This window comes from Piscibacillus sp. B03 (assembly GCF_052246295.1).
GTDB lineage: Bacteria > Bacillota > Bacilli > Bacillales > Alkalibacillaceae > Piscibacillus.
This window is the reverse complement of sequence record NZ_JBQQCO010000005.1, coordinates 1-56653: the sequence shown is the minus strand read 5'-3', so window position 1 is coordinate 56653 and position 56653 is coordinate 1. Positions and strand designations below refer to the sequence as shown.

The 56653-nt window shown below is 35.2% G+C and carries 70 protein-coding genes and 2 pseudogenes (1 of these 72 cut by a window edge); 42 read left to right on the top strand and 30 right to left on the bottom strand.

The genetic code is table 11. The annotated features are described in order from the left end of the window. From ACTWQB_RS05080 to ACTWQB_RS05060, 5 genes are all read left to right on the top strand, one after another. Positions 1-1185 carry the 3' portion of a carboxypeptidase M32 gene (locus ACTWQB_RS05080; protein WP_443138099.1) on the top strand. The gene continues 318 nt to the left of window position 1, outside the view, so 1185 of the gene's 1503 nt are visible here — the last part of the coding sequence; the start codon falls outside the window, past its left edge; the stop codon is at positions 1183-1185. 73 nt (positions 1186-1258) lie between these two features. Then, positions 1259-2038, top strand: a complete 780-nt coding sequence (locus ACTWQB_RS05075) for an SDR family NAD(P)-dependent oxidoreductase (protein WP_443138098.1) — start codon at positions 1259-1261, stop codon at positions 2036-2038. Between the two features lie 78 nt (positions 2039-2116). After that, positions 2117-3178: a type III polyketide synthase gene (locus tag ACTWQB_RS05070; RefSeq protein WP_443138097.1), complete on the top strand. Its 1062-nt coding sequence runs from the start codon at positions 2117-2119 to the stop codon at positions 3176-3178. Position 3179: 1 nt separating this feature from the next. Continuing rightward, positions 3180-3689 (top strand): isoprenylcysteine carboxyl methyltransferase family protein, encoded by a 510-nt coding sequence (locus ACTWQB_RS05065; protein ID WP_443138096.1) that lies wholly within the window; start codon positions 3180-3182, stop codon positions 3687-3689. 20 nt (positions 3690-3709) lie between these two features. Next, positions 3710-4534 (top strand): sulfurtransferase, encoded by an 825-nt coding sequence (locus ACTWQB_RS05060; protein ID WP_443138095.1) that lies wholly within the window; start codon positions 3710-3712, stop codon positions 4532-4534. Positions 4535-4704: 170 nt separating this feature from the next. Here ACTWQB_RS05060 and ACTWQB_RS05055 read toward each other — a convergent pair whose 3' ends face one another. Beyond that, on the bottom strand, positions 4705-5382 hold the full coding sequence (locus ACTWQB_RS05055; protein WP_443138094.1) for a queuosine precursor transporter: 678 nt from the start codon (positions 5380-5382) through the stop codon (positions 4705-4707). A gap of 159 nt (positions 5383-5541) precedes the next feature. Further along, positions 5542-5742 (bottom strand): cold-shock protein, encoded by a 201-nt coding sequence (locus ACTWQB_RS05050; RefSeq protein WP_443138093.1) that lies wholly within the window; start codon positions 5740-5742, stop codon positions 5542-5544. A gap of 249 nt (positions 5743-5991) precedes the next feature. On the opposite strand from ACTWQB_RS05050, the gene ACTWQB_RS05045 reads away from it, so the two are divergent. After that, positions 5992-6837 (top strand): DUF72 domain-containing protein, encoded by an 846-nt coding sequence (locus ACTWQB_RS05045; protein WP_443138092.1) that lies wholly within the window; start codon positions 5992-5994, stop codon positions 6835-6837. Here ACTWQB_RS05045 and ACTWQB_RS05040 read toward each other — a convergent pair. Beyond that, on the bottom strand, positions 6834-7853 hold the full coding sequence (locus ACTWQB_RS05040) for an NlpC/P60 family protein (RefSeq protein WP_443138091.1): 1020 nt from the start codon (positions 7851-7853) through the stop codon (positions 6834-6836). The two genes, ACTWQB_RS05045 and ACTWQB_RS05040, sit on opposite strands and share 4 nt — an antisense overlap. Before the next feature lie 114 nt (positions 7854-7967). Between ACTWQB_RS05040 and ACTWQB_RS05035 the strand changes: the two genes are divergently transcribed. The 6 genes from ACTWQB_RS05035 to ACTWQB_RS05010 all read left to right on the top strand — a co-directional run bounded on the left by ACTWQB_RS05035 (position 7968) and on the right by ACTWQB_RS05010 (position 10983). Continuing rightward, positions 7968-8927, top strand: a complete 960-nt coding sequence (locus ACTWQB_RS05035) for a thymidylate synthase (RefSeq protein ID WP_443138090.1) — start codon at positions 7968-7970, stop codon at positions 8925-8927. An 11-nt stretch (positions 8928-8938) separates the two neighbouring features. Further along, positions 8939-9424: a dihydrofolate reductase gene (locus tag ACTWQB_RS05030; RefSeq protein WP_443138089.1), complete on the top strand. Its 486-nt coding sequence runs from the start codon at positions 8939-8941 to the stop codon at positions 9422-9424. A 97-nt stretch (positions 9425-9521) separates the two neighbouring features. Beyond that, positions 9522-9701: a twin-arginine translocase TatA/TatE family subunit gene (tatA, locus tag ACTWQB_RS05025; RefSeq protein ID WP_443138088.1), complete on the top strand. Its 180-nt coding sequence runs from the start codon at positions 9522-9524 to the stop codon at positions 9699-9701. 24 nt (positions 9702-9725) lie between these two features. After that, positions 9726-9941, top strand: coding sequence for a twin-arginine translocase TatA/TatE family subunit (tatA, locus tag ACTWQB_RS05020; RefSeq protein ID WP_443138087.1), 216 nt, complete (start codon positions 9726-9728; stop codon positions 9939-9941). Positions 9942-9996: 55 nt separating this feature from the next. After that, positions 9997-10752 carry a twin-arginine translocase subunit TatC gene (tatC, locus tag ACTWQB_RS05015; protein ID WP_443138086.1) on the top strand — a complete coding sequence of 252 codons (756 nt, stop codon included), beginning with the start codon at positions 9997-9999 and terminating at the stop codon, positions 10750-10752. Between the two features lie 12 nt (positions 10753-10764). Further along, complete coding sequence (locus ACTWQB_RS05010) at positions 10765-10983, top strand: YozE family protein (RefSeq protein WP_443138085.1); 219 nt, start codon at positions 10765-10767, stop codon at positions 10981-10983. Between the two features lie 83 nt (positions 10984-11066). Here ACTWQB_RS05010 and ACTWQB_RS05005 read toward each other — a convergent pair whose 3' ends face one another. After that, complete coding sequence (locus ACTWQB_RS05005; protein WP_443138186.1) at positions 11067-11150, bottom strand: YjcZ family sporulation protein; 84 nt, start codon at positions 11148-11150, stop codon at positions 11067-11069. Between the two features lie 173 nt (positions 11151-11323). Here ACTWQB_RS05005 and ACTWQB_RS05000 point away from each other — a divergent pair, with 173 nt between their 5' ends. The 7 genes from ACTWQB_RS05000 (at position 11324) to ACTWQB_RS04970 (ending at position 15110) form a co-directional block, all read left to right on the top strand. Next, positions 11324-11572, top strand: coding sequence for a DUF2584 family protein (locus ACTWQB_RS05000; RefSeq protein WP_443138084.1), 249 nt, complete (start codon positions 11324-11326; stop codon positions 11570-11572). 68 nt (positions 11573-11640) lie between these two features. Then, positions 11641-12303, top strand: a complete 663-nt coding sequence (locus tag ACTWQB_RS04995) for a uracil-DNA glycosylase (RefSeq protein ID WP_443138083.1) — start codon at positions 11641-11643, stop codon at positions 12301-12303. A gap of 74 nt (positions 12304-12377) precedes the next feature. Next, positions 12378-13013, top strand: coding sequence for a VrrA/YqfQ family protein (vrrA, locus tag ACTWQB_RS04990; RefSeq protein WP_443138082.1), 636 nt, complete (start codon positions 12378-12380; stop codon positions 13011-13013). Between the two features lie 10 nt (positions 13014-13023). Continuing rightward, positions 13024-13974, top strand: a complete 951-nt coding sequence (msrA, locus tag ACTWQB_RS04985) for a peptide-methionine (S)-S-oxide reductase MsrA (RefSeq protein WP_443138081.1) — start codon at positions 13024-13026, stop codon at positions 13972-13974. Between the two features lie 16 nt (positions 13975-13990). After that, positions 13991-14194, top strand: a complete 204-nt coding sequence (locus ACTWQB_RS04980) for a DUF6501 family protein (RefSeq protein ID WP_443138080.1) — start codon at positions 13991-13993, stop codon at positions 14192-14194. Between the two features lie 103 nt (positions 14195-14297). Beyond that, entirely contained in the window at positions 14298-14891 is a 594-nt protein-coding gene (locus ACTWQB_RS04975) for an alpha/beta hydrolase (RefSeq protein WP_443138079.1), read from the top strand. Positions 14892-14963: 72 nt separating this feature from the next. Next, positions 14964-15110, top strand: a complete 147-nt coding sequence (locus tag ACTWQB_RS04970; protein ID WP_443138078.1) for a hypothetical protein — start codon at positions 14964-14966, stop codon at positions 15108-15110. Positions 15111-15277: 167 nt separating this feature from the next. Here the strand turns inward: ACTWQB_RS04970 and ACTWQB_RS04965 are convergent, their stop codons facing one another. Beyond that, entirely contained in the window at positions 15278-16465 is a 1188-nt protein-coding gene (locus tag ACTWQB_RS04965) for a M14 family zinc carboxypeptidase (RefSeq protein ID WP_443138077.1), read from the bottom strand. Positions 16466-16624: 159 nt separating this feature from the next. On the opposite strand from ACTWQB_RS04965, the gene ACTWQB_RS04960 reads away from it, so the two are divergent. From ACTWQB_RS04960 to ACTWQB_RS04945, 4 genes are all read left to right on the top strand, one after another. Next, positions 16625-16861 carry an indolepyruvate ferredoxin oxidoreductase subunit alpha gene (locus ACTWQB_RS04960; RefSeq protein WP_054754620.1) on the top strand — a complete coding sequence of 79 codons (237 nt, stop codon included), beginning with the start codon at positions 16625-16627 and terminating at the stop codon, positions 16859-16861. Positions 16862-16981: 120 nt separating this feature from the next. Further along, positions 16982-18052, top strand: a complete 1071-nt coding sequence (locus ACTWQB_RS04955; protein WP_443138076.1) for a GGDEF domain-containing protein — start codon at positions 16982-16984, stop codon at positions 18050-18052. Next, a complete protein-coding gene (locus ACTWQB_RS04950) occupies positions 18049-21597 on the top strand; it encodes a dynamin family protein (protein ID WP_443138075.1) in 3549 nt (1182 codons plus the stop codon). Before ACTWQB_RS04955 ends, ACTWQB_RS04950 begins: the two co-directional genes overlap by 4 nt. Positions 21598-21669: 72 nt before the next feature. After that, positions 21670-23649 (top strand): S9 family peptidase, encoded by a 1980-nt coding sequence (locus ACTWQB_RS04945; protein WP_443138074.1) that lies wholly within the window; start codon positions 21670-21672, stop codon positions 23647-23649. Positions 23650-23689: 40 nt separating this feature from the next. On the opposite strand, the gene msrA (ACTWQB_RS04940) is transcribed toward ACTWQB_RS04945, so the two are convergent. Continuing rightward, entirely contained in the window at positions 23690-24217 is a 528-nt protein-coding gene (gene msrA / locus ACTWQB_RS04940; protein WP_443138073.1) for a peptide-methionine (S)-S-oxide reductase MsrA, read from the bottom strand. A gap of 89 nt (positions 24218-24306) precedes the next feature. After that, positions 24307-24453 carry a lmo0937 family membrane protein gene (locus ACTWQB_RS04935; protein WP_443138072.1) on the bottom strand — a complete coding sequence of 49 codons (147 nt, stop codon included), beginning with the start codon at positions 24451-24453 and terminating at the stop codon, positions 24307-24309. Between the two features lie 106 nt (positions 24454-24559). Between ACTWQB_RS04935 and ACTWQB_RS04930 the strand changes: the two genes are divergently transcribed. From ACTWQB_RS04930 to ACTWQB_RS04920, 3 genes are all read left to right on the top strand, one after another. Beyond that, positions 24560-24886 (top strand): SCP2 sterol-binding domain-containing protein, encoded by a 327-nt coding sequence (locus tag ACTWQB_RS04930; RefSeq protein WP_443138071.1) that lies wholly within the window; start codon positions 24560-24562, stop codon positions 24884-24886. 33 nt (positions 24887-24919) lie between these two features. Next, a complete protein-coding gene (locus ACTWQB_RS04925; RefSeq protein ID WP_443138070.1) occupies positions 24920-26962 on the top strand; it encodes a penicillin-binding transpeptidase domain-containing protein in 2043 nt (680 codons plus the stop codon). A 119-nt stretch (positions 26963-27081) separates the two neighbouring features. Further along, positions 27082-28533, top strand: a complete 1452-nt coding sequence (locus tag ACTWQB_RS04920; RefSeq protein ID WP_443138069.1) for an alkaline phosphatase family protein — start codon at positions 27082-27084, stop codon at positions 28531-28533. A 56-nt stretch (positions 28534-28589) separates the two neighbouring features. Here the strand turns inward: ACTWQB_RS04920 and ACTWQB_RS04915 are convergent, their stop codons facing one another. The 4 genes from ACTWQB_RS04915 to ACTWQB_RS04900 form a co-directional block, all read right to left on the bottom strand. Further along, entirely contained in the window at positions 28590-29528 is a 939-nt protein-coding gene (locus tag ACTWQB_RS04915) for a glycerophosphodiester phosphodiesterase (protein ID WP_443138068.1), read from the bottom strand. A gap of 94 nt (positions 29529-29622) precedes the next feature. Beyond that, a complete protein-coding gene (locus tag ACTWQB_RS04910; protein WP_443138067.1) occupies positions 29623-29994 on the bottom strand; it encodes a superoxide dismutase in 372 nt (123 codons plus the stop codon). Next, positions 29991-30431 carry a TrkA-related ion transporter gene (locus tag ACTWQB_RS04905; protein WP_443138066.1) on the bottom strand — a complete coding sequence of 147 codons (441 nt, stop codon included), beginning with the start codon at positions 30429-30431 and terminating at the stop codon, positions 29991-29993. The genes ACTWQB_RS04910 and ACTWQB_RS04905 overlap by 4 nt, the downstream gene beginning before the upstream one ends. Positions 30432-30437: 6 nt before the next feature. Beyond that, entirely contained in the window at positions 30438-30839 is a 402-nt protein-coding gene (locus tag ACTWQB_RS04900) for a potassium channel family protein (protein ID WP_443138065.1), read from the bottom strand. A 167-nt stretch (positions 30840-31006) separates the two neighbouring features. Here ACTWQB_RS04900 and ACTWQB_RS04895 point away from each other — a divergent pair, with 167 nt between their 5' ends. From ACTWQB_RS04895 to ACTWQB_RS04885, 3 genes are all read left to right on the top strand, one after another. Next, positions 31007-31213, top strand: coding sequence for a CDGSH iron-sulfur domain-containing protein (locus ACTWQB_RS04895; RefSeq protein WP_443138064.1), 207 nt, complete (start codon positions 31007-31009; stop codon positions 31211-31213). A gap of 151 nt (positions 31214-31364) precedes the next feature. Then, the gene (locus ACTWQB_RS04890) at positions 31365-32534 is read left to right on the top strand and encodes a D-alanyl-D-alanine carboxypeptidase family protein (RefSeq protein ID WP_443138063.1); all 1170 of its coding nucleotides are present in this window, start codon (positions 31365-31367) and stop codon (positions 32532-32534) included. Between the two features lie 107 nt (positions 32535-32641). Beyond that, positions 32642-33010 carry a DUF1360 domain-containing protein gene (locus ACTWQB_RS04885; protein ID WP_443138062.1) on the top strand — a complete coding sequence of 123 codons (369 nt, stop codon included), beginning with the start codon at positions 32642-32644 and terminating at the stop codon, positions 33008-33010. Positions 33011-33036: 26 nt separating this feature from the next. Here ACTWQB_RS04885 and ACTWQB_RS04880 read toward each other — a convergent pair whose 3' ends face one another. Then, on the bottom strand, positions 33037-33519 hold the full coding sequence (locus ACTWQB_RS04880) for a YndM family protein (protein ID WP_443138061.1): 483 nt from the start codon (positions 33517-33519) through the stop codon (positions 33037-33039). A gap of 168 nt (positions 33520-33687) precedes the next feature. On the opposite strand from ACTWQB_RS04880, the gene ACTWQB_RS04875 reads away from it, so the two are divergent. Both ACTWQB_RS04875 and ACTWQB_RS04870 read left to right on the top strand, forming a co-directional pair. Then, positions 33688-34386: a hypothetical protein gene (locus ACTWQB_RS04875; protein ID WP_443138060.1), complete on the top strand. Its 699-nt coding sequence runs from the start codon at positions 33688-33690 to the stop codon at positions 34384-34386. Positions 34387-34400: 14 nt separating this feature from the next. Then, positions 34401-35234 carry a DUF3307 domain-containing protein gene (locus ACTWQB_RS04870; RefSeq protein WP_443138059.1) on the top strand — a complete coding sequence of 278 codons (834 nt, stop codon included), beginning with the start codon at positions 34401-34403 and terminating at the stop codon, positions 35232-35234. A 26-nt stretch (positions 35235-35260) separates the two neighbouring features. Here ACTWQB_RS04870 and ACTWQB_RS04865 read toward each other — a convergent pair whose 3' ends face one another. Then, on the bottom strand, positions 35261-35668 hold the full coding sequence (locus ACTWQB_RS04865; RefSeq protein WP_443138058.1) for a hypothetical protein: 408 nt from the start codon (positions 35666-35668) through the stop codon (positions 35261-35263). 17 nt (positions 35669-35685) lie between these two features. Continuing rightward, positions 35686-35946 (bottom strand): DUF1292 domain-containing protein, encoded by a 261-nt coding sequence (locus tag ACTWQB_RS04860; RefSeq protein WP_443138057.1) that lies wholly within the window; start codon positions 35944-35946, stop codon positions 35686-35688. Positions 35947-36095: 149 nt separating this feature from the next. On the opposite strand from ACTWQB_RS04860, the gene ACTWQB_RS04855 reads away from it, so the two are divergent. From ACTWQB_RS04855 to ACTWQB_RS04845, 3 genes are all read left to right on the top strand, one after another. Beyond that, the gene (locus tag ACTWQB_RS04855) at positions 36096-36305 is read left to right on the top strand and encodes an NUDIX hydrolase (RefSeq protein WP_443138056.1); all 210 of its coding nucleotides are present in this window, start codon (positions 36096-36098) and stop codon (positions 36303-36305) included. Positions 36306-36419: 114 nt separating this feature from the next. Then, on the top strand, positions 36420-36545 hold the full coding sequence (locus ACTWQB_RS04850; RefSeq protein WP_443138055.1) for a hypothetical protein: 126 nt from the start codon (positions 36420-36422) through the stop codon (positions 36543-36545). Next, on the top strand, positions 36542-37537 hold the full coding sequence (locus ACTWQB_RS04845) for an LLM class flavin-dependent oxidoreductase (RefSeq protein ID WP_443138054.1): 996 nt from the start codon (positions 36542-36544) through the stop codon (positions 37535-37537). The genes ACTWQB_RS04850 and ACTWQB_RS04845 overlap by 4 nt, the downstream gene beginning before the upstream one ends. Positions 37538-37683: 146 nt before the next feature. Here the strand turns inward: ACTWQB_RS04845 and ACTWQB_RS04840 are convergent, their stop codons facing one another. Next, positions 37684-37848 (bottom strand): hypothetical protein, encoded by a 165-nt coding sequence (locus tag ACTWQB_RS04840; RefSeq protein ID WP_443138053.1) that lies wholly within the window; start codon positions 37846-37848, stop codon positions 37684-37686. Positions 37849-37989: 141 nt separating this feature from the next. On the opposite strand from ACTWQB_RS04840, the gene ACTWQB_RS04835 reads away from it, so the two are divergent. Both ACTWQB_RS04835 and ACTWQB_RS04830 read left to right on the top strand, forming a co-directional pair. Then, positions 37990-38382 carry a VOC family protein gene (locus ACTWQB_RS04835; protein ID WP_443138052.1) on the top strand — a complete coding sequence of 131 codons (393 nt, stop codon included), beginning with the start codon at positions 37990-37992 and terminating at the stop codon, positions 38380-38382. A gap of 70 nt (positions 38383-38452) precedes the next feature. Further along, a complete protein-coding gene (locus tag ACTWQB_RS04830; protein ID WP_443138051.1) occupies positions 38453-38812 on the top strand; it encodes a hypothetical protein in 360 nt (119 codons plus the stop codon). A gap of 40 nt (positions 38813-38852) precedes the next feature. On the opposite strand, the gene ACTWQB_RS04825 is transcribed toward ACTWQB_RS04830, so the two are convergent. Continuing rightward, positions 38853-40241 carry a sodium/glutamate symporter gene (locus tag ACTWQB_RS04825; RefSeq protein WP_443138050.1) on the bottom strand — a complete coding sequence of 463 codons (1389 nt, stop codon included), beginning with the start codon at positions 40239-40241 and terminating at the stop codon, positions 38853-38855. A 129-nt stretch (positions 40242-40370) separates the two neighbouring features. On the opposite strand from ACTWQB_RS04825, the pseudogene ACTWQB_RS04820 reads away from it, so the two are divergent. The 6 genes and pseudogenes from ACTWQB_RS04820 to ACTWQB_RS04795 all read left to right on the top strand — a co-directional run. After that, a pseudogene (locus ACTWQB_RS04820) lies at positions 40371-40841 on the top strand (DUF3231 family protein); the annotation flags it as partial. Between the two features lie 6 nt (positions 40842-40847). Continuing rightward, on the top strand, positions 40848-41327 hold the full coding sequence (locus ACTWQB_RS04815) for a hypothetical protein (protein ID WP_443138049.1): 480 nt from the start codon (positions 40848-40850) through the stop codon (positions 41325-41327). 135 nt (positions 41328-41462) lie between these two features. Next, the gene (locus tag ACTWQB_RS04810) at positions 41463-41795 is read left to right on the top strand and encodes a thioredoxin family protein (RefSeq protein ID WP_443138048.1); all 333 of its coding nucleotides are present in this window, start codon (positions 41463-41465) and stop codon (positions 41793-41795) included. 93 nt (positions 41796-41888) lie between these two features. Further along, positions 41889-42050 (top strand): hypothetical protein, encoded by a 162-nt coding sequence (locus tag ACTWQB_RS04805; RefSeq protein ID WP_443138047.1) that lies wholly within the window; start codon positions 41889-41891, stop codon positions 42048-42050. 308 nt (positions 42051-42358) lie between these two features. Continuing rightward, positions 42359-42778 (top strand): hypothetical protein, encoded by a 420-nt coding sequence (locus tag ACTWQB_RS04800; protein WP_443138046.1) that lies wholly within the window; start codon positions 42359-42361, stop codon positions 42776-42778. 445 nt (positions 42779-43223) lie between these two features. Further along, on the top strand, positions 43224-45170 hold the full coding sequence (locus ACTWQB_RS04795; RefSeq protein ID WP_443138045.1) for an AMP-binding protein: 1947 nt from the start codon (positions 43224-43226) through the stop codon (positions 45168-45170). A gap of 372 nt (positions 45171-45542) precedes the next feature. Here the strand turns inward: ACTWQB_RS04795 and ACTWQB_RS04790 are convergent, their stop codons facing one another. The 14 genes and pseudogenes from ACTWQB_RS04790 to ACTWQB_RS04725 all read right to left on the bottom strand — a co-directional run. Next, the gene (locus ACTWQB_RS04790; protein ID WP_443138044.1) at positions 45543-45713 is read right to left on the bottom strand and encodes an FAD-binding protein; all 171 of its coding nucleotides are present in this window, start codon (positions 45711-45713) and stop codon (positions 45543-45545) included. 20 nt (positions 45714-45733) lie between these two features. After that, positions 45734-46215: pseudogene (locus ACTWQB_RS04785) on the bottom strand (FAD-binding protein); the annotation flags it as partial. A 60-nt stretch (positions 46216-46275) separates the two neighbouring features. Further along, complete coding sequence (locus ACTWQB_RS04780) at positions 46276-47805, bottom strand: acyl-CoA carboxylase subunit beta (RefSeq protein ID WP_443138043.1); 1530 nt, start codon at positions 47803-47805, stop codon at positions 46276-46278. Between the two features lie 17 nt (positions 47806-47822). Further along, complete coding sequence (locus ACTWQB_RS04775) at positions 47823-48602, bottom strand: enoyl-CoA hydratase-related protein (protein WP_443138042.1); 780 nt, start codon at positions 48600-48602, stop codon at positions 47823-47825. 11 nt (positions 48603-48613) lie between these two features. Then, complete coding sequence (locus ACTWQB_RS04770; protein ID WP_443138041.1) at positions 48614-49522, bottom strand: hydroxymethylglutaryl-CoA lyase; 909 nt, start codon at positions 49520-49522, stop codon at positions 48614-48616. Between the two features lie 26 nt (positions 49523-49548). Continuing rightward, the gene (locus ACTWQB_RS04765) at positions 49549-49761 is read right to left on the bottom strand and encodes an acetyl-CoA carboxylase biotin carboxyl carrier protein subunit (RefSeq protein ID WP_443138040.1); all 213 of its coding nucleotides are present in this window, start codon (positions 49759-49761) and stop codon (positions 49549-49551) included. Between the two features lie 13 nt (positions 49762-49774). Beyond that, positions 49775-51121, bottom strand: a complete 1347-nt coding sequence (locus ACTWQB_RS04760; protein ID WP_443138039.1) for an acetyl-CoA carboxylase biotin carboxylase subunit — start codon at positions 51119-51121, stop codon at positions 49775-49777. A 13-nt stretch (positions 51122-51134) separates the two neighbouring features. Further along, positions 51135-52775, bottom strand: coding sequence for an AMP-binding protein (locus ACTWQB_RS04755; protein WP_443138038.1), 1641 nt, complete (start codon positions 52773-52775; stop codon positions 51135-51137). Between the two features lie 22 nt (positions 52776-52797). Then, positions 52798-53940 (bottom strand): acyl-CoA dehydrogenase, encoded by a 1143-nt coding sequence (locus ACTWQB_RS04750; RefSeq protein WP_443138037.1) that lies wholly within the window; start codon positions 53938-53940, stop codon positions 52798-52800. An 84-nt stretch (positions 53941-54024) separates the two neighbouring features. Beyond that, positions 54025-54648 (bottom strand): TetR/AcrR family transcriptional regulator, encoded by a 624-nt coding sequence (locus ACTWQB_RS04745; RefSeq protein ID WP_443138036.1) that lies wholly within the window; start codon positions 54646-54648, stop codon positions 54025-54027. 97 nt (positions 54649-54745) lie between these two features. Further along, the gene (locus tag ACTWQB_RS04740) at positions 54746-55117 is read right to left on the bottom strand and encodes a glycine betaine ABC transporter substrate-binding protein (RefSeq protein WP_443138185.1); all 372 of its coding nucleotides are present in this window, start codon (positions 55115-55117) and stop codon (positions 54746-54748) included. 10 nt (positions 55118-55127) lie between these two features. Beyond that, positions 55128-55787, bottom strand: a complete 660-nt coding sequence (locus tag ACTWQB_RS04735) for a cysteine hydrolase family protein (RefSeq protein WP_443138035.1) — start codon at positions 55785-55787, stop codon at positions 55128-55130. Positions 55788-55792: 5 nt separating this feature from the next. Further along, on the bottom strand, positions 55793-56335 hold the full coding sequence (locus ACTWQB_RS04730; protein ID WP_443138034.1) for a GbsR/MarR family transcriptional regulator: 543 nt from the start codon (positions 56333-56335) through the stop codon (positions 55793-55795). 146 nt (positions 56336-56481) lie between these two features. Beyond that, positions 56482-56653, bottom strand: a 172-nt coding sequence (locus ACTWQB_RS04725) for a transposase (protein WP_443138184.1), incomplete at its 5' end; no start/stop codon positions are given.

Below are 56653 nucleotides of genomic sequence, written 5' to 3'. Positions count from 1 at the left end.
GTCGAACTAACTTCTCAGGCAGAATCAGTCTGGACAGAAGCTCGTGAGAAATCTGATTTTGAGATGTTTAGACCTTATTTAGAGAAAATCGTTAACTTTAATATAAAGCTTGCAGAGTATTGGGGTTATGAAGATAACAAATATGATGCCTTATTAGACGCGTTCGAACCAGGCGTCACCGTTAGAACTTTAGACCAGGTTTTTCCTAAATTAAGAGATGATTTAGGAAAATTAATAAAGAAAGTAAATGAATCTAATAACAAGCCTGACACTAGCCAAATCTTGACTCATTTTCCTAAAGATAAGCAGGAACAATTCTCTTTAAAAGTTCTTGATAAAATGGGATATGATTTTGACGCTGGTCGACTAGATGAAACGGTTCATCCATTTGCTATTAACATTAATCATGAAGATGTAAGAGTAACAACTAGGTACGATGAAAATGATTTTAGGATGGCTGTATTTGGTACTATTCATGAAGGTGGCCATGCACTATATGAACAAGGGTTGAATAAAGATCACTATGACACACCAGTGTGTGAAGCAATTTCAATGGGAATTCATGAATCACAATCTCTGTTTTGGGAGAACTTTGTAGGTAGAAACGAAACCTTTTGGGATCAATACTACGAATTATTTTTAGAGTATGCTCCCGAAACTTTTAAAGATATTCCAAAGCATGAGTTTTATCGTGCCATCAATGAAGTTAAACCAACATTTATTCGCATTGAAGCTGATGAAATGACTTATCCGCTTCATATCATGATTCGTTATGAATTGGAAAAAGCTCTAATTAATGAGGAAATTGAGGTTAAAGACTTACCTGAATTATGGAATGATAAAATGGAAGAGTATCTAGGAATCCGACCAGAAAAAGATGCTGATGGAGTATTACAAGATGTTCATTGGTCGGGAGGAGACTTTGGTTACTTTCCATCATATGCTTTAGGATATATGTACGGTGCCCAACTTAAGACTGCTTTAAGTCGCACAGTAGATATTGATGAAGCTATTCGTAATGATGACTTGTCGCCGATTAAGAATTGGTTAAACAATCATATTCATGAAAAAGGTAGTATGAAGGAGCCTTTAGAATTGTTACAAGAGGTAACAGGAGAAGGATTAAACCCTGACCATTTAGTTAAATACTTAACAGATAAATATCAAAAAATTTATAATTGGTAATTGTAACAAGGCTATTCTATCATCGGAATAGCCTTGTTTAACATATTTTAATGATAAAATGGAGGCATTTACAGTGGAATCATATTTACCAAACTTTTCATTAAAAGGAAAGCTAGCAGTTATTACAGGAGCGACAAAAGGAATAGGTAGAGCAATAGCCTTTTCCTATGCTGAGTCTGGTGCAGATTTAATTTTAGTTGCAAGAAATGAAGATGATTTAAAAAATACAAGTGTAAAACTCGAAGAACAATTTAATGTTTCTGTTCAATATATTACGACATCTGTTACAGAATTAGACCACCTTACTAAGGAATTAGATCACTTAACAAATACTAGAGGAATTGACATACTTATTAACAATGCTGGTATGAATATTCGTAGTGAAGCACTAGAAGTTACAGAAAGTGAATATCAACAAATTATTGATACAAACATGAAAAGCGTCTTATTTCTTTCACAATATGTAGCTAAGAACATGCTAAACCATAAGATCAAAGGTAAAATTATATCCGTCTCATCTGTTGCTGGACAAACTGCTCTTAGAACAGGTGTTGTGTATGCTATGACAAAAGCTGCATTAATTCAGATGACTAAGACATTATCACTAGAATGGGGCAAATACGGCATTAATGTTAATGCGATAGGACCGTGGTATTTTCCAACAGCATTAACAGAGAAGCTGTTACAAGATGATCAATATGTTCAAGATATAGTCAATAGAACACCATTAAACCGAATTGGGAAGCTTGAGGAAATTGCTGGCCCTGCCGTTTTCTTAGCATCAGATGCAAGTAATTATATGACGGGACAAACGTTAATGGTTGATGGCGGAATGACGATATACGGCTTTTAGACTAGAATATTTATCCAATAAAAGGGGAATGTATTAACAGGGGAGAATAATGGCAGAAGTGAAAGGTTGAACCCTATTATGTCTATTATTTATAACATTGGAACTGCTGTCCCAAATTATGAGCTGAAACAAAGTCGAGCTAAAGAAATCATATCTAACTTAGTGTCTGATCGTAAATTATCAAGGTATTTAGCTGTATTTGATTCTGCTAACATTGATCAACGCTATTTCGCTGTAGAATCAAGTTGGTTCCAGTTTGAACACGGATTAAAAGAGCGGAATGATTTATATTTTGAAACGGGTATTAACATTGCTGAACAGGCAGTATTAGATTGTTTTTCCAACTCCGAAATACATATCAAGGATATAGACGCCGTTTTCTCTGTAACTAGTACAGGAATTTTAACGCCACCACTCGATGTGCACTTAATGAACAGGTTACCGCTACGGGATGATGTACGCCGTTACCCCTTTTTTGGTTTAGGATGTGCAGGTGGGGGAGTTGCTTTATCGAGAGCACATGATTATTTACAAGCTAATCCAGAGGACTCAATTATGATTGTGTCTTGCGAATTAGCTAGTGTTGCTTTCCACCCTAATAGATTAGATCAGCAAAATATCGTTGGGGCAGCATTGTTTGGAGACGGTGCAAGTTGCGCCGTGTTACTCGGTCAAGAACACCCCATTGTTAAACAAACTAACCAAAGTCAATTATCTATTAAAGCAACAAATTCAAAGGTACTAAAAAACAGTATGGATGTAATGGGATGGGATGTGAAAGATGATGGATTCTATGTCATTTTTGCAACAATCATCCCTAAATTAATTAAGTCTTTTTGGAAAGAACATTTAGAAGTATTTCTATCTCAGGAAAATGTCCCTCTAGATGAAATTGAACATATATTAGCCCATCCAGGCGGGCGTAAAGTGTTAGAAGAAATTGAAAAAATCAAGCTTAACCATCAACATATTAATTTTTCTAAAGAAATTTTAAAGAAATATGGGAATATGTCTTCACCAACGGTATTATTTGTTATAAAAGAAGCATTGGAAAGAGGAGAGTTTAATCAACAATTTCATTTAGCATCAGCTTTAGGTCCAGGGTTTACATCAGAAATCTTATTGTTGGAGTGGAGCTAGCATGATGTACTTTATAATCTTCATTTATTTAATCAGTTTAAGAATTGCAGAATTATTAATTGCTAAATCGAACGAAAAACATCAAAAGAAACAGGGAGCAATTGAAATTGACGATCCATATTATGCTCACATCGTAGTGACACACATATTGTTTTTTATAGCCCTAATTCTAGAAAGTGTATTGTCACACGGTTGGGGTAAAGATATTTCAATTGTAGTATTTACTGTTTTCCTTTTACTTCAAGCATTTCGATTCTGGTGTTTATTTTCATTAGGTAGGTTTTGGAATACAAAAGTCATTGTGCTGCCAAATGCCAAGTTTGTACGAAAAGGACCTTATAAATGGATTAACCACCCAAATTATTGGTTAGTTGGTCTGGAGTTGTTCGTCATACCCATTATGTTTCACGCCTACATCACTGCCTTTTTATTTGTAAGTGCGCACATTTGGCTAATGACCAAGCGAATCCCATTAGAGAACCAAGCTCTTCACCAGCATTTAACTAAATAGATTAATAAGGGAGAGGTTTTGTGATTATATCAGTTCAAGAAGCGTATGAGTTGTATAATAATGAACATGTAGTTTTTGCAGACTGTCGATTTAATTTACAAGATCCAGACTGGGGGATTAGTGAATTTAATAGTGAACACTTACCTAACGCCGTTTATTTCAACCTTGATCAAGATCTAAGTGGAGTTGTTAAGGAACATGGTGGTCGTCATCCACTACCGTCATTAGAGGAATTTACTGAAAAATTAGCTGAACAAGGCATAAATCGAGATACTAAGGTAATTGTTTATTGCCAAAATAGAGCTTTCTCATCTAGATTATATTGGCTCTTAACTTTTATCGATCACCCCAACGTTTATTTACTTAATGGTGGGGTAGAAGAGTGGAAAGAGAGCAATTATCCTCTAAGCAAAGAAGCAACGGTCGAAAGTGTAAGTAATTATGGAAAGTATCATATTAGAAAAGAATTATTGGCTGATATGACATATGTGAAAAACAATAAAGATAAAGATGATATGGTATTAATTGATTCTAGAAGCTATGATCGCTATATTGGAAGACACGAACCAATCGATCGCAAGGCGGGGCATATCCCTGGAGCTATCAATTCAGACTGGACAAAGATTTTGAATCATCAAAATCAGTTTAAATCAAAAGAAGAGCTAAAAAAATACTTCTCAGGATTCAAGAGTGCAAAAGAATTTATCGTATACTGTGGCTCTGGTGTAACAGCCACTCCAAATGTAGTAGCTTTATGGAGAGCAGGTTTTAAAAATGTACGACTGTATGCAGGGAGCTTCAGTGATTGGATCAGTTATGAAGAAAATGAAGTAAAAACCCTCTAGGATAAAAATGGCGATGAAATATTAAGCAGTCAAAATGCAAGATTCCTGCAGGAACTGCACGAGCTAAAAATCACGCCAAACGAACAATAGTGAGTTTGGGGAAGTTGAAGCCGTGCAAACGGAAAGCGAAGCATTTTGACTGCGTAATTTTGTTTGTTATAAATTTTGTTTTACTTATGAAATTTCTTAGCCATATACATAAATGGCGTATCAAGTGCCGCTACAATAAACTTAATGAAATAAGTCGTTAGGAATATTTCTAACCAAACACCAGGTTCAGACATTAAAATTCCCCAGAACGCAATAACTGTGAAAATTGCTGTATCTAAAAGCTGACTTAACATCGAACTCACATTATTACGAACCCATAATAATTTATCTGACGTAAATTTCTTCTTAAGTTTTGAAAAGATGTAAACATCTGCGTTTTGACTAACAATATAAGCTAGTAAGCTACCGACTGCGACTTGAGGTACTAAATCAAATAACGTTTGTAAAGCCTCATTAACTTGATCCGATTCAGCTGGTTCAAAGCGTAATGCTATTTGCATAACAACCGTCATAGTTATTAACGTGTAAAACCCTAGCCAGACCGCCTTTTTTGCTTCTTCTTTTCCATATTTCTCATTAAGGATGTCTGTGGCGAGGAAAATAGAACCATACACTATATTTCCTAAAGTCGCAGTTACACCGAATAGTTCAACCATTTTTAACACTTGAAGGTTTGCTACAACCGTAGACATTCCAATCCATACTAGCAAACCATTTTTACCAAAAATTCGATAAATCAAAATGAGTAATAAAAAGTTTACAAGTGCAAAAACAATCCATAGTAATTCATTTGTCAATTTAATCATCTCCTTAGTTTTGATATCGCAGGATTTTTCGAACTGCGCATTGCACAATAGCCTTAATAATATTACAGTAGTTCATGTTTTTCAAGTGGATTTGCACGAAAAAAGCCGGTAACTTTCTTCTTCGTTACCGGCTCCAAATATATTTTATATTTATTTTTTAGCTACGTTAGATGCTTGAGGTCCACGGTCGCCTTCAACGATTTCAAATTCAACTTCTTGACCTTCTTCTAAAGTTTTGAAACCTTCTTGTTGAATTGCTGAGTAGTGTACGAATACATCGTCGCCACCTTCAACTTGGATGAAACCATAACCTTTTTCTGCGTTAAACCATTTTACTACACCGTTTTGCATGATACATAATCCTCCTAAAACTTTCACCTAAATGGTGCTTGATTTCACAATAAGTATGCAGATATAAAATAAGACAACTCCTATAGAAATGAAGGATCATAAATCAATTCCTCACTTCTATAGAAGTTGCCCAATTCATGATACCTTACATCTTTATTGCACTTATAAGTATAACTGATTGAGATAGACATCGTCAAGCAATCTCAGATATACTAATTACATTAATATCATACATAGGAGAGAGTTTTGGTGATACAAATTGGATTAACTGGGTGGGGAGACCATCCTGCAATACATGAACAAGACAATATGTACAATAATAAACTTGCTGCATATGCTTCCCATTTTCCGGTTGTGGAATTAGATGCAGCCTTTTATAGTATTATGAGTGAACAACAATACATAAAATGGGAAAAACAAACTCCAATTAACTTTTCTTTTGTAGTAAAAGCGTTTCAAGCTTTTACCGGGCATGATCGAAAGAATTATACTCGAAAAGATATTAAAGTTATGTTTAATGAATTTAAAGAAGGGATTCAACCATTAATTCACGCTAATAAGTTAAACTCTGTTCTATTTCAGTTTCCACCGTGGTTCAAGTTATCAAAAGAACATATAAATCGTTTGAAGTTTATAAGAGAACAATTTGATGAATATAATTTAGCTTTAGAGTTTAGAAATCGTTCATGGTTTGACGATTCTGTTCGTGAGTCCACGTTAAAATTTATGGAAGAAGAAGGGTGGATTCATTCAATTTGCGATGAACCACAAGCAGGGGAGGGCTCTATTCCGATTGTTCCAGTTGTAACAAATCCGAAAAACACGCTTATAAGGTTCCATGGAAGAAATGTAATGGGGTGGAATCAAAATGGCAATGAAAATTGGCGCAAAGTTCGTTTTCTTTACAGTTATAATGAAGAAGAGTTAATTGAATGGAAAAATCGGATCAAGACATTAAAAGAGAACAGTGAGAATATCACTGTCCTCTTCAACAATAACTCTGGTGGGGATGCTTATTATAATGCTAAATCTCTTCAGCAATTATTAAACATCCAGTACGAAGATTTAAATCCGAGTCAAATTAATTTGTTTTAATTTGCAACGCGTCTGGCACCGATATAGCGAGTACTCCAATAGGAATTGCTAATATTACTGATTGTTACTCCTGAACTCAGACCAGCATGAATGAAATTACCATCACCTAAGTAAATGCCAGCATGAGAAGGCCCAGGCTTATATGTTTCAAAAAATACCAAATCACCAACACTTGGTTTACTTACAGGATGACTTGAATAGTAAATACTATCGACCGTTCTTGGCAAAGAAACTCCATGTTGATTAAAAACATATTGTAAGTATCCACTACAGTCAAAGCCGGATGGTGATGTTCCTCCCCATACATATGGTGATCCAACATAATTCCTGGCCGTCTGGATGACTGAACTGGATTGTGATGCAGGTTCAGTTTTGGCTTGTGCTGACGTTTTAACTGTTTGCTGGACGTTTTGTTGTTGGTTTTGTGATTGGCGTTGTTGAGTTTGAGATTGTTGTTGTGCAACTTGAACCATTCGATTGTAGTTTGAAAGGTCTAGTTCAAGCTTATATGATTTATTCATTTGCTCGAGTGCTTTTTTAGTAACTGGGCCAGCAATTGAATCGACTTCGCCTCGATAAAAACCATAGTGTTCTAAAGCTTCTTGGAGTTGTTTTACCCGGTTTGATTGTTCGCCGTGCTGAACTTTTTCCCCGACTGTTTCAATAATTTCTTTATAATGGGTATCTAGCTGTTCTTCTAGTTTTAAATACGTCGGTTCATCTGTTTTACCAGTAGCTTCAAGGTCATGTTGTTCTTGGAATTCTCTAAGTGCATGTTCAGTTAATGCGTCATATTCTGGTGTATATGTACCTTGATAAAAATTCAAGGTTTTTAACTTCTTCTGTAAATGAACTACTGACTCATGATGCTCGCCATAGGATAACTTTTGAAGTTCCTCAAATTGTTCCTTCGATATGGCTTCTACAGGTAAAGTGAAGGCGAGAGGGGAGCTTAACGCAATGCTTCCTGCCATTGCGCTCATAAAAATAGGGTGTTTATTTTTCTTTTTGACCATCTTACCATCACCTTTTTCTTTATTTTGATGTTGGTATTATATGAGCACATTTTCCGTCTATGACAGGACAGCCTTATTTGTTACAATAAAGTAAAATAAACTGGGAGGATCACCATGGTACATACGAGTGAATATCAATATCTTGATTTATGTAAACATATATTAAATAGTGGCTCTGATCGAGGAGACCGTACTGGAACAGGCACCCGTTCAATATTTGGACATCAGATGAGATTTGATTTAAATGAAGGTTTCCCTTTACTGACAACAAAGCGAGTGCCATTTAGATTGATTGTTAGCGAGTTACTTTGGTTTTTAAACGGAGATACGAATATTCGTTATTTACTTAAACATAACAATAACATTTGGAATGAATGGGCTTTTAAGAAATGGGTTGAAAGTGATGAATACGATGGGCCAGACATGACTAATTTTGGACTTCGTTCTCAAGAAGACCTTGAATTTAATGATCAATATCAAAAACAAATGGAACAGTTTAAGAAATCTATTTTAGAAAATGATCAGTTTGCAGAAAAGTTTGGGCATTTAGGTGATGTTTATGGGAAACAATGGCGTCACTGGAAAACTACCCAAAATGAAACAATTGATCAAATTGCGGATGTCATTAATAAAATTAAAACAAGCCCAGAATCGAGAAGGCTAATTGTGTCAGCATGGAACCCAGAGGACGTCCCATCAATGGCATTGCCTCCATGTCATACATTATTTCAGTTTTATGTGAGTAATGGGAAGCTATCTTGTCAGTTATACCAACGTAGTGGTGATGTATTCCTAGGAATACCTTTTAACATTGCTAGTTACTCATTGCTAACACATTTAATTGCTCATGAATGTGGGTTAGGTGTAGGTGAGTTTATTCACACAATTGGGGATGCCCATATTTATCATAATCATTTTGATCAAGTAAAAGAGCAACTATCGAGAAATCCTCGTGAGCTGCCAAGACTTTCAATTAATAAAGAATTAGAATCTATATTTGATTTTGATGTCAATGATATAAAATTGGACAACTATAACCCGCACCCTGCCATAAAAGCACCAATTGCAGTTTAGGAGTTGAATATATGCTATCGTTTATTGTCGCTATGGATGAAAATGGTGTAATCGGAAAAGATAACGATTTACCATGGTATTTACCAAATGACTTAAAGTATTTTAAAGAGGTAACGTCTGGCCATAACATTATAATGGGTAGAAAAACGTTCGAATCCATTGGTCGACCTTTACCAAATCGTAAAAATATCATTTTAACAAGGGACAAAACTTATCAAGCAGATGGATGTGTCGTTGTGCATTCGATGAAAGAACTAGAATCTTATCTTCAAGAAGATGAAGTTTTTCTAATAGGAGGGGCGGAGTTATTTAATATAGCACTTCCGAGAGCTGACCGTCTTTATATTACTCGTATACATGATACATTTGAAGGGGATACTTATTTTCCTAATATTGATTTAACAAAATGGGAACTGATAGAGCAAACACCGGGAAAAACAGATGAACGTAATGTACATGATCACACATTTTTAATTTATAAACGTAAACGTAATTAAAATATTGAACGTTTTATTACAGTCGCATAAATAGTTTGCAAATTAAGGTCAAATCAGCGACAATAGAGTTGTTAAATAATCAACGGAAGGTGTTAAAATGAGTGTAGGTATACCGGGATTAATACTAATCATATTAATTCTATTAATTATATTTGGTCCTAAAAAATTGCCTGAACTCGGTGAGGCATTAGGTAAAACACTTAAAGAATTTAAGCAATCTACGAAAGGTCTAGCCGATGATGATCAATCGTCAAATAAGACAATTGACCATCAATAACCTTTCTATAAATGGGGTGATTAAATGAATCCTATGAACATAGGCATACCAGGTCTCATTCTAATTGTCATCGTACTATTAATCGTATTTGGTCCCGCTAAGTTACCTGAGATAGGACGAGCGTTTGGGTCATCATTAAAAGAGTTCAAAAAAGCTACTAGTGATTTAATGTCTGATGATTCAAATAAAGAACAAAAACAAGAAAAACTCTCAGATAAAGATGATTCAAAGAACTCATAAGGTGTAAGGGGAATCCTTACATCTTATTTTATGAAGAAATTAAAGGATGAAATTAATGGAAGAACAACAACAAACCAATCAAGAACAAGAAGTAATGAACTGGACGGAGCATTTAGGTGAGTTAAGGAAGCGATTAATTTATACTCTAATTGTTTTCGGTATTTCATTTGGTGCTGGGTTTGTCTTTGTTGAAGAAATTTATCGCTTTATGGAACGTGACGTTGATTTTACTCTAAACGTTTTGAGCCCATTTGAGATTATTTGGATATACATTATAATCGCTACTGTTACTGGGATAATTGTAACGTTACCATTCTTTGCGTTTCAATTATGGTTGTTCATTAGACCCGGCCTAACATCACATGAACGTAAGGTTAGCTTAATGTATGTGCCAGCTTTATTTATTTTGTTTATCTTAGGTCTATTATTTGGATATTTCGTCATTAAAGATATCATTCTACAATTCTTATTAGACCTTGGTGATGGCTTAGTTAATGAGATGTTTACGGCAGCCAATTATTTTAAATTTATTATGCAAATCACATTACCCTTTGCATTATTCTTTGAAGTGCCATTAATTGCTATGTTCTTAACTAGTTTAGGCATTCTTGATCCATCATTTATGAGAAAGACAAGAAAATATGCTTATTTAATTCTAGTTATATTAGGAACGATGTTATCACCACCTGATTTCATACTACAGTTATTAGTAGCAGCTCCATTAATTATACTTTATGAAATTGCAATACTCATGTCTTCAATTGTCCATAAGCGACGTATTAAGAAATTGAAGAAACTTGAAGAATCTTAAGGTGGTGTTTCAGTGAAGTCGTTTTATCATTACATGATGACTTATAGAGGAGTTAAAGATAAATCAGACCCTAAAAAAGCACTTGCTGATTGGATGTTTAAGGATCATGATTTTCCTAAGCACTCAACTGACTATGAGGAAATAAGTTATTACTTAGAATTTAACCCACCATTTACAGAAGCTTTATCAACCTTCGATGAAGTGTGGGAAGAATATAAAGAAAAGTATTAAAGAATATTAAATGCCCTACTATTAATCACTTAATAGTAGGGCATTAGATTTAATGTCATCTATTCTTCTTCATAATCAATTATTTAGCAGTATGCGCTACCTACAATAATTAAAAGAATGAACAATACGACGATTAAAGTAAAGCCTCCATGATAACTTTGACCCATTTTTCATTCCCCCTTAGTCGATTCACTTGTAAAATATGCATATGTGTAGAAATTTGTATGGGCAGAGACTTGTTCTTGTGTTAATCACACACCATTTTTAATAGTTATTAATCCACTTATAGGCTTGTCACATGATATAATATGATTAAATATATAACATTGAGGTGATTAAGATGCCAACACCTTTAACGATGGAATGGAGACTCATCACTAATGGTGAGGAGACTCGTGTTCAAGAGGACTCAGATTTATTCGAAATACGTTTTGATGGCTACAAGTTGTTTCCAATTGATGAAACAGTAGAAGTAGTACGTAAACCAGGCTCAAACCAAAAAGGCGTCGCCAAAATAGTGAAATTAGTTTTTGAAAATCAACAAACAATTTGTCGATATCAGCTATTATCCTTACATTCTGTCAACTAATGGAGAAAGTTATGTCGAAATAAGCATTATACTGCGCTTTCCCGGGAAATGTGGAAGGAGGGTTCAGCTTGGAAATAACGTCCGATTGGAAGGGAATTCTACAAAGTGAACTTCATCAGCCTTATGTTTTAGAGCTTTTCAATACTGTAAATAATGAATACTCGAGCAGTTCTGTATATCCACCTATAAACCAAATTTTTAGAGCCTTAAATTTAACGCCCTTCAGTGAAACGAAAGTGGTAATTTTAGGTCAAGACCCATACCATGGGTCAGGACAAGCTAATGGGTTGAGCTTTTCTGTCAATAAAGGACAAAAACTACCACCATCATTAAAAAATATTTATCAAGAATTAGTAAATGATATAGGTTGTAACGAACCTAATCATGGTGATCTAACCGCTTGGGCAAAACAAGGAGTTTTATTATTAAATACTGTATTAACCGTAAGAGAAAAAGAAGCTCATTCACATAAACAAATTGGATGGGAAGTATTAACGGATCGAATAATTAATCTATTAAATGAACAGAAGACTAATATTGTATTTGTATTATGGGGTAATCATGCTCAAAGGAAAGGGAAAGTGATAAATAAAGAGAAACACCTTGTTTTAAATTCGCCTCACCCAAGTCCGCTATCTGCCTATAGAGGATTTTTCGGGAGTCGCCCTTTTTCAACTATAAATACATATTTATTAAATCATAATCAAACAAAGATTAACTGGTGTCTATAAAAATGTGACATTTGCCTAATCGAGATACTCGTCTATTTCGTAGTATATAGGAGAATATAAAGGAGGAATAGGCGATGGATCCATTTGAGTTTCAATCTCCACAACATCATTGGCACCAGTACCCTTATTATCAACAACAACCTTTTCATCAACCAATGCCACAAAGTAGAGGTTTAAATCAGTTATTTCACAAATTAATCGGTAAGGGACACAATCCGTACGGTCGTTTGCCGCAAGTACCATTCATGTCTGGACCAGGTATGGCACCCAAATATGCACAATTATATGAAACGTTGAATCATGTGCAAAAAGGGTTAGGAATTATTCAACAAGTATCTCCTTATATAAAGCAATACGGTCCCTTTGTTAAAAATTTACCTATGTTGGTTGATATGGTTAAAATAATGATGGAAAATGAAGGTGAGGAACACGAAGAGTCTCATCATCATGAAATAGATTCTGAAAGCGGAAGCGGGCACGACACTCATGAGGAATCTGAATCTAGAGATCATAAACATCATGAAGAATTAGAACAACCGAGGTCACGAAGGTATGCTCGTTCAAGACGACGGGAATCAGTAAGTCAACAAAAGATGGCCGATAAAAATGATAGTGAATACAAACATCAAGTAGATCAACAACGAGCGAAAACGGAAAAAACATCTCGTTCAAAACGGGGTGAAATACCAAGACCGAAACTGTACATTTAGAGGTGATAAGATGACCCAATTAGAAAAAGCAACATTCGCAGGAGGCTGTTTCTGGTGTATGGTAGAGCCCTTTGATCGTAGGCCAGGTATTGAGAAGATCATATCTGGCTATACTGGCGGCCATACAGAAAATCCTACTTACGAGGAAGTTTGTTCAGAGACAACAGGCCATATTGAAGCTGTACAAATCACATTTAACCCTGATGTCTTTCCTTATGAACAACTACTAGAGGTTTATTGGCAACAAATTGACCCTACTGATGACAAAGGACAATTTAATGATCGTGGAGAGTCGTATAAACCTGTTATTTTCTACCATAATGACTACCAAAAGCAATTAGCAGAGCAATCCAAAAAGACATTAGAAGAGAGTGGTATGTTCAGTAATCCAATTGTGGTAGAAATTCGAGAAGCATCAACGTTCTATCCAGCTGAAGAATACCATCAAGATTATTATAAGAAGAATGCGCTTCATTACAATTTATACAAAAAAGGTTCAGGGCGTAAAGCATTTATCGATGATAACTGGAAAAAGAACGATCGCGAAAAACTTCGTAAACAATTAACAGATATCCAATATAAAGTTACACAAGAAGACGCGACTGAACCTCCATTTCAAAATGAATATTGGGATCATGAAGAAGAAGGAATTTATGTCGATGTTGTAAGTGGTGAGCCTTTATTCTCTTCTAAAGACAAATATGATGCAGGGTGTGGTTGGCCAAGCTTTACAAAGCCCATTGCACAACTCGAAGAAAACTTGGATACTTCACATGGGATGAGAAGAATTGAAGTTCGAAGTAATTACGCTGACTCACATTTAGGCCATGTTTTTGATGATGGGCCGATTGAAGAGGGTGGAATGAGATATTGTATAAACTCAGCAGCATTAAAATTTATTCCTGTTGAACGTTTAGAAGAAGAAGGATACGGAAAATACAAAGTGCTATTTAAAGATTAAAATTTGAGGTGAAATAATGATTCATAAAACTTGGTATGATAACGAAACAATAAAACAAATAAAGTGTACAAATACGAATGCAAAAAAGTTTACTGTTGAGAATGTTTTAAAGACAGGAAAGGTGTATGACGTAAAGAACGAAACAGAAGAGTTTTATTTTGTTGTTGATGAGACGGGTAAAATGGGTGGATTTTTAAAAAGTTATTTTGAGGAATTATAATAAATGAAGCAGTTTTCAACAAGTTGTTGGAAGCTGCTTCTTTGACTCTATTGACCATATTATTTATAATTTATTTTAAATTCAAGATAATTTGGAGGTTCTTATGAAATATATTTTTAAAGAAGGAAATAACGATCGTACATTGTTACTTTTACATGGTACAGGTGGTAATGAAGAGGATTTATTACCTTTATCAGATATGATTGATCCAGAAGCAAATGTATTAAGTGTTCGAGGCAACGTTAATGAAAATGGAATGAATCGTTATTTTAGAAGAGTAGCTGAAGGTGTGTTTGATGAAGATGATCTCATTAAACGTACTGATGAATTATATAATTTCTTAAAAGAAAAGAGTGAAGAACACAATTTTGATATTAACCAAGTTTATGCAGTTGGTTATTCAAATGGGGCTAATATCGCTGGGAGTTTATTATACCATTACCAAGACAGTCTGAAAGGGGCTATGTTATTTCATCCGATGGTTCCTCGTCGAGGCATTGAATTACCTCAACATACTGGTGTTAAAGTCTTTATTGGAGCGGGTAAAAACGACCCAATATGTCCAGCATCAGAGGCTGAAGAACTTAGAGCTATGTTAGAAGGTGCGGGTGTAAATGTTGAATTGTATTGGACTAACCTCGGCCACCAATTGACTCGTGATGAAGTTGAAGCAGCCAAAGATTGGTATGAAAATTAGAGGTCCTTTAGCTTATTATAGAAGGAATAGTTGATTTGAGAAGAAGTTTTTATTGTTATTAGCGTAGTCAATATGCAAGACTCCTGGTCGGCTAAAAACGGCCACGTCCTATGGCCAACGCCGACACTAGACCGTCCAGGTCGTCGCAGAACAGCACGAGCTGAGGGGCCACAGGATATGGGTCAGTTCGGCGTTGCAACATGGATGTTGCGTATTTAGCCGAACAGCCTTAAACTCCGAACGGAAGTGAGTTTGGGGAAGTTGAAACCGTGCCTGCGGAAAGCGAAGCATTTAGACGTAGCTAATAATTAAGAAGCCGAAATTCAAGGTGAAGAAACCTTTTATTCGGCTTCACTTATTTTAAAGTTGTATTATAGACCCTGAGGTTAAATATTCAAATTAACTAAAAAGATTCCAAGTGTTTTCTCATAAATTTCTTCAAATTGTCTAAAAGGTAATGGATTGGTTCCTCTACCTAGTTCAACAGTGTAACCTGGCCTTCTATAATCTTGAATAAACCAGTCTTTAAATCCTGCGTGACTGTCCACGTATCTAATCGGTACATAACCACTGACACGCCCATATTCATTAACAATTGACTGTGCTTCAGACGGCTCGAATCCTTCATATCCCCAATAAATCACTTTACCTTGAGTATGAAGTGCTAACACTCGATCGAAATCTTTCTCTTCAACTAAATTTGCTAAAGCAATTGCTTCTGGTTCTGATAACGGAGAAGGACCAGGATAGTCTCTAGGTGAAGGTTGTTGGCGTTTACGATTACTTTCTATTTGCCAGTTTGCAGGAAATTGGTTATTTAAGTCGACTCCTCTAATATTAGCTTTCCAGTTATTAAAGTTCGTACTTTGATTATTGATGGATAGAACTAAATCACGAAATTCCTCTTCATTAGGTAGACCTTCATTGAGTAAATCTACACCATCTGGGTTAACCATTGGTACAAGTGACAATGTTATTTGATTGTAAAATGTATTCATATCGACTCCACGAATAGGCTCATTTGATGAGAGGGATAATAAGTAATCATGTAGAAAGCGCATGATGACAGAAGATGTAATGGATTCATTTGCATGAAAAGAACCGTTTATATGAACATGTTTGTCACCTTCTCCTATTGAGACTTCATATATTGGTTTATTCATGACAGACCTACCAATTTCTCTAAGTGTAATAAACGGAAAAAGATTTACTAAAGTAAATAAATCTTCTTCTAATTGATCCGATGTATAGGGTTGATTGAATTCTAATATGTCTTCACGAATTCTAACTGGTAAAGTTATTGAATCACCAATTCTTAATTGATATGGATCAACAGGATTAGCTGCAAGTATTTGTTCCATAGGAATCTGGTTTTCTTGACTTATTTTCCAGAGAGTATCTCCATTTTGTATAGAATATGGTTGAGTTTGGTAATATGGAATGTTAATGACTTGGCCAATCCTTAACATATTGGGATTCGTATAAGGATTAGCATTGATTAGTTGAGAGAGAGGAATCTTAAATGTGTTAGCAATACGATAATAGGTCATTCCAGGCTGAATGACTAAATCCATGTGAAATCCTCCTTAAGTATTTAAATGAACACTATTATATGTATATTTGCACATTCACAAAAAAGTGCTTATAATTTTATTAGAATGCATTGCACAGACCTGGTTTCTTATATACAATGTGTTAAGATAGTTTTAGAGAAAAATAAAGGAGTGGTTACTTTGGCATTTATTATCACATCGCCGTGTAAAGATGAAAAAGCAGCAGAATGTGTTGAAGTCTGCCCGGTTGATTGTATTGAAGAAGGCAAGGACATGTTCTATATAGATCCAGATATTTGTATTGATTGTGGAGCATGTGAAGCGGTTTGCCCAGTGGAAGCTATTTACCATGAAGATGAGCTTCCTGAAGAAGAACGTGAATATATTGAGATTAACCGTAAATTTTTCCAAGAATAAATAATCATGGTAAGAAGGCTGGATATTTATTCAGCCTTTTTTCACTTTTAAGCCTTTTTACTTCTTAGCTCGCCAGATGGCGGGTTTTATTAATGAAATAAATTATGGGGTGCCATTAATATGAAACGACTATATTTGACAGATATTCAAACAGAGCATTTATTCTCAGCTATTAGATGGGTTTTTTTATTAGTATGTGGTGGTTTATTTTATTACGAACCTATCAGAAATCAATTGGATTTAACGTTTGAAACATTTGATTATTTATTTATCACTGCTTTATCTTATATGTTAATCACTCAATTTGCCTTATTTTTTGCTTCTAAAAGAGAACGATTACAACAATTCATTTTGCGCTTAGGAATTGTAATGGACTTTGTTGTAATCTTTTGGTTAATCGCCTTGTCTGGTGGCATAAATAGCTGGTTTGTACCAGTAGTATATTTGTTCCTCATGCATGCAACGATTTATTGGAGAACTAAAGGGTTAACCTTAGCGTTAGTGTCTTCTTTAATTGGTTATACTACCATTGGGTTTTATCAAGCAACAGAGATAACATCTAATTTATTATGGACATACGGATTTAATGTTTCGTTCTTTGTCATTATTGGATTATTTGCGGGGATTCTTGCACTTAGAGAACGAAAGTACTATAAAGAGAAGGTTACATTCCAAGATCAATCGGTTAAAGATTATGTAACAGGATTGTATAATCACCGATCTTTCCAAAATACTTTAACGAAAATAACAGAAAGCCAAAAAGATTTCGCATTAATTATGGCTGATATAGATAATTTCAAACAGATTAATGATACTTATGGACATACTGTGGGAGACCAAGTATTGTCTGCGTTTGGTAATACAATTCAACATCAACTAGATCGTAGAGAAAGTTATTCGTTTCGATACGGTGGGGAAGAGTTTGCCATTATTTTATTCGATCGCCAGAAGCGATCGATTGAACAACAAATTAATGATTGGAATAAATTATTCCAGCATGGCATTAACTTAGTGCCTGAACTGAAAGGTGAAAATATTACGATTAGTTATGGAGTAGCCTTCTCTGATGAACAAGACGATAAAGATGCTTTGTTAAAGCGTGCAGATGATTATCTTTATTTAGCAAAATCAAATGGAAAAAATCAAGTAATGTTTCAAGAATCTTTTGAGCATATAGGGGAGTCAAGATGATTACAAAAGAACTAACGTCAGAATCATATCATTTTGATGTTTTATGGGAAAAGTTTAATAAGAAACCATATCAAAATTTAGAAGACAAATTATTGAAATTATATAAGAAATGGCAAAGCGAACAATTAACTGTAGGATTTACTGGGCACTTTTCTGCTGGTAAATCGACTTTAATTAATGCGTTATTAGAAAATGATATTTTACCTTCAAGTCCGATTCCTACAAGCGCAAACATTGTTGAGGTACAGTATAGTGAGGAAGAAGCAACAATTTACAACCTTCCAGGTAAAAGACAAGCCACAGAGTCTGAGGTAAATCTGAATCATGTAAAACAATTAGCACGAAATGGGGAAGAAGTTCAAACCATTACCATTCAAAAGCCAATTGAATTATTAAAAAATAATATTACGCTAATGGATACTCCAGGAATAGATTCGTCTGACGATGAAGAATTTAAACGAACGTTATCAAACACTTATTTGATTGACTACTTCGTTTATGTCATGGATTATAACCACGTACAATCAGAAGTGAACTTCAAATTCTTAAAGGAATTAGAAGATAATGACATTCCTTTCATTATGGTTGTTAATCAGGTTGATAAACATAATGAAAAGGAACTCCAATTCGACTCGTTTAAGCAATCATTGAAGAATAGTTGTCGATCCTGGGGAATTAAACCAAAAGAGATCTTTTACACATCATTATTAGACCGTGAACATCCTCTAAATCAATTTAATGAACTACAAACGTATATTAAGCAACTCATTGAGAATAAGGATACATTAATTCAAGATAAGTTAACGTTTGAATTATCAAATTTAATTCAAAAATGGGTATCACATGAATTGCGACTAGAAGACTTTGACATTGATTTAGTTAATGAGAAGAGAAATTCAATCAAACGTTTGTTTGAAGAAAAAGAAATCATTCAGCAAGACCTTGAACAATTCAGGGCAAAGCTAAACCAAGCGATGAACGAGCTGTTTCAAAACGCCTATATTATGTCTTTTGATACTAGAGAGTTAGCGAAGTCTTACCTAGAGTCATTGCAACCAAAGTTTAAAGTGGGTAAGTTATTCGCTAAGAAGAAGACGGAAGAGGAACGTCAATCCCGACTTAATGCATTTCTTAATGATGTGCAAGATCGAGTGAAAACTGAAATGGTATGGCATATTCGTCATCTACTTATGAATATGTTAAGTGATAAACAAGTTGAAAATGCTGAATTAGTAGAAAAAATCCAGAACTTTGATGTAGATGTAACAGAAGAAGTATTAAATAAATCAGTAAATCCATCGGCAGAAGTAAATGCGAATTCTGTTCTCGTTTATACGGATCAATTGCATAAAGACCTTTCTCAGTTTGTAAAACAAGAAGCAACCCCAATTATGAACGAGCTAGTACAAGTAATAACTCATCAACAACAAAAACGAATTGATATGATCGATGAGCAAATTGAAGACTATGAAAAAGAGTTAGATGAGTTCAATGACGTTCATGAAATGGAAGAGAAGCATGCTCACTTAACTCAAATGTTAAAGGAACAAGTATTTGTTAAAACAGATACAAATGAGCAAATTAGTCAAGCTGTTCTTAGAAATGAAGATATAAGATTAATTGATATAAATGATCTAATCGATGAAGAGTTAGAGACAGAAGCAACTGACTTACAAGAAATCACTCATGAACAAGCTTCTTTTATAGATGTTGAAAAGCTTAAAGAAAAAGGTTCAAGAATTAGAAACCAATTAAAAGAACTAAAACCTCTTAAGCCTTTTGAGAGAACTTTAACAAATCAATTAGATCAACTCGAGAATACAGAATTAACCATTGCATTATTTGGTGCATTTAGTGCAGGTAAATCATCATTTGCTAATGCTTGGCTAGGAGAGTCAGTGCTACCAGCTTCACCAAACCCAACAACAGCTGCTATTAATAAAATTGCACCTATATCAGAGGAACATCCTCATGGAGAAGTACGAGTTAAGTTCAAAACAGCAGACGAGTTGTTACACCAACTGTTTATGATTGTAGAACCATACACAAGTCAAACATTTAAAGATTTAACTGATTTAGTAAAGTTTTTATACAAGAATCAAAAACTATTAAATCAACAATTAAATAAAACTGAATCGTCGTTTATAAACGCATTCTTAGATGGGTATGAACAATCTCGAGTTAATCTTGGCAAACAAATATCTATTACAATTAATGACTTCTCTAAATATGTTACTGTTGAATCTATTTCATGTTTTGTTAAAGAAATGACAATTTACTTTGATTGTGAGCTAACACGTAAAGGAATCACACTTGTTGATACACCAGGGGCAGATTCTATACACTCTAGACACACGAATACTTCATTCCATTACGTTAAAAATTCCGATGCAATTATCTATGTGAACTATTACAACCATGCTTTCTCAAGAGCTGATCGTGAATTTTTAATACAATTAGGTCGTGTGAAAGATACATTTGCGTTAGATAAGATGTTCTTTATCCTGAATGCGGCTGACTTGGCAAAAGATGAGAATGAACTAACACTAGTTAAGGATTATTTAAAAAATCAATTAATGCAATATGGAATTAGTAATCCATCTATCTATCCATTATCAAGTAAAGCGTTACTTGATGGAAAAGAATCCATGGATGAGCAACCATTCTTCAATCGGTTTAATCAGTTTATAGACCTTGAAGCAAAAGAAATTATGGCCAATCAACTAGATTTAGAACTAAAAAGGTTGGAAAGATATTTATCATCTACTGTAGAAGAGGCATCATCTAATTCAGAAAAACAAGAAGAACAATTAAACCAATTCATACAGCAAATCACACATGTAATTGATTGGGCTAACAACCATACTAATTCAACATATGTTAATGAAGTAACTCAGGAAATTGATGAATTGACTCATTATTTACATCAACGTCTTATGATTCAATTAAACGATTTAATGAAAGAATCCATTAATCCTGTGACAATTAATTCGAATGGTAAACAGGGTAAAGAACAACTTAAAATAGCTCTTAAAAAATTACAAGTCTTTATTTCTGAGCAATGGGCTAAGGAATTTGAAACGACTCACTTAATTTTAGATCGAGAGTTAACTGTAGTTCTTGAACAATGGGCAAAGCAGTTTAATCAATTTATTGAAGAAAATACACAATTAACTAAACTATTAATAAAAGAAAATTCATTCTCTAATATGAAACAACCAGGAATCAGTGTGCTATTAACAGAACCTCAGTTAAGTGAATTAATGAGTATGTACAAAAATAAAAAAGAATTTTTCGAGCAACAAAAAGTGAAAGACTTATTTGAAAAAATTAAAATGTACATGGATACGTCATTAAAGACAAATATTGATACACTCAACCAAGAATTAAAAGCGCATTATACAGAACAATTTAGAAAGACAAAAGAATCTATTGTTCAAGATTACAAAGAACAACAACAAGAATTAGTAGAAAATAAACGCTTAATTTATCATAATGAAGATTATATAAACACGTTTAAGGAATTGTTAAATGAGATTCAATAGTTTGAAAATTCGACAAATACAGTTGTTTTCGCTATAATTCTATTAAATTGAATTATTTTTGAGGGGGATCCTATGACAACAAAAAGAGTATTAAAAGCGGATGATTTGTATCAAATTGACTCAGTTTCAGACCCAAGAATATCTCCTAATAATAGTGAAGCTGTATTTGTCAAAACAAACTTAGATGAGGAAGAAAATAAATATGTTTCAAACTTATTTCATCTAGATTTAGATACAAACGAAGTCACACAATGGACGTATGGTAAACACATGGTATCTCAACCAAGATGGTCACAAAGTGGTGATCAAATTCTTTTCCTATCTAATCGAAATGAGAAAAATCAAGTGTTTGTTCTATCAACTAAAGGTGGGGAAGCTAAACAGGTTACAGACGAAAAAGAAGGCGTTTCAAGCGCAGAATTCTCACCTGAGGGTAAAAGAGTTGTATATCAAACGGGATATAACGTAAATGAAAAGAACGAGGAAGAGAAGGATGAGAAGAAGAAAGATAAGTTGCCTGAGCCTACAGTAATCAATCGGATGAAGTATAAAGCTGATGGTGCTGGCGTTTTAGAGGAGAAGTACCAGCAATTAAAGTGTTTAAACCTTGAAAATGAAGAAGTTAAAACCATAAAAAAAGGTAAGCAGAATTATATATTTCAAGGTTGGTTAAATGACTCATCGATCATTTACTCAACAGATGAAGACGTTAACCAAGACTTCAATTTTAATCATAATGTTTATATATATGATTTAGAAAAAGACGAAGAACGAGAAATACCAACAGAAGAAGGTTATTCGGCAAGCTTTACGACATCTCCAAATGGTAAACAACTATTGTTTGTCCATATGGGAAGGAAATATTATAATGCGACACATGCAGAAATCTATCATTATGATTTAGATTCGGGCATTGTATCACCGCTAACGACAGAGTTAGATGCACCAGTTGGGGATTATGTCGTTGCAGACACTCAACAACAAACCTATCTACAAGAAGTTCAATGGGCATCTGATCGTGATTTTTATTTTGCAGTCTCAGACCAAGGTAGTGTCATTTTATACTATGGTAATGTTGATGGTGAGCTATATCCAGCGTTAAAAGAGGATATACATGTAACTGGGTTCAACTTATTACCAGACCAACAAAAAGCAATATTATCAATCAGCACTAATACAAATCCAAGTGATATTTATTTACTTGATATACCCTCTGGTGAATTAAAGCAACTTACGAATGTTAATCAAGAATTTTTAGACGAAGTTGTAGTGGTTGAACCAAAACAAATCTCTTATTCTAGTAAAGATGATTGGACTGTTCATGGATGGTTTATGAAGCCTGCTGAATATATAGAAGGCGAAACCTATCCTATGGTTGTTAACATTCATGGCGGACCTCATGCTTTCTATGCGAATACATTTTTCCATGAAATGCAATATTTAGCTGCAAAAGGGTATGCAGTACTGTATGTAAACCCTCGTGGTAGCCACAGTTATAGCCAAAAATTTGTTGATGCTGTTCGTGGTGATTATGGAAATGGTGACTATCAGGATATTATGAATGGTGTCGATTACGTGTTAGAGAATTATACTTGGATTGATGAAAGTCGCCTAGGCGTCACGGGTGGAAGCTATGGTGGGTTCATGACAAACTGGATTATCGGTCATACAGATCGCTTTAAAGCAGCCGTAACGCAAAGAAGTATTTCCAACTGGATTAGTTTTAGAGGAGTCAGTGATATTGGTTATTACTTTAACGAATGGCAAATTCAAGCGGATCTTGGGAATGTAGAAAAACTATGGAAGCATTCGCCAATAGCATATGTAGAAAATATGAAAACACCGTTAAAAATCATTCATAATGAGCGTGATTTCCGCTGCCCTATGGAACAGGCAGAACAGCTATACATTGCTTTAAAACATCAGGGAAATGAAACTGAGTTTGTAAGGTTCCCTGAATCGGATCATAATTTATCTCGTACAGGTAAACCAAACCTTAGAATTGAACGATTAAATCATATTGTAGGTTGGTTTGATGAATACTTGAACTAAATACAACAAGAGCCATGCTGATTTGGAGCATGGCTCTTGTTTATTCCCAATGTTGTTGAATAAATTCATCTCGACCTGATTTTTGACGGTCCTCTTGATATTCTTCTGGATTTTTTTTATAAAAATCTTGGTGTTCTTTTTCAGCTGGATAAAAAGTGTCAGCTGGCAAAATCTTTGTGACAATAGGGTCTGAAAACTTACCACTTTTTTCGATTTCCTTTTTAGATGCTTCAGCTAGTTCTCTTTGATGATCATTATGATAAAAGATAGCTGTACGATATTGAGGACCACGATCATGAAATTGTCCATCAGGATCTGTTGGATCAATTTGTGGCCAGTATAAATCTATGATTGTTTGATAAGAAATAATTTCTGGATCATATGTAATTTGAACGGCTTCATAATGTCCAGTTTCTCCACTTTTAACTTGTTCGTATGTAGGGTCATTGACATGACCACCTGTGTAGCCTGATAAAACGGAGTGTACGCCATCCCATTGATCAAACGGTTTAACCATACACCAGAAACACCCACCTGCAAATGTTGCTTTTTCTAGTTGATTTGTCATCTTTCTTCACCTCACTTATGAAAGATATTATATCAGTCTAAACTATATAGAAAAAGAAAAGAGCTTTAGAATAATCTAAAGCTCTTGCTCTAAAGACTTCGCTTACCCGTAACAAGTTGATAAATAAAGATAATTCCAGCGATAATCAATAGAATATGAATTAATCCACCTGCAAAATCTAATAATAACCCAATTAACCAAATACCTAAAATGATCCAAATGATTGTCCAAAGCATATTATCACTCCTTATGCTGTGTTAATTTTATCTATTCCCCAATGGCTAAATTATTAAACGAAGCTTTCAAATTTTTGGTATAATTAAGTCAAAGGGGGAGTTAAATGTGTCGCTAGAAGGAAAATTATCCGAACTAAAGGAAAAAATGAATAATGAACCAGAACACTTCGATGGAATGACATCTACATTTGTATTTAACATAACGGATTTAGAAGAAACTTGGAGTGTAGATTTTAAAGGAGATCACGTTGAACTATTTAATGAACAACTGGATTCTCCAACATGTTCCATGAAGATGGATGCAAAAAACTTTGAAAAATTACTAGATGGTAATTTAAACGCCACAACTGCTTTTATGATGGGGAAAATTAAGGCTGACGGGGATCTAACGAAAGCTTTAAAACTTCAAAAAATCCTTACATATTATCAATAAACTTCTTAAGCAAACACAAAAGGAGTGTGAAGGTTGAAAAAAATTATACTATTATTAAGTTTAACAATAGTGTTAGCTGCCTGCTCTGAAGATGAGCCAGAGTATACTAATCCATATAACACTGCTAACCAATATTTAGAATTATGGCATGAACAAGATTTTCAAACGATGTACGATGAATTATTACTTCAACGAGCCACGGCTGAGTTTAGTGAAGAGGATTACGTTGAAAGATACAAACACCTTTATGACGTATTAAATGTGCAAGACCTCTCAATTGAGATTGTAGAGGAACAAGAGGAATTAACCCAAGAGGATCTAAAAACATTAAGAAATATAGATATTCCAATAAAGATTTCGTTCCAAACACTTGCTGGAGAAATTGAGTATAAGAAAGACCTTCACCTGGAAAAGTTTGTAGAAGAAGAATATGCAGGTGAGAGTGAACGAGAACTAGATCCGGAGAGTCCATGGTACGTTAATTGGGATCCTTCATTCATATTACCAAAACTTGAAAAAGGTGATGAAGTTCGCTATTCAACAATTCCTGCGAACCGTGGCGACATTGTCGATCGGAATGGAAATTACTTAGCCACTGAAGGCGAAGTTTATGAAGTTGGTATTGTTCCACAGGACTTTGATGAGGGTAATATATCCAAATTAGCCAATATTTTGGATGTGTCCGAAGACTTCATAAATGATAAGCTAAATCAAAGTTGGGTACAACCTAATCAGTTAGTTCCTATTAAGAAACTAAGCTTAGATGATGAAGGTTTAATGACAAGAGCCATTGCAATTGAAGGGGTTACTTCAGATTACACTATGGATCGTGTATATAATTATGGTGAAGCAGCAGCGCATTTAACAGGGTATATAGGTTCTATTACAGCTGAAGAGTTAGAAGAACACGAAGATAAAGGATATACTGCACAAGACGTAATAGGTAAGCGTGGTCTTGAACAACTATATGAAGAAGAGTTACGTGGTGAGAATGGTGTTGAATTATATATCGTAAAACCTAATTCATCAACCCAAACAATTGCAAAAAAAGACCCTGTTAATGGTCAAACTATTGAATTAACCATCGACATGAATTTACAGCAGCAGATTTATGATACATTAAAAGACGAAGCAGGTACTGCAGTAACTATTAATCCAAAAACCGGCGAAGTTACTAGTCTAATTAGTTATCCTTCGTTTGACCCGAACAATTATGTTCTTGGTTTTAAGCAGTCTGAATATGAAGCTTTAACAGATGATGATCGTAACCCGACACTAAATCGTTTCTCAACGACCTTTTCACCGGGTTCTAGCATTAAGCCAATTAGTGCTACCGTTGGATTATCTCATGGAGATTTAAATCCTACTGAAACAAAAGAGATTGTTGGAAAAAGTTGGAGTAAAGATGATTCTTGGGGAAATTACTCTGTTACACGGGTATATGACCAAGATCAAGCCGTTGACCTGGAGAGTGCAATGGTTAACTCTGACAATATTTATTTCGCGATGATGGCAACAGATATGGGGGCACAATCATTTAAAGAAGGGTTAACTCATGTAGGTTTTGGGGAAGAAATGCCTTTTGAATACCCTATTGTTGATTCTCAAATTTCAAATAGTGGTGATTTTGAATCAGAAATTCAATTGGCTGATAGCGGTTATGGCCAAGGTCAAATGCTAATGAATATTGTTCATTTGGCTTCTTTATACGGGGGAATTGTTAACGATGGGACTGTGATGAAACCATTGTTAAAATCAGAGGAATCATCAACAGCTTGGATTGAAGACATGGCAAGTCCTGAAGATGCACAATTAATACAAGAGTTACTACGTAAAGTTGTGACAGAAGGTACAGCCAATAGTATTAATATTTCTGGACATGAAATTGCTGGGAAAACTGGCACAGCTGAACTTAAAGCTACTCGTGATGAAGAAGGCTCAGAGAACGGGTTATTTGTATCATATGATCAGCAAAACCCGGAATTCATTTTAGCAATCATGGTTGAAGGTGTAGAAGATAAAGGTGGAAGTGGATTTGTCGTAGATCTTGCAAAACAAATATACCAAAACAGATAACGATAATTATATTATGTTAACTTACTATGACGCTACTTTATGTGGCGTCTTTTTTTATGCTTAATAATGATGGTTTCAGGAAAAGTTAAGTATATCTTATTTTGTTTTGGAGGATGTCCATGTCGAAACCAATTATCTTATTAAATATTGATAGCCTAATGTCAGAACCTTTAATACAATCCATTCAAAGTGGTAAAGCTCCTGCATTAAAATTTTTATTGGAGCAAGGTAGGTTTCTACCAGAAGTTGTAAGCTCATTTCCTACTATGTCAGTTACCATTGATAGCACGTTATTAACAGGAACATATGCTGATGAACATCAAGTGCCTGCATTAAATTGGTTTGATGTAGAAAGTCAGCGGTTAATTAATTATGGAACTGGTTTACGCGAGACAATAGCAGTGGGATTTAGTCGATCGGTTTTAAACATGTTTAACCGTTTAAATAACATTGATTTGAATTCAAACACTGCTACACTTTTTGAAGAAATTCAAAAGGTAGAGAAGAAGAGCGCGGCTATTAATTCTTTTGTTTATAGAGGACCAAAAAGAACAATACTGACTGTTCCCAAATTACTAAGACTGTTTACGAATATAGGAGATCAACTTACTACCCTTGCGCCTGATTATTTGTCTATCGGTGCATTTAAAAGCTTACGAAAAACAACTTTTGCACCATTTTTAATTGGTGGAAACCGAAAGTTTGCGGGCCGTGAGTTAAGGTTTTTAATAAAAAACAATCTGCTACCTGATTTTACGTTTTGTATATTTCAAGATATGGATGCTCGAGTTCATAACTTGGGACCATTTGATTTTAATGGGATTAAAAACATTGATAAAGAAATACAAAAAACACTTAACTTATACGGTAGTTGGCAGGAAGCAATAGAGAAATGTATATGGCTCATCATGGGAGATAATGGGCAATCAACGACAAGTTGGAACTTTAAAGACGTTGAAATCAATTTAAATCATTTATTATCAAAATATCGAATTCATCAAATTAATAAGCCTGTACAAGATAAAGATCAATTAGTGCTCGCGGTAAATCAAAGAATGGCTTACATTTATTTGTTAGACGAAAATCTAGATTATAATCAAGTTGCCGACACATTAAAAGATGACTCACGAATTGATATCATTGCTTGGAAAGAAGACGAGGGCATTAAAGTAATATCTGGTCAACATCATGGAGAAATGTCGTTTAAACCAGGTGAAATGTTCAAAGATGAGTACAACGCTAAATGGGATATTAAAGGTAACTATAACATTTTGAATATAAACGTTGAAGAGAATTACATTTATTACAATGATTATCCAGATGCACTTGCAAGATTATATGGAGCTTTAAACTCTCATAAAGGTCGATTCATCGTGATTAATGCTAAACCAGGTTGTGAGTTTTTAGCAAAGAAAACACCAATACATATTGGTGGAGCATGCCATGGTTCATTGCATAAACAAGACTCTTCAATACCACTCGTGATTACTGGTACAAGAGAAGTTCCAACATATGCAAGATTAGTGGACATGAAGGAATTTATTTTAACTTTGATTAATAATAAAATTTGACATAAAAAGAAAGAACGCGAGCTAGAATAACTCTTCTGAACAACGCGTTCTATATATTATTCATAACCTAATTCTTCTAATATACTAACTAGTAAATCTGGGCGATCAGTTACAATTCCATCAGCACCACGCCTTATTAATGACTCCATAGTTTCTGGGTCATTAATTGTCCAATAGTGGATTCGTAGCCCCATTTGTTCAGCGCCACCTAAAATATCAGGTGTGGTGAGATCGTAACCGCTCGCTTCTATTGGCAATTGCATCGAATCAACAGAAGGGAAGTAGAGGTTTTTTAAAAAGAACTTGTGAGTCATAACAAAGTTTCTAACTTCCTGTTCACCTGCTGATACAGCTACCTCGTCACTAGCATATTGCTGAAAAGTCTCAATAATGTCATGATCGAACGAAGCCACCGTTACTTGTTGTTCCATTTTATGCTCTTCAATTAACTTACTAAGTCGCTCTGAGATGTCGTCCATTCGCTCGTATGGGTTTGTGTCTTTTATTTCAATAAGAAAACGCTGATTAGGAAAAGCTTCAAATAATTCTTCTATCGTAACAAGCTCAATACCTTGATCTCTAAATGGATGACCCCCATCATCATTAACCCAGTAATAGCCTGCGTCAAGTGTTTTCAATTCTTCCAGATTTAATTCATTTACATAACCTGTCCCATCTGTTGTGCGGTCTACAGTTGGGTCATGAATCGCAATGAGGTGACCATCCTTTGAAATATGTATATCCGTTTCTAAAACATCGGCACCAAGACCGACCGCATTTTCAAAAGCTGGTATTGTGCTAGATGGAGCTAAATGTTCTCCACCTTGGTGAGCGATCACAAGAGGCTTTTCTTGGTCATAAAAAGGTTTCACGTCTATTGAATGAAATGGAATAAGGTTTAGAGTGACATAGATTGCACCTAAAATGCCTAATGTCATAGATGCTCTTCTAATTAATTGTTCTCTAGTTGGTTTGTTTTTCTTTTTCTTTTTCAAAATAAATCCCCCTAGTCTTTCTCTTCATTTATTATATCAAAAGAAAGATAGAGGGGATAATCAAACTTTATAAACTATAATTATATTATGTTAACTAGAATGCTTTCCATTTAACTTTTTTAGCTTCACCATATCTCTTTGAAACTTCATCCCAATTGACAATATTCCACCATTCATCTACATATTTGCCCCGATCGTTGTCGTATTGTAAGTAATAGGCATGCTCCCAGACATCAAGTGCTAATAACGGGATGGCATCCCACTGACTTAAGTTTTGGTGCTTTTCTGCTTGCAAAATTTCTAGTCGATGAGATCGAGGAGAATAAACTAGAATAGCCCACCCAACACCTTCAACATTCTTAGCAGCTTCAGAGTATTGCTTCTTAAATTGATCATAACTACCAAAAGATTGATTAATGGCTCTTAATAAGTCACCTCTAGGTTTGCCACCACCATCCGGGCTCATGATATTCCAAAAAATCGTGTGTAAATAGTGACCTGCTCCGTTAAAAGCCAATCACTAGCACCTTTAAATGTAGCGCTTTTCGCAATTAGATGAGCACTTGTTTGATAAGGTGTTATAAATTCATCAACTTTAGAATGTTTGAATGCTGAAATGTGCTGATCATATAAGATTTCCGCAATTGTGTAAACATCAAAGTTTTCGTCATTACCTAGGCCTTCAATCGTAGTTGTAATCAGTAATGTTTGTCCATCAGCTAAGGAATAATTCTTCACATCGTCTGATGCAAAGATTAATACCGCAAAAGAATCTTTTATATTTGCTTGATGTAACGTTTGAGCTTGTGCTGGATTTCCGGAAATATAATGAACACGTTCATGTCTAATCGGATTTTTCTCAATAGACTCATCAATTAGGACGATTTCTCGCTCATCCTGCATATTTAATTATTCTTCAATCGTTTCTTTAGAACGTTTCGTATAATTTATTATTATGTAATGATCTTTTTCTTTATAAGGCAATTTTCCTTCCTCCTTCTTACGACGATACTCTTGAATCCCGTCTACAATAAAACCTATGACACCCCCCATTAAACCAATGCCTACAATGTATACAGCTGTCATGGCGTACAATTGACCACCAATTGTCACAGGAGAAATGTCTCCAAAACCAACCGTTGTGATAGTTGTCATAATCCACCATAAAGCAGTGAAGTAAGAATCAAACGTCTCAGGCTCGATCCACCGTATGATGATGGAAGACATAATGATGAAAATCAATAGTAACAATAAATAGAGCAATTTGTTGTCGATATTCTTAATTCGTTTCTTAATGAGTTCAAAAAACATATCCTACATCCCTTTTATAAACTTTATCTATATTATACATTTAAGACTTTCTGATGCACACCCTTCATATTACTTAATAAATTTTAAGACTTTATTTTTCGCCTTATAGAATTCCATTTCACATCATGATAAGATATACATAAAAAATAATAGAGGGGGAGTTATACATGAGTGATAAGCCAATTATTCAAGTGCGTGACAATGGGTCTATTTTAGTTAAAGGTGATGTGGAACTGTTAGATGCAGAAGGCAATAAATACGAGACAAAGCCAGCATTCTCATTATGTCGTTGCGGTGCATCAAAAAACAAACCATTTTGTGATGGTTCGCATAAACAAATCGAATTCGAATCGGTTACTCGTGCTAACGACTAAGAGCCTAAATAAGGGGCTCTTTTTTTATGTTCTGAATTAGTTAAAAATTACATAATTATTTAAAAAAATGTTACAACTTACGAGTTTCATTGCGTATTAAAGTTTTTATGCATTATACTGTATCTGATAAAAATACAAAGGGGATTTCATCATGCTCCTATTCAGAACAACTATCACGATTTTAATATTAACATTAATATTCCCTTTACAAGCTTTTGGGGAGGGACAAGATCATATAACATTAAACAGTGAAGCAGCGGTATTAATAGATGCCAATTCTGGCGAGGTTATATACGATAAATATGGAGATCAAACAATGTATCCTGCAAGTATTACAAAAATCATCACAGCCATTGTGGCGATTGAAGAAGGTAATCTTGATGATACAGTAACAGTTAGCGAAGAGGCTCGAAGTGTTTCTGGGACAAGGGTTTATTTAGAACCAGGTGAGAAAGTTAGCATGGAAACGCTCGTAAAGGGATTATTAATTAATTCTGGTAATGACGCTGGTGTTGCAATAGCTGAACACATTGATGGTAGTGTGGAAGCCTTCTCAGAACGAATGAATCGATTTGTGAAAGAGAAAGTAGGTGTAGAGGATACTCACTTTGAAAACCCACATGGACTTTATGATGCAGAACATGTGACTACAGCTCAAGATATGGCTAAGATTACGCAGTATGCCATGCAAAATGAATCATTTAGAGAAATTGCCGCTACAAAACAAATGAAATGGGAAGGTGAAAGTTGGGATACAACGATTTACAATCACCATAAATTAGTGCGCCAGCGAGAAGATGTTACGGGTGTAAAAAATGGATTTGTAAGTCAATCCGGCTTCACGCTAGTAACATCAGCCACTCAAGATAATATCGATCTAATTGCGGTTACCTTAAAAGCAAATACAGCTGATGCCGCTTATAAAGATACAGAAGCATTGTTGGATTACGGCTTTGATAACTTCCAAACTTATACTGTTGAAGCTGATTATGACACGTATGAATTTGGTGATTCAAAATTTGTCTTGGAAGATGATTATGTTTTTACAGCTGAGAAGAATTTGAATTGGCACCATAATGTCAATGAACGTGGCCAGCTTGTGATCACAGATGACGAAGGTGAGACAATTGACACACATGAACTCACAGAAATAGTTCAAGCATCTGCAACAGATAAAAGCCAAACAAATAAAGAGAAACCTCAAACAAAGACAAATCAAATTAGTCTTTGGGGAACGATTATAGGAATTGCTGTTTTGGTAGTGGTACTATTTGTAATTAAAACCATTCGTAAACGCCGTAAAAGACGTTTCTTTTACTAGAAGAACCTTTGTGATAAGGTTCTTTTTTATTTTTCACCAAAACAATGCATGAACCCTATCATAAAACAAAGATTATAAGTAACTATTGAAATTGTTAGGGTGAAAGTATGATTCAAGAAATTAACTGGTTAACTTACTTAATGATTATATTGGCTAGCTACCGCTTCACTCACTTAATCGTCTTTGATAAAATTACAGAATTTATTCGAAAGCCATTTTTGAAAAAGAAATCGATAAAAGATGAACATGGACATATCGAAACTAAAGAGGTTCCAACCTCTAAGTTTGGTTATTTACTGAATTGTTATTGGTGTGCGGGTGTTTGGAGTGCAATATTTTTATCAATAGGTTATCTATTTTTACCTTCAATAGCATTACCCATTATTTTCATACTTTCAATTGCTGGAGCACAAGCCATTTTAGAAACCTTTGTTGGTGTTGGCGTTAAATTAGTGGATTTCTTGAAAACTAAATAAGACGGCAAATTAGCCGTCTTAAATGGTTATAGATCTCTTGTATCTGTTGGGTCATCTTCAAAATCTTCGTTTAACTCATCGTCTAGATCTGATTCATCAGGTTCAAGTTCTTCAGAAAACTCCGTCTGTAATTGGTATTGATCGACTCCATGATGATCTTCATGTTCAGCTTCATTATATTCAGATTGTACTTGTTTGTGGAAGAAGTACTCAAAGATCGTTACACCTGCCGCAGAGATAAGTGAAGCTGTAAATAAATCTCCACCCACCGTTAAGATTCCTAACATAAAGTAGATAACGACATAAGCTAAAACGAAGTCTGTAATGGTTGCAACTGTATTGCTTGTCCTAGGTAAAATAAACGCATCACCTAAATAAGAAACAAGTGTTAAGACGATACTAATCATGAGTACATTACCGAATGAAACATCATATCCAAAGCCTAGAATCAGAAATAATAAAACAAAGCAGGAAATGAACTTGATCGCCAATAATTTTGTATGATTCATTTGAGATTACCTCCTTTCACCATATAGTGTTGTTAATTTTTTTCTTTTTATACTTTAGACAACTGTGGGTAAATGTGTTATGATAAGTACACGCAATATATATGTACTTAATCGATGTCCATGTTTTTAAAGTGTACTGATGAAAGTACATGTAATGGAGGTGTTTGCATGACCAACTATTACGCGTGTGTGACGTTAGATGTGATTCGATCGCAGTCACATAATTTAAATGACGTTGAATCAATACTCGGTCAGTTAAAAGATTGTCTTAATAATCAGTTCTCAAATGAATTGACTATTGCATTTGACATTCGTAAAGGTGATGAATTAATTGGAGTTCTTTCGAGGTTTGGCCACTCTTATAAAGTATTAAGGGCTATTGATGAATTTTGCGAAGAAAATGGTTATAATATCGCATTTTACATTGGTTGTGGTTTTGGTACGATTGATACGGATAATAAAAGTAGTATACATGTAGCCAATGGAAGCGCCATTATAAACGCGATTTATGCAAGAGATGACATTGTGAAAAAGGGAAAGAGGGAGGCAAAATTATGGGAAATCACAAACCAACATAAAGTATATTTTTATACGGAAGATTTCCCATACGCCCCAATTAATGCATTACATTATTATATAAATGAATTAATTCATAAACGTAGTCAAAAACAAAAGGAAATTGTAAGGGCAGTTAAAGAACATCCAGATGACACTTATGAATCAATCGGAAAAATGTTCGGGTATAAATCACCTAAAACAAGTGTAAGTAATCATTTATATGCTGCAAACCATGAATTAGTTGCAGAATCAGAGAAGAGTTTAGTGAATCTTCTAGACTTTCACCAAAATCAATTAGAACAAAATTAAGTGAGGATGTCGTTATGACTTATGCATTATTACTGATACTAGCACATTTCTTAGCAGACTTTACTTTTCAAAGTGACAAGCTGATTGAAGGTCGAAAAAGCCATGAAAACAAAGTAAGGCGTAAAGCGCTGATAAAGCATGCTTTCATTCACTTCGTAACCTATATAGCTTTTATATTAGTTGGAATGATATTCATTCAATCTATTAATCTATTAAATATACTATCACTATTCGTTATAGTTCTTTTAATAACAGTGACACATTTTGAGATAGACGCAGCTAAATACCACCTAGATCAGCAGGTCACTTCACAAAAATGGAAGGCTATAACCTTTATAGGTGATCAACTATTACACATCTTAATTATAGTGATTCCAACTTTATACTTAATGGAGTCTAATATCATTTCCAATCCGGCTGCCAACTATTGGTTAAGCTTATTAATTTTATTTTATTTAAACACCATCGTCGCCTCTCACTTTCTACAAATTGTTCTGGGAAAAATTGCTCCCCCAAACACGTTTGAACAAATTGTAGAAGAGGAAGTGGATCGCCAAGAACCAAATCAAGAAGAATCATTAACACATACAGTAGTTACAAAGAGTAAAACCTCTTACCCTGATAGCCATCACAAAATAGGCCGTTATATTGGTATGTTAGAACGAACATTAATCATGATGTTTGTATTCTCAGGTCAGGTGATGGGCATTACAATCATATTGGCCATTAAATCAATCACTCGTTTTAAGCAATTCGATGACAAAAGGTTCGCTGAATATTATTTAATTGGATCATTATTAAGTATGATTATAGGAATCATATTTGGGTACTTAGCAAGCCGATTATAAAACCGCTCATCCACTGAGCGGTTTTTCTATGGGTATTCTAACTGTTCTAACAAACCCTCAATTGGCGAATCAAATAAGAACACCCTTGGACGGTTATTTTCATCGAAAGTTAACAAGTATGGGTCTTCATTTTCTGGTTGAATAATAATAACAGTATCAACTTCAGATTGTAACCATTCATTATCAATTGTGATTGTTGGGTCTAAAGGTATTTTCACCATAAAGCCAGTTTCACCAACTGGGTTAACTCCTTTAAAAATGTCATAAATGCTATCAATATAATTCTCAACCTCACTCTGAATACATGCTGTTGTAGGAACTGTTTTAACAACTTGTTCAGTTTCAATATCAAAAATCTCAACTTGTGTAACGTCTGTGTTTACAGGAGAAGTAAAGAATGAAATTGAAACAATCAACGGCAGTAATAAATTCAATAATATCCCCTCAATCTTTAAAAGTCTTCGTTATCACCTGGAGCCGCTTCAAGAGCAATTTCATAGGCATCTAAGATTGAATCTCTAACTTCAGGATCATCAATTGGTACTAAATATTGATCATCACCATCTTGTTCAATTCTCATTAATAACGTATCGTGATCATCTTTTAGCAAGGCATAAGAATCCTCTTCCATATCAAATAAGGCTTCTACAATTAGCTCACGTTCATCTCCATGTTCATCTTGAATTGTAATACGGTCTTTTTCTTCATTCATGTCGATACCTCCAGAGTTTATTTTTCGCGTGTCTATAGTGTTTGTTTAAGGTAAAGAATTATGAGAAGAAAAATTCAAACAAACGTTTGTTTGAAAAAAGGACTGTACTTGTTAATTGTAGAATTAAACTAAGAGAGGAGGAGAGTCAAATGACTAAAAATAATTCATCCGTAGTAGTACTAGCTAAAGATCAACAAAATTATATTTTAATAAATCAGTTTAGAAATCCGATTAATGATTATACGATCCAGTTACCAGGTGGAGGAGTCAATCATGCAGAGGACCTAGAAGAAGCGACAAAAAGAGAATTTCTAGAAGAAACCGGCTTTAGATGTGCTAAACTATCCTATTTAGGTTAATTAAGACCAGCTTCATGGATTTCAAATGAAGTAACATATGTTTATTACACTGAAGATTTATTTGAATATGTTGGACAATCACTTGAAAGCCATGAGAAGATAGAAGTTATTAAAATGCCAATTGAAGAGATATTTTCTAAAATAAAAAAGGGCTTTATTGATGACTCTGAACTATGTTTTGCATTGCTTCAAGGAATGTTAAAAGGTTTAATTAAAGATACGAAAGGGTTAAAGATGTGAAAATAAGTGTTTTAGATCAGTCACCAGTTTCAAAAGGACAATCAGCTGAAGACGCATTACAGAATTCAATTAAACTTGCGATAGAAGTTGAGAAGTTAGGTTATCATCGATACTGGGTTGCTGAACACCATAGTACAACAGGTTTATCCTGTACATCACCAGAGATTATGATTGGCCAACTTGCATCCAATACTAAAAGCATACGTATTGGTTCTGGGGGAGTTTTATTACCCCAATATAGTCCATTAAAAGTAGCGGAAAATTTTAAAATGCTCTCAGCGTTTTATCCTGGACGAATTGATCTTGGAGTTGGACGTTCACCTGGTGGACCAGAAAAAGTAAGAAGAGCACTTACTGATGGAACTCACAAAAGTTTAAGTGCCTTTTCAAGACAAGTTTCTGAATTACAATCGTTCATTCATCAGTCATTTCCTAGTGACCATGCATACCGTGGCATAAAAGCGGGGCCTAAAGTAGAAAGTAATCCAGAGATGTGGGTGTTAGGAGTTTCAGAACGAGGCGCTAAACATGCGGCAATTAACGGTGTTGGCTTTACATATGGACACTTTATTAATGCGAACCATGGTGAAGAAGCTATTCGAACATATCGGGAACGTTTCAAAGCCTCCGTTTCTCTACAAGAACCTAAAACCAATGTATGTATCTTTATCGTGTGTGCTGAGACTCAAGAAGAAGCTGAAGAATTGGCATTGAGCCAAGATTTATGGTTATTAAATGTCGGGAAAGGTAGAAGTACAGTCATTCCAACGATTGAGGATGCTAAAATCCGAACGTATAATCAAGATGAACTAGATGAGATTAAACAAAATAGAAGACGAGCCATCATCGGAACTCCGAGTTATGTAAAAGAACAACTTGAAGCTTTATCTAAGTTATATCAAACTGACGAATTTCTCATTATTACAAATATCTATGACTTTAAGGCAAAGTTAAAATCTTATCGACTTATAGCAGAAGCTATAAAGGGCTGAGCGTTTCTACATTCTAGTAGTAACGCTCTTTTAAATAATTTTTACTTATAATCTGTGAAAAAGACGAGTTAGGCTCATTGCGTTATACATATGCCTCGCATGGCGTCCTTCTCTTGTTTTAGAAGTCATAAAAGTTTTTAATTGATTCATGAATCATCATCACACTTTACTCTCATACTTCGTGTCTGATTTCGCTCATAACAAGCATCATGCTGTCTACAAGCAACATCAACTCGATTTATTGGTTTTCCCGGACCTTTACAGCCTGGGCCACAGTATCGATAACCAAGATAGCAAAATTTAAGCAGCATCACACATCCTCCAAAACTAGTTTATATATTATAACTATGTTAAAAAGCTCATTAAGGCCGTGACATAACCTAGAGAAAAGAGGATTAAATAGCTATATTGTTGAATAATTTAATAGTATAACTAGGAATGGAGTGAGTGCTTTGGATGATGTTAAGAGTTCAGTAAAAACCAATGTAGGTGGTGTGTTTGTGATGGTTGAAAACATGCCAAGAGCTGTGAAATGGTATCGAGAGTTACTTGATTTACCTCAGGACGATCAATTTATAAACAGCACTGATGCTAATATTAAAACAATTTATTCTATCTCTTTAAATAATACCGAGCTTATTCTCGATAGCATGCATAGAAGGGAATTAAATCCAAGTTCAAATCATTTATTTTTATTTGACACTGAAGATATTGAAGCCACATATGAAAAGGTGCTACAAAAAAATATAAAGATTATTTCACCTATAGAAGGGGAGGAAGGCTTGAAGTTTTTCACGATAGAAGATTGTGAAGGAAATCGGTTTATGTTCTGCGAAGAAGAATAAATCAATAATCCAACATTTTTGTTTGAAATAGGTTATAATAGTATTAATGGGTCCTAAGAGGCCAGTCAGATTGTTGGAGGTTATTATGAATAAATTAAATGTTCAGCATTACACAAATGAACATCAAGATCGAGTTACACAGATGACCGAGACTATTGATAAGCAGACAGTGATTGCTAAAACTACACATATTACGCACCAGGGCTCGGAACATATTGGTTATGTTAAGTTGAAAAGAGGTCGTGACTATAGTTGTGAGTTTTATGTTGATCAGGTTGAGGATATAGATATTAAGATAAAAGAGGTTAATGATATTTCTTGGATAGAAGAACAAATGAAACAAGAACTATCTAAACTAATCGGCGAAATGGGAGACAAACGAGAAGCTTCCAAAGTAATTCCAACAATTTTACGTTCTAAAATAAACTAATAAAATCCCGTTGGTGCTATCCAACGGGATTTTATTGTGCTCATGCTGTTTTTTTACCAAAATGAAATAGTCCAACCAGAATACCAATCGCTAACATGACAACAGAGAAAATCAAGAACGGCACTGGTCCAAACTGAAAGATTAACGGTACTGATAAGGCTGTTACTAAACCACCACCTAAGAATGGTTCAAAAATGAGCTGTTTATAACCAAAACCTTCAAATGATGGTGATTTTGCCTCTGGGTCAGCCACACGCATTAGGAGTAAACCAGTAGCTGTAATCCCCATCGACTGTCCAAAGTCACCAATGGCTCTTTCTAACCAATAAGTTGGAATCATTCTAGGTGCCAAAACAAAGAAACCAAATACATTCCATAGGATCCCTACTAGAGCTAATAATAAGAACGGAACAATATTTCGACCAATGACTTCAAGCGAAACTGTCGCAATGGCAGCTAATATTAAAACATCTAATGCTAGCCCTTGTATTCTCATAACCATTCGGCGATCTAAAATATTGGTATAATCCATTTTTGTAAAAAACAATTGTACAAGAATTCCACCAATCATCGCTAATGGGAATAATGGAACATAGGTCATAAGGTCAGTTCCGATTATAGTTGCTTCTAACCAAATGAGTGCTTCTAAAATGAAGTAACCTACTAAAATTGCGAGTCCGATAATAGCAAAATGTAACGATAACGGCTCAATTGATTCAGGTCTAACTGTCATTTTGGCAGCTGGTTCACGGTTCTCAAATTCAATAATCCCAGCTCGTTGAGTTGCAGACGTTTCATCAGTATCCTTGATAACTTCCGTTTTTTGTTTACGCACTCCCCAGTTAATCATAATAATTCCTATAATTACACCTGAGAGAATACCGATTGTCGCAAGTCCAATTGCTAAATCATACGCTTCAGCAAAGTCCATCTCTTCAAAAGTACCTTGTAGACCTGCTGCTGTACCATGACCACCTTCAAAACCAACTTCAATTAACGCACCTACCATTGGAGGAAGACCGAAGAAAGGTCCTAGTACTAATAATGCCAACAAAATTCCAAATACATATTGCCCCCAACCTAACGTCCAGCCAAACGCAAGTTGTGGTCCACCAATATCCCAAACCTTTTTTAGGTTAGGTAAAATCGTACCTAAGAATAATGTCGCAAAAACAATATTAATAAGCAATCCAGGTAAGGTTTCCCAAACTTGTGTAACTTCATCTGTTACTACCCCTGTACTCCAGAAACCACCATCAAAAAAGTTACCCAATACCTGTGGTCCTAATAATAATGCTAAGAACCCTGCAATAACAGAGGAGGGGAGGAATAAATTTTGTAGTACTTTTGATTTTACTCGAATCCATTTTCCTATTAATAAAAATAAACCTAAATATAACAAGGCAAATCCAATTTGATCTGGTGTCATGTATTGATCTCCTTTTTTAATAAGGGTTTACCACGTGAATAAGAATTTTAAACTGTATAAAACTACTCAATATAATAAACTTTAAGCAAATCATTCATTACTGGTAAGTAAAGACTTTTAACAGCTTTAGAAATCAAGCAACTACAAGTAAACATTAATACTAATACGCTTGGGAAGTCCTTAATGTTAGGTTTTAGTCAAGTTGTATCTGCCGAAGCCCTCCGAAGTTATTTTTGCGATGGTGTTCAATTAGCTGATAAACAAATTTCTCAGCTAGGCGATATGTTAATGAGAGAGAATTTACCAACACCTAAATTAATGGATACACATATCACGGATTCGACAATTGCACCTTTCTCAGACAAATTAATGTTATATCATACTTTTTTAGCAAATGGTATTGGTATTCAAAATTATGGTTTGGCCATAGCTAAAGTTTTGAGACATGATATTCATACTCAATTTGTATCGTTGTCAGCTGGGATTGCAAAATACTCCAACAAAGGCTTAAATATCATGATTGAAAATGGATGGATAGAAGAGCCTCCAAGCTGTGCTGACAGAGAAAAATTATCTAAGCAATCAAAAGGAAGTAACTAGAATGTTATGGGAAACAAATCTAAGCCAAACAAGATTGAAGCATTAATTTGGAGTATCATGTTACCTGGATTCGGGCAATTATTAAACGGGCAAACGACAAAAGGGCTCGTACTACTTGTCTTAATTATACTGGTCAATTATAAGTCAAAATTAAATATAGTGATCATGCAAACATTTAACGGTAATTTTATAGAAAGTATCGAAGCCACAGATTATCAATGGTTAATGTTTTATCCATGTCTATATATGTTTGCATTATGGGATGCTTATAAAGAAGCAGAAGGGGAAGTGGAGGTTATAGGCTATTACCCATTTATTATGGCAGCTTATTTTTTAACGGTTGGATTAATCTTTTCATCTATTTTAGAAGTCTATGGTTACTTATTAGGCCCTGTTATACTGCCAATATTATTTGGAATATTGGCTATGTTTTTAGGAATTTGGTTAAGAAAGTATGTATTAAATAAAATAATGAAATCTAATTAATCGCACCTGTCATTTGTAGTTAAACAGGTGTGATTATCATTTATAAACCAGTTATTTGAAATAACTTAATTAAATGGTTAAAATCTATATAGAATCATGTTAATGTACATAACTCGGCGTAAGGAGAGGATATAAATGAAAACAATTGAAACTAAAGAACAATATTTAGAGTTAATCCAGAGTGAAGAACCAGTAGTGTTGAAATTTGTTGCAGACTGGTGCCCGGATTGTAAACGCATGGACTTCTTTATCGGAAGCGTATTAGAGCAATTCGATGAGTTTCCTTTTTATGAGATCGACCGTGACCAATTCCCAGAAGTCGCTGAAGAACAGCAGGTCATGGGAATCCCAAGTTTATTAGTTTTTAAAAATGGAGAAAAAATTGGTCACTTACACAGCGCTAATGCTAAAACACCTGATGAAGTGACAGATTACTTAAAAGATTATTTTGAGAAGGTAACGAATTAAAGGTCAAAACAGCCATGATATAGTGGCTGTTTTTTTATGAAAAATAAAGATATAAAACCATGGACATACTAATCTAAAAAGGAGGTAGGTTAGATGTCTGAACAAAACAAAAATCGAAACAAAGACAAAGGCAAACAGAAAAATGTAATTAAGTACAACACGGAACCAAAGGAAAGTCGTCAAAGTGGCACTGAGTTTGCTGAAGATAGCGAGTTCTTAAATATTAATGGTAAGAAGAACAAAAGGAAGAAATAAATTAGCCAAGGCTGTCGTTAAGGCAGCCTTAAACAGTTTCAGCAAAGTTTGAAGAAACAATTGTAAAAAAAAGGAAGTTAGGTATAATTAGAACTAATATAAATACATAAACTTATAAGTACATAAAAAAGAGCAGAATTAATTCTTCTACTAACTGGGAGCAATACTTGAAGAAGCAATCAATAAGTTGAACGTTTTAATATTTGTAATTAATAATTAGAATATTATGTTAAAATTGGATGTAAGAAATTTACTTATTATGTGTTATTAATATCGGGATTAGTATGAATAGGTGGGAGGAAGTACTAATGCGTCAATTTGTTGTCTTGTTATTTATTTCTTTGTTAATTCTAAATGGTTGTAGCCAAGAAGATGAAGTAATTTCTGCAGATCCTAGCGTAGTTGATTATGAATACCTATCCACAAACGAACAATATTCTGATGAAATAGAACGGTGGTTAAGGAATGCCATCAATTCAGAAGATGAACGCATTCATAGCCTAAGCTCTAGTGATGACGACAATGTTTATTTTTATGCGAAGGCGCACAAGCGAGCAAAAGTATCATATCTTTATGAAAATAAAGAAGATATAATAAACAAAAGTTTAAAAATCACTCTATTAAAAGGGAACAAAAGTGAAGATGTATTTATTAAGGTTTCGTATGACTCAGGCTTATGTTGCGATAATGTCATAACAGATGTTGTAGATCAAGAAAGTGAGTTTTAAGGTAAGAAGAAATAAACAGTTCTTATTAATCTATTGGGTACGGTAATTGAAGTATGTTGAAAATTGATCTAGTAATTAGCAAGATCATCAAAATTCATCCAAGAAAATTTGTGAGGAAGAAAACAACACTTAAGCAGTCGGCACCCAAAAATTATAGTCACCATAACGTGAGGAACATGACGATAACAGATATTATAGGAAGGAGAGGCTTTGGTTATTGGAATGGCGGTTTTTTATCTAGGTAGACATAATATATATTATAGGAAGTAAACTAAAATAGAAATTTCCATACATAAATCCGTCTTCATGAATAATTACATGCTTTTTCTACTATTAATTGATCGTTGTACTTACTTATTCACTACAAAATCTCTATATCTATTTAATCATTTTAGTTTCTGTAGTAATATAAAATTAAGAATATTCATTCAGGAGGTTTTGTGTTTTGACTAAAGCTGTTTGGAATCCAAGTAATGATTACATTAAAAATACGCGTTTATATGATCTTATGCAGCAATCTGGTTTTAACAATTATGACGATTATTTCAATCATTCTATTAAAGACATATCTTCCTTTTGGGAGCAATCTGTTAAAGCTTTAGATATCGAATGGTTTCAAGATTATGATGAAGTGGTTAATTTAGATCAAGGTATTATGTACCCTGAGTGGTTTGTGAATGGAAAAATGAACGTGGCTCACAATGCATTAGATAAGTGGGTAAACGATTCTTATATAAAAAATGAAAACGCTTTAGTATGGGAATCTGATGATGGAACTGTTGTTAAATATACTTTTAAAGAGCTGCAGGACGAAGTAAATCGTGTTGCAAATGGTCTGGTTAATATCGGCGTTAAGGAAAAGGATATTGTGACAATCTATATGCCGATGCTACCAGAGACTGTAATTGGAATGCTGGCTATCTCTAAAATTGGTGCAATATTCTCTCCTGCCTTCTCTGGTTATAAATCAGAAGCAGTTGCAAAACGAATTAACGCTGCAGAAGCGAAATATTTATTAACAGCTGACGGTTTTTATCGTCGAGGTAAAGTGGTTAACTTAAAAGATGAAGCCGATCAAGCAGTTGCCTCCTCTCCTTCTATTGAAAACGTCATCGTTGTTAGACGTAGCAACGATGAGGTTAACTGGACAGATCAAGATGTATCATGGGATGAAATTAGAACTAACGAGACTATTTTTGAAACAAAGCAAACGAATGGTAATGATCCTTTCATGATTATCTATACATCTGGTACAACTGGCAAACCTAAAGGTGCACTTCATACACATAATGGTTTTCCATTAAAATCTGCTTTTGATGCTGGTATTTGTATGGATGTATGTAAAAGAGATACATTATTTTGGTATACCGACATGGGTTGGATGATGGGACCATTCTTAGTTTATGGTGGCCTTTTAAATGGATCTACCATTTTAATGTTTGAAGGCACGCCTGATTATCCAACGCCAAGTCGTATATGGGAAATTGTTGAGCGACATAACGTCACACATTTAGGCATTTCACCAACGCTTATACGATCAATTATGAATCTAGATGAAAGCTACGTGACGAAACATGATTTATCTTCTTTAAAAATGATAGGATCCACAGGCGAACCTTGGAATGAGGAGCCTTGGTCGTGGTTATTTGATAAAGTCTGCAAACGTAAAGTTCCGATTTTTAACTATTCAGGTGGGACGGAAATCTCAGGTGGAATTTTTGGTAACGTCTTAGTTAAACCAATTGCTCCAGTATCATTTAATGCTGCTTTACCAGGTATGGATGTAGATGTGTATGATGATGAAGGTCAATCGGTTAAAAATGAAGTCGGAGAACTCGTTCTAAAACAGCCATGGGTCGGCATGACGAACGGCTTTTATAAAGAAAATGAGCGTTATGAGAATACGTATTGGAATCGATATAAAGACACTTGGGTCCATGGCGACTGGGTAGTTTTAGATGATGAAGGATTTTATACGATTACCGGACGTTCTGATGATACATTAAATGTTGCGGGTAAACGACTTGGGCCAGCTGAATTAGAATCAATTTTTGTTGAACATGATGATGTTATTGAGGCTGGTGTTATTGGAGTGCCAGATGACGTTAAGGGTGAGAAACCAGTAGCATTTGTAGTAGTCAAAGAGCAACCATTAAATGAGCAAGATTTAACTCAAGTATTAGTCGATCATGCGATCCAACGACTAGGTAAAGCAATTGCTCCAAGGACCGTTCATATTGTTGAGGATTTACCCAAAACTCGTAATGCTAAAGTGATGCGTCGTGCAATAAAAGCCGCATATCTTGATAAGGACGCTGGAGATCTCTCAGCATTAGAAAACCCTGGTGTTGTAGAACAAATCAGACAGTTAGGTAAAGGTGTAAAAAATTAAATCATATATAATTGAAATTGAGCACTCAGAGATAAAGTATTCTGAGTGCTCTTTCTTGTGTTAAATTAATTTCGAATTCCAATTAGTTAACATAATAAAATTATTATAAACTAAAATAAGGTAAGTTGATATTTTGTTCGTTTGAGTCGAAGGGTTAACCATATATTCACCTAATTTAACAGGGGATAAATCAGAAACATAACCTGTAATATATATTGATTTTATCACCATTTGGTAATTCGCAATGATCTCTTCTCAAATGACCAAATGGGGTATTATAAACATATTTCTGAGTATAATGTCTTCCACTTTTTCATATACAATTATTGCTCCATAAGTAAAAAACCGATAGTTTACATAATGTTTTTATAATCAACTATTTCTAATAGCTCCCCCTACAACTTTACCTGTAAATAAACATCCACCTAAGAAAGTTCCTTCAAGAGCACGGTAACCGTGGACTCCCCCACCTCCGAAACCAGATGCTTCGCCTGCAGCATAAAGTCCATTAATTACATCAGAATTTAACACTTGGCCAGACAAATTAGTTTGAAGCCCGCCTAATGTTTGCGGACTCTTTTTTCAAGTGCTTCAACAATTGCTGGTCCAGTTCCCCATACAATATGGAATCTTGGGACCGAATTTCCATGACCATCTGCTAAGTAACCGCCACGTTCTGCCCAGCCGACAACTGGAAAAATTTAATGCCCATGGACTTCAGCCAGTCTCGCTTCTCATGCGCAGCAAAATCAATATATGCTTCTGCCCACTGCTTTGCCCAGTAATCTTCATCGTCCAAACGGTCAAACCCTGCTGAACCCATCCAATCTTGATAAGCCAATTCTTTAGAATCTTTAATACCCATTTTTCGTTGTTCAGGTGAATCTATTAAAAATAACCCTCCAAAAGACCACAATGCTTGGCCTCCAAACGATGATTCAGGTTCTTGATCTAATAGCAAAACCTTCTTACCACCATCTGCAATTTTTGCTGTTGCTGTTAATCCTGCTAAGCCTGCTCCTACCACAATCGCGTCAAAATCCAATATGATTCCCCCTTATAAGGTAAAAGACCCCGCCATAGTTAGCGAGGTCTCGTTGTGTTATTAAACTGGATAAACTCCATGTTTGCGTTCTGTAAATGTTAAGTTTTTAGATTGATAAGCTTCTAAACGTTTACTTAAGTGATCTCGTAGTTCATTCGGTTGAACAATATCATCAATGACCATTTCAGAAGCTAAACGATAAATATCAATATTTTCTTTATATTCTTCCTGTTTCTCTTTTATGAATGCAGGGCGTTCTTCCGCAGGTAATTCAGCAATTTTATTCGCATATACGGCGTTCACAGCCGCTTCAGGTCCCATAACAGCAATTTGTGCTGTAGGTAAAGCAATTGTAACGTCTGGTTCAAAAGCAGGCCCTGCCATAGCGTATAATCCTGCACCGTAAGCTTTACGGACAACAACAGAAATTTTAGGAACAGAAGCTTCACTCATTGCCGAGATCATTTTAGCACCATGACGAATAATTCCAGCACGTTCAACTTTCGTTCCAATCATAAAACCTGGAATATCAGCTAGGAACACAAGCGGAATGTTAAACGCATCACATAATTGAATAAACTTAGCTGCTTTATCAGCGGAATCATGGAATAATACGCCACCTTTCATTCTTGGTTGGTTCGCGATTATTCCAACTGCTTGACCATTGATTCGTCCTAAACCTGTAATTAGTTCCTTCGCGAATTCTCGCTTAATCTCGCAAAAACTATCTTCATCTATTAAGCGATTAATTAACTCGTACATATCAAAAGGTGCATTTTGGTTTTCAGGTATCAATTCTTCAACAGACTTTTCAAAGCTCTTAGGTTCAATAGCTTCCTTAACTGGTGGTTTACTTCTAAAATTCTCTGGGAAGTAAGTAAGGTATTTCTGAGCGTACTCAATAGCTCCTTGTTCATCAGAAACAAGAACATCACCAACACCGGAAACAGAGCAATGCATGCGAGCGCCACCCATTTCTTCAAGTGTTACTTTTTCGCCGATTACTTTCTCAGCCATACGTGGTGAACCAAGATACATAGATGCATTGCCATCAACCATGACGACAATATCGCAGAATGCTGGAATATAGGCTCCACCTGCTGCGGATGGTCCGAATAAAAGACAAATCTGAGGCACACGACCAGACATTTTCACTTGATTATAGAAAATACGTCCTGCACCGCGGCGGTTCGGGAACATTTCAATCTGGTCCGTAATACGTGCACCAGCTGAATCTACTAAATAAAGCATTGGGACTTCTAGTTTCATAGTTGTTTCTTGAATTCTAATAATCTTCTCAACAGTACGCTTACCCCAAGAACCAGCCTTAACTGTAGAATCGTTTGCCATCACACAAACCGTTTGACCATTAACTTTGCCAATACCCGTTACAACTCCATCAGCGGGTAAACTTTCATCTGTACAATTAGCGAAAAACGCATCTTCTATATCGATATTATCATCAAAAAGCATTTTCAAACGATCACGAACGAACATTTTACCTTTTTCAGCATTCTTCTGATGGTACTTTTCTGCGCCACCTTTTTCAATTCGTTCTCTTAGTTCTTCATGTAAATCTGTCTTGATCATGCATTTCACCCTTTCTGTTATTTACCTGTGAAGCTCGGTTTACGCTTCTCTCTAAAAGCCGTTAAAGCTTCTATTCGATCTTCAGTTGGTATGGTATGCATATAGCAATCTCTTTCAATCTTTAACCCTGTCTTTAAGTCATGGTCAAATCCTTGGTCAATCGCTTTTTTCGCCATTTTAACGCCGACTGGACCGTTTGAAGCAATTTGTTGTGCTAGTTCCAGAGCTTTGTCATTTAAGCCATCTAATGGAACAACTTCTTCGATTAGCCCAATCTCTTTTCCTTCTAAACTATCGAAACGTTTGGCAGTTAATATGTAGTACTTTGCCTTTGCAAGACCTATTAATCTAGCTAAACGTTGAGTACCACCTGCTCCTGGAATAATCGCTAATGAGGTTTCAGTAAGCCCCATCTTGGCATTACCACTTGCAATTCTAATATCACACGCTAAAGCCAATTCTAAGCCTCCACCAAAAGCAGCCCCGTTGATTGCTGCAATTGTCGGGACCTCAAGTGATTCAACACGAGTGACAACTTTCCCGATTTCGCCGACTGTATCTACCACTTCATCTTGAGTCATGGTAGCACGCTCTTTTAAGTCTGCTCCAGCACAAAAGGCTTTCTCACCTTCAGCCGTCAAAATGACTGCACGTAGATCTTTATTCTCTTCTACAGTCTCTAAAACAGTGTTCAAATCAGATAATAATTGTCTTGAAAAAGCATTTGCCGCTTCAGGTCGATTTAATTTTAATATCCCTATATGCCCATCCGTAATTGATAACGTAACCGTACTCATTAAACACCCTCCTAACTTAAGGACTTTTGTGTGCAAATATTCATTTGCTTACTAGGTAGTGGCTTATTAATTTTCTCTTGTATAAATTGCCCTGCTTGAAGTAGTCGATCGTGATCAATACCAGTATTAATTTCCATTTCATGTAGCATATGAACAAGATCATCTGTTGCGACATTACCTGAAGCACCCTTGGCATATGGACAACCACCTAAACCACCGAGTGCACCATCAAAGATATAATAGCCTTTCTCTAAAGAAACTAAAGTGTTAGCTAGTGCCATTCCTCTCGTGTCATGAAAATGTAGAGCAATTTGATCTTTCGAAAATTCTGTTGAGATGAGATCTAGAAACTCTCCAACTTGGATAGGATTTGCCACCCCGATGGTATCTCCAAGCGATAACTCGTCGATTCCCATGTCAAATAAATTTTTGCAAACATTGATGACTTGTTGTTCATCAATTCTACCTTCATAAGGACAACCAAATACAGTGGAAACATAACCTCTAACGGATTTTCCAGCTTTTTTCGCTTCATCAACGACTTCTCTTAATACAGGGTAAGTCTCACTAATTGATTTATTGATATTATTCTTATTATGAGCTTCACTGGCTGACATAAAGATCGAAACCTCATCAACATCAGCTTCTATAGCGCCTTCAAGTCCTTTCATATTAGGAACTAAAGCTGCATAAGTAATGTCTTCTTTACGATTGACACGTTTAGCCACCTCTAAAGCATCTTTTAGCTGAGGAATCCACTTAGGGTGTACAAACGATGTCATTTCTATATAGGATAAACCGGTTTCAGATAACTGGTTTATCCATTCAATTTTATCTTCAGTCTTAATCTCTTCTTTTTCATTTTGTAGACCATCACGTGGCCCAACTTCTTTAATGATCACTTCTTTTGGAAGACTCATGGCGACTCTCCTTTGTTAAAAAGTACTTATTCAATAATGGCAATAACGTCTCCCTCGTTAACAAAATCTCCTTCGTTAACTTTTAACTCTTTAACCGTACCAGAAGCTTCAGCGGCAATTGGAATCTCCATTTTCATCGATTCTAAGATCACGACATCTTGACCGCTTTCAACTTGTTCTCCTTCTTTAACAACTACTTTCCATACGTTTCCTGCCATATTTGCTGTAACTTTATTCATGATTTAATTCCTCCTATTGATTGATTAAAATATGTTCTTGAATAAACGATGTGCGCGTTTGCCCATCTTTAAATGCTTGTAATTCTAAAATATCCCTTAGTAAAGGAATATTTGTTTTAATGCCTTCTACTTCATACTGTTCTAAAGCTTTCTTTAGATTTTCTACCGCTTCTTCACGAGTATTTCCGCTTACGATTAACTTAGCAATCATTGGGTCATAGTAAGGTGTTACTTGATATCCATCTTCGACCGCAATGTCATGTCTAATGTAAGGTGCTTCTGGTAATAAAATCTTTGTAATCTTACCAGGAGATGGGAAGAACGTTTTTGGGTCCTCTGCATAAATACGAGCTTCAATCGAATGACCTTGAATGTTAAGTTCCTCTTGTTTTAAAGTAAGTTCTTCTCCATAAGCGACCTTAAGTTGTTGTTCGACAAGATCAGTTCCTGTAATTAATTCAGTGACAGGGTGCTCAACTTGTAAGCGCGTATTCATCTCTAAGAAATAGAAGTTCTGATCTTCATCTACTAAAAACTCAATCGTACCCGCATTTTTGTAATTAATAGCCTTAGCTGCTTTAATAGCCGCTTCAGCCATTTTCTGACGTGTATCTTCAGTTAATAGTGGTGAAGGTGCTTCTTCAATGACCTTTTGGTGCCTGCGTTGAATTGAACACTCACGGTCAAACAGATGGAGAACATTCCCATGTGTATCAGCTAATAACTGAATTTCAACATGGTGGGCATCTTCAATCACTTTTTCGATAAACATCGTACCATTACCGAAAAATTGTTCTGCTCTTCTAGCATTACTTTCAAATGCTTTTTCTAGTTCAGCATCGTCGTGAACAATTTGCATGCCAATTCCGCCACCACCATGGGAAGCTTTTAGCATAACAGGGTAACCAATTTTATTAGCGAACGCTTTAGCTTCCTCCGTATTCGCAATCGGATCATTAGTACCTGGAATGATTGGTACCCCGGCTTCTTCCATAGTTCTTCTAGCTGTTAATTTACTACCCATTTGATTAATCGCATACGCATCAGGTCCAATGAACGTAATCCCTTCATCTTCAATGCGCTTAGCAAAATCGGTATTTTCACTTAACAGTCCATAACCAGGGTGGATCGCATCTGTGTTTGTTTCTTTAGCCACTTCAATAATGCGATCGACATTTAGATAACTCTCGTTCACTCGAGCAGGTCCGATTAAATGAGCTTCGTCTGCTTCTTTAACATGTAGTGACGATTCGTCTGCTTCAGAGTAAACAGCCACTGTACGAATGTTTAGTCGTTTACAAGTTTTAATGATACGTCTTGCAATTTCGCCTCGGTTAGCAATTAAAACTGTCTTAAACATAACATCGCTCCTATTATTTATTTTGCATAATGAGTTCTTTGGCTTGTTCGCGTAATTTAAACTTTTGAATTTTACCGCTAGCTGTCATTGGGTATTCGTCTGTGAATTCAATGTATCTAGGAATCTTATATCTTGAAATCTTACCATCACAAAATTCACGTACCTCATCAGCTGTTAATTCTTTATCATCTTTAGTAATGATCCAGGCCATTAACTCTTCTCCGTACTTAGGGTCTGGAACACCGATTACTTGAACATCTACAATATCAGGGTGTGTGTATAAGAATTCTTCTATTTCACGTGGATAAATATTCTCACCGCCTCGAATTACCATATCCTTAATGCGGCCAGTAATTTCGACATAACCTTCGTCATCCATCACCCCGATATCACCTGTGTGTAACCAACCCTCAGAATCTATAGCGGCTTGAGTAGCTTCTTCGTTCTTATAATAACCTTCCATAACTAGGTAGCCACGAGTACATAACTCACCAGGTGTTTTGCGTGGCGCCTCATCATTTGTTCCAGGGTAAACAATTTTTACTTCTACATTAGGATGTGCTTTACCTACTGTGCTAACTTTACGTTCAATGGAATCTTCAGTACGTGTTTGCGTAATAACTGGAGACGATTCTGTTTGGCCGTAAGCAATGGTAATATCTTTAGCACCCATTTTGTTCATAACATCTTTCATGACTTCCATAGGACAGTTCGACCCTGCCATGATTCCTGTTCGTAAAGATGATAAATCATATTTCTCGAAGTCCGGGTGATTTAATTCAGCAATAAACATCGTTGGAACCCCATGAACAGCTGTACATTTCTCTTGATCAATTGCCTTTAGGACAGCTTCAGGATCAAACTGTTCAATTACGACCATTGTCGCTCCTTGAGAAACGGTTGCTAATGTTCCCATTACACATCCAAAACAATGGAATAAAGGCACAGGGATACATAATCGGCTTTCTTTGGTTAATTCAATACACTCAGCTACCTGTTTACCGTTATTTACGATATTGTAGTGTGATAACATGACCCCTTTTGGAAACCCTGTTGTTCCAGACGTGTACTGCATGTTTATTACATCTTTGTAGTTTAACTCACTGTGACGGTCTTTTAACTCTTGATCTGTCACTCGTTCACCAAGTTGGATGAGATCTTCCCAGTTATAACAACCTGGGTAGTTTTCGTCCCCTAAGACTATAACGTTTTTTAATTTTGGTAGTTTACTAGATTGAATATTGCCTTTTTCGCTATTTTCTAATTCAGGTACGACTTCTTTTAAGATATCTAGGTAGGAAGTACCCTTAAACGTTTCCGTCAAAATTAAAGTTGTTGTATCAGATTGTTGTAGGAGATATTCTAATTCTTGAGCTCGGTAACTCGTATTAACAGTTACAAGAACCGCCCCCATCTTTCCGCTTGCAAATTGTGTCGTCACCCACTCTGGTTTATTATCAGACCAAATTGCAACGTGCTCACCTTTATCAACACCAAGCGCCATTAAACCTTTTGCCACTTCATTTACTTTTTGGTCAAATTCTCGGTAAGTCCAACGAAAACCTCTCTCTGGATACACAACCGCTTCATGGTCTGGATGCTCGTTTACCTTTCTTTCCAATAATTCACCAATCGTTAACTCAAGTAATGACATGCAACCATACCTCCTTTAAAAATTAGCAACCTAATTGTCTAGCAATAATTAAGCGCTGTACTTCTGAAGTCCCTTCACCGATTTCTAGAAGCTTAGCATCTCTTAAATAACGCTCAACTTCGTATTCACGCATGTAACCGTAACCACCGTGGATCTGAATTGCTTGGTTAGCAGAACGGGTTGCTGTTTCTGACGCAAACAACTTGGCATAAGCTGCTTCTCTCGTAAAATTCTTACCTTGGTCTTTTAACCAAGCAGCTTTTAACACCATTGTACGAGCTAACTCCACTTCCATAGCCATGTCTGCAAGTTTGAATTGGATTGCCTGGAAGTTGGAAATAGACTGACCAAACTGCTTACGTTCCTTAGCGTATTCAAGTGCTTTATCTAACGATGCCTGAGCAATTCCAACACCTAAAGCTGCAATTGAAATCCGGCCACCATCCAACGTATATAGGAATTGCTTGAACCCTTTATCTGGATCACCCAATAAATTTTCTTTAGGCACTCTTACATCTTCTAATACAATTTCAGCTGTATTAGATCCACGAACTCCCATCTTGTCATAATTATCAGTTATTTTGACACCTGGAGTATCTGTTGGAACAATAATAGCTGAAATAATGTTCTTACCACGGTTGTCTTTACCAGTTACGGCTGTAACGATAATTTGCTGAGCGTAAGATGCATTAGTTATGAAGCATTTTTCACCATTAATGACATACTCACTACCTTCTAATTTCGCCGTCGTTTTCGTTCCTCCTGCATCAGAACCAGCATTTGGTTCAGTTAATCCAAAAGATCCTAAAGCTTTACCAGATGCAAGCGGTTTCAAAAACTTTTCTTTTTGTTCATCTGTTCCGAAATAGTATACAGGGCTAGCTCCTAATGAAATTGCAGCAGCATAGCTCAAACCTGTACTACCACATACACGTGCAATTTCCTCAGCAGCTAATGCGTAAGAAACAGTGTCTCCTCCAGAACCGCCATATTCTTCAGGAAAAGGTATACCTAATAAACCCAATTCGCCCATTTCTTTAAAAATGTCTTCTGGAAACTCTGCATTTACATCAATATCGATTGCTCTTGGTGCAATTTTTTCATTTGCGAAGTCACGTACCATTTTACGAATCATTTCTTGTTCTTTCGTTAGTTCAAAATTCATTTTCATCCCCCTCAAAATAAGACCGACTAGTTGGTCTGTGTTAATTCTAATGAAAACGCTTACGATAAGCGCCAATTAATTAGTCTAAAACTTCAATTCACTTGCTAGCTTAGACGTATGATATTCCTTTAACCCATTTTCCGTTAATAACCCTCTAAATATGATGTCTATGTACGTTGATGCGATTTGATCAATTGTTTTTGGTCCATCTTTTTTATACCACTGATAAGTCCAGTTTACCATCCCAAGGATTGACATAGTCGTTACGGTTGTAGGTAGTTCATCTCTTATATGACCTGAACTTTGGCCTTCTTTAATGGCCTCTTTTATTATTTCTTCATACTCATCTCTTTTTTGTTTAATCAGCTGGTAGTAGTCATCTTTTAAATAATTATACTCTTGATTGAATACCACAATGTGCTCATTGTAAAGATCATATACCCGAACTAAAGACTTTAACATTTCATATAGCTGTTGTATTGGTTCGCTGTGACGCTTTTTAGCGCGATTTGCTTCATCCAATACATATGAAACAAATGTGTCATGGATGACATATAATAGCTCATCTTTTGACTTAAAGTGATGATAAAAGCCACCTTTAGATGTTTGGCAATGCTCTACTATATCTTTAACCGAAACTCCATGAAACCCTTTCTCAGAGAATAACTGCAGAGATGATTCTATTATTTTCTCCCTTAATTCTGACATAACTCCCTCCTTACTTACGTCATATATTATCACAATTTTTATAAATATCAAAATATAATTGTTGTTAAAAAAGGCTTGGTTGCCCAAGCCTTTTTTATTAATTATTAATCCATTCGTCAACTTTATCTCGATTCTCTTCGATCCACTCTTCAGCGGATTCCTCAAATGGTTTGTCTTCGTCTTCGTACTGTTGCATCATTTCTTCTAGTTCGTCTACTTCAATGCTCCATTGAGATAGAATGTCGTATGCTTCAGGGTACTTTTCTTCAATTCCTTCATATGAAAGTACATATACGTTATCATAATTAAAATGACCTTCCGTATCTTCTAAGAACTTTAAATCATATTTAGAGAACATTGAATGAGGTCTCCAACCAGTAATAATGAAAGGTTCTTCAGCTTGAATTTGTTCTTTCATATAGCTCATCATAGCCGCTTCACTTGATGGTACTAGTTTATAAAAACTTATATCTCCCTTTCTAGTATTGTGTCATTTTTTTATAATGTTCTCTTAATGTTTCTGGGGTGAATTGTAAGGAGTCAGCCTCGTTCGCTTCCCAATATGAGTGAGGTTCACCTTTTAGTTTCTTAACCATATTTTCAGTATTATATAATTTCAGGTTATAAACCCAATTCCCCATCGTAGCTAATGCAGACATGTGTGCACCTTCATTTGTTGCTGCGCACATGTCTTCGACTAAATGTATATGATAATCTCTAAAATAGGCATCAAATACAGATGTCATTAGGCATCCATCTGTAACGACTCCACCGATTAATAGATCAGTGACACCTAAATTTCTTAACATTAAATCTAATGATGTCGCATGAAAGGCGCTCCAACGATACTTATCAATGACGACATCATGATCTTCTGGTTTAATTTGATCAAATATCTCAATTTGGTCAGAGTTTGAATTGTAATAATATGGAGTGCCATCTTCGTTTAATGGCTCTTCTTTTGAAAGACCAATTCCATCGAAGCGATTGATCTGACGTGTATATATAATAGGGATATTAGACGCTCTACATTCCTCAATAATTTGCTTGGAGTTATTGACCACTTCTTCCATGCGATCTATTCCAAAGTTAGATTCTTTTTGTAAGTCTATTAATACTAATGCTGTCTTTTCATTCATCTGTATTACTCCTTTTCGCTGTTTATAGGAAGATGTTTAAATATGTCTCTTGATTCTAAGCAGTTTGCAAGTTGCATAATCCAATTAAGATAATCTTTTGCTTCACTGATTAGTTCTAAATCTCTTTTTGCTATATCTTCTGCTTGGTTACTTTCTGGATTATTTGCTATTTCTTTAATAGTTGGTTCAGTTTGGTCAATTGCTTTTGTCAGCAAACTTCGTTCAAGTCTAATCATCTTCGCAAAAAAGTCTAGGAAATTCTTCAGAAAATCCTTCTCAGCAATAAAGTGATCCTTTCTCTCACCTTTTTTCCAAACCTTTGTCACCATCTCCGTATCCATTAATTCACGAATGCCGTTACTCACACTTCCTTTACTCATGGCAACTTGATCTTTAATATCATCTAACGTTAGTGGCTCATCTGAGAAGTATAAAACTCCATAAATTCTCCCCACTGACGGGGTCACCCCATATATAACCATTGATTGTGCTATAGCACTAACCAATACATCTTGTGATTCCTGCAAAGATTCTAATTGTTCACCCAAGAAATAACACCTCCTATTTATATAATTTGTATAATACATTTTAAACGTTTTATATTAAATATCAAATGGCAATCATTTAGAAAGTATTATTTTCTCTATAAAGGTTCTAAGTCAAATGTTGGGGTGAGCATACGCTCACTCCTAATTTAATTGATACGAACCTTTAAATTCTTATATTGATGATGCAATAACACCTTTAATCTAAAACGATCAAACCGTTTAAAGCCAAAGGCATTACGCTTAATCACTTTGGTTTGATTATTAATCCCTTCAACATATCCATTATGTAAATTAAATGCGAAGCTGTTCATGATTTGC

Bases quoted from the DNA above. Each gene is read 5' to 3' on its own strand.
- ACTWQB_RS05070 (WP_443138097.1), top strand. From the start codon at position 2,117: ATGTCTATTATTTATAACATTGGAACTGCTGTCCCAAATTATGAGCTG.
- ACTWQB_RS05065 (WP_443138096.1), top strand. From the start codon at position 3,180: ATGATGTACTTTATAATCTTCATTTATTTAATCAGTTTAAGAATTGCA.
- ACTWQB_RS05050 (WP_443138093.1), bottom strand. From the start codon at position 5,742: ATGCAAAACGGTGTAGTAAAATGGTTTAACGCAGAAAAAGGTTATGGT.
- ACTWQB_RS05040 (WP_443138091.1), bottom strand. From the start codon at position 7,853: ATGGTCAAAAAGAAAAATAAACACCCTATTTTTATGAGCGCAATGGCA.
- ACTWQB_RS05035 (WP_443138090.1), top strand. From the start codon at position 7,968: ATGGTACATACGAGTGAATATCAATATCTTGATTTATGTAAACATATA.
- ACTWQB_RS05030 (WP_443138089.1), top strand. From the start codon at position 8,939: ATGCTATCGTTTATTGTCGCTATGGATGAAAATGGTGTAATCGGAAAA.
- tatA (WP_443138088.1), top strand. From the start codon at position 9,522: ATGAGTGTAGGTATACCGGGATTAATACTAATCATATTAATTCTATTA.
- tatA (WP_443138087.1), top strand. From the start codon at position 9,726: ATGAATCCTATGAACATAGGCATACCAGGTCTCATTCTAATTGTCATC.
- tatC (WP_443138086.1), top strand. From the start codon at position 9,997: ATGGAAGAACAACAACAAACCAATCAAGAACAAGAAGTAATGAACTGG.
- ACTWQB_RS05005 (WP_443138186.1), bottom strand. From the start codon at position 11,150: ATGGGTCAAAGTTATCATGGAGGCTTTACTTTAATCGTCGTATTGTTC.
- ACTWQB_RS05000 (WP_443138084.1), top strand. From the start codon at position 11,324: ATGCCAACACCTTTAACGATGGAATGGAGACTCATCACTAATGGTGAG.
- vrrA (WP_443138082.1), top strand. From the start codon at position 12,378: ATGGATCCATTTGAGTTTCAATCTCCACAACATCATTGGCACCAGTAC.
- msrA (WP_443138081.1), top strand. From the start codon at position 13,024: ATGACCCAATTAGAAAAAGCAACATTCGCAGGAGGCTGTTTCTGGTGT.
- ACTWQB_RS04980 (WP_443138080.1), top strand. From the start codon at position 13,991: ATGATTCATAAAACTTGGTATGATAACGAAACAATAAAACAAATAAAG.
- ACTWQB_RS04975 (WP_443138079.1), top strand. From the start codon at position 14,298: ATGAAATATATTTTTAAAGAAGGAAATAACGATCGTACATTGTTACTT.
- ACTWQB_RS04970 (WP_443138078.1), top strand. From the start codon at position 14,964: ATGCAAGACTCCTGGTCGGCTAAAAACGGCCACGTCCTATGGCCAACG.
- ACTWQB_RS04965 (WP_443138077.1), bottom strand. From the start codon at position 16,465: ATGGATTTAGTCATTCAGCCTGGAATGACCTATTATCGTATTGCTAAC.
- ACTWQB_RS04955 (WP_443138076.1), top strand. From the start codon at position 16,982: ATGAAACGACTATATTTGACAGATATTCAAACAGAGCATTTATTCTCA.
- ACTWQB_RS04950 (WP_443138075.1), top strand. From the start codon at position 18,049: ATGATTACAAAAGAACTAACGTCAGAATCATATCATTTTGATGTTTTA.
- ACTWQB_RS04945 (WP_443138074.1), top strand. From the start codon at position 21,670: ATGACAACAAAAAGAGTATTAAAAGCGGATGATTTGTATCAAATTGAC.
- msrA (WP_443138073.1), bottom strand. From the start codon at position 24,217: ATGACAAATCAACTAGAAAAAGCAACATTTGCAGGTGGGTGTTTCTGG.
- ACTWQB_RS04935 (WP_443138072.1), bottom strand. From the start codon at position 24,453: ATGCTTTGGACAATCATTTGGATCATTTTAGGTATTTGGTTAATTGGG.
- ACTWQB_RS04920 (WP_443138069.1), top strand. From the start codon at position 27,082: ATGTCGAAACCAATTATCTTATTAAATATTGATAGCCTAATGTCAGAA.
- ACTWQB_RS04910 (WP_443138067.1), bottom strand. From the start codon at position 29,994: ATGAGCCCGGATGGTGGTGGCAAACCTAGAGGTGACTTATTAAGAGCC.
- ACTWQB_RS04905 (WP_443138066.1), bottom strand. From the start codon at position 30,431: ATGCAGGATGAGCGAGAAATCGTCCTAATTGATGAGTCTATTGAGAAA.
- ACTWQB_RS04900 (WP_443138065.1), bottom strand. From the start codon at position 30,839: ATGTTTTTTGAACTCATTAAGAAACGAATTAAGAATATCGACAACAAA.
- ACTWQB_RS04895 (WP_443138064.1), top strand. From the start codon at position 31,007: ATGAGTGATAAGCCAATTATTCAAGTGCGTGACAATGGGTCTATTTTA.
- ACTWQB_RS04890 (WP_443138063.1), top strand. From the start codon at position 31,365: ATGCTCCTATTCAGAACAACTATCACGATTTTAATATTAACATTAATA.
- ACTWQB_RS04885 (WP_443138062.1), top strand. From the start codon at position 32,642: ATGATTCAAGAAATTAACTGGTTAACTTACTTAATGATTATATTGGCT.
- ACTWQB_RS04880 (WP_443138061.1), bottom strand. From the start codon at position 33,519: ATGAATCATACAAAATTATTGGCGATCAAGTTCATTTCCTGCTTTGTT.
- ACTWQB_RS04875 (WP_443138060.1), top strand. From the start codon at position 33,688: ATGACCAACTATTACGCGTGTGTGACGTTAGATGTGATTCGATCGCAG.
- ACTWQB_RS04870 (WP_443138059.1), top strand. From the start codon at position 34,401: ATGACTTATGCATTATTACTGATACTAGCACATTTCTTAGCAGACTTT.
- ACTWQB_RS04860 (WP_443138057.1), bottom strand. From the start codon at position 35,946: ATGAATGAAGAAAAAGACCGTATTACAATTCAAGATGAACATGGAGAT.
- ACTWQB_RS04855 (WP_443138056.1), top strand. From the start codon at position 36,096: ATGACTAAAAATAATTCATCCGTAGTAGTACTAGCTAAAGATCAACAA.
- ACTWQB_RS04850 (WP_443138055.1), top strand. From the start codon at position 36,420: ATGCCAATTGAAGAGATATTTTCTAAAATAAAAAAGGGCTTTATTGAT.
- ACTWQB_RS04840 (WP_443138053.1), bottom strand. From the start codon at position 37,848: ATGCTGCTTAAATTTTGCTATCTTGGTTATCGATACTGTGGCCCAGGC.
- ACTWQB_RS04825 (WP_443138050.1), bottom strand. From the start codon at position 40,241: ATGACACCAGATCAAATTGGATTTGCCTTGTTATATTTAGGTTTATTT.
- ACTWQB_RS04815 (WP_443138049.1), top strand. From the start codon at position 40,848: ATGGGAAACAAATCTAAGCCAAACAAGATTGAAGCATTAATTTGGAGT.
- ACTWQB_RS04810 (WP_443138048.1), top strand. From the start codon at position 41,463: ATGAAAACAATTGAAACTAAAGAACAATATTTAGAGTTAATCCAGAGT.
- ACTWQB_RS04805 (WP_443138047.1), top strand. From the start codon at position 41,889: ATGTCTGAACAAAACAAAAATCGAAACAAAGACAAAGGCAAACAGAAA.
- ACTWQB_RS04800 (WP_443138046.1), top strand. From the start codon at position 42,359: ATGCGTCAATTTGTTGTCTTGTTATTTATTTCTTTGTTAATTCTAAAT.
- ACTWQB_RS04780 (WP_443138043.1), bottom strand. From the start codon at position 47,805: ATGATCAAGACAGATTTACATGAAGAACTAAGAGAACGAATTGAAAAA.
- ACTWQB_RS04775 (WP_443138042.1), bottom strand. From the start codon at position 48,602: ATGAGTACGGTTACGTTATCAATTACGGATGGGCATATAGGGATATTA.
- ACTWQB_RS04770 (WP_443138041.1), bottom strand. From the start codon at position 49,522: ATGAGTCTTCCAAAAGAAGTGATCATTAAAGAAGTTGGGCCACGTGAT.
- ACTWQB_RS04765 (WP_443138040.1), bottom strand. From the start codon at position 49,761: ATGAATAAAGTTACAGCAAATATGGCAGGAAACGTATGGAAAGTAGTT.
- ACTWQB_RS04760 (WP_443138039.1), bottom strand. From the start codon at position 51,121: ATGTTTAAGACAGTTTTAATTGCTAACCGAGGCGAAATTGCAAGACGT.
- ACTWQB_RS04755 (WP_443138038.1), bottom strand. From the start codon at position 52,775: ATGTCATTACTTGAGTTAACGATTGGTGAATTATTGGAAAGAAAGGTA.
- ACTWQB_RS04750 (WP_443138037.1), bottom strand. From the start codon at position 53,940: ATGAATTTTGAACTAACGAAAGAACAAGAAATGATTCGTAAAATGGTA.
- ACTWQB_RS04745 (WP_443138036.1), bottom strand. From the start codon at position 54,648: ATGTCAGAATTAAGGGAGAAAATAATAGAATCATCTCTGCAGTTATTC.
- ACTWQB_RS04735 (WP_443138035.1), bottom strand. From the start codon at position 55,787: ATGAATGAAAAGACAGCATTAGTATTAATAGACTTACAAAAAGAATCT.